Annotated in this window: 53 protein-coding genes and 3 tRNA genes (2 of these 56 running past the window's edge); 32 read left to right on the top strand and 24 right to left on the bottom strand. The window is 69.0% G+C overall.

The annotated features are described in order from the left end of the window. The 4 genes in view from yidC to rpmH are tightly spaced (at most 18 nt apart) and all read right to left on the bottom strand, a layout consistent with a single transcriptional unit that may run on beyond the window. Nucleotides 1-802, bottom strand: the 5' portion of a protein-coding gene (yidC, locus tag OHA58_RS17780) for a membrane protein insertase YidC (RefSeq protein ID WP_405479817.1). It extends 488 nt beyond the left edge of the window; 802 of the gene's 1,290 nt are visible here — the first part of the coding sequence; its start codon is at nt 800-802; its stop codon lies beyond the left edge, outside the window. A gap of 3 nt (nt 803-805) precedes the next feature. Beyond that, complete coding sequence (gene yidD / locus OHA58_RS17775) at nt 806-1,165, bottom strand: membrane protein insertion efficiency factor YidD (protein WP_100597227.1); 360 nt, start codon at nt 1,163-1,165, stop codon at nt 806-808. Continuing rightward, nucleotides 1,162-1,533 (bottom strand): ribonuclease P protein component, encoded by a 372-nt coding sequence (rnpA, locus tag OHA58_RS17770; RefSeq protein WP_329572174.1) that lies wholly within the window; start codon nt 1,531-1,533, stop codon nt 1,162-1,164. The genes yidD and rnpA overlap by 4 nt, the downstream gene beginning before the upstream one ends. Nucleotides 1,534-1,551: 18 nt before the next feature. Next, nucleotides 1,552-1,689, bottom strand: coding sequence for a 50S ribosomal protein L34 (gene rpmH / locus OHA58_RS17765; RefSeq protein WP_100597229.1), 138 nt, complete (start codon nt 1,687-1,689; stop codon nt 1,552-1,554). Between the two features lie 375 nt (nt 1,690-2,064). Here rpmH and dnaA point away from each other — a divergent pair, with 375 nt between their 5' ends. The 9 genes from dnaA (at nt 2,065) to OHA58_RS17720 (ending at nt 14,904) form a co-directional block, all read left to right on the top strand. After that, nucleotides 2,065-4,077: a chromosomal replication initiator protein DnaA gene (gene dnaA, locus OHA58_RS17760; protein WP_405479814.1), complete on the top strand. Its 2,013-nt coding sequence runs from the start codon at nt 2,065-2,067 to the stop codon at nt 4,075-4,077. A gap of 891 nt (nt 4,078-4,968) precedes the next feature. After that, nucleotides 4,969-6,099: a DNA polymerase III subunit beta gene (dnaN, locus tag OHA58_RS17755; RefSeq protein WP_116512073.1), complete on the top strand. Its 1,131-nt coding sequence runs from the start codon at nt 4,969-4,971 to the stop codon at nt 6,097-6,099. A gap of 177 nt (nt 6,100-6,276) precedes the next feature. Next, nucleotides 6,277-7,152 carry a phosphogluconate dehydrogenase (NAD(+)-dependent, decarboxylating) gene (gene gnd, locus OHA58_RS17750; protein WP_405479811.1) on the top strand — a complete coding sequence of 292 codons (876 nt, stop codon included), beginning with the start codon at nt 6,277-6,279 and terminating at the stop codon, nt 7,150-7,152. A gap of 103 nt (nt 7,153-7,255) precedes the next feature. After that, nucleotides 7,256-8,380, top strand: coding sequence for a DNA replication/repair protein RecF (recF, locus tag OHA58_RS17745; protein WP_405479809.1), 1,125 nt, complete (start codon nt 7,256-7,258; stop codon nt 8,378-8,380). Next, on the top strand, nt 8,377-8,919 hold the full coding sequence (locus OHA58_RS17740) for a DciA family protein (RefSeq protein ID WP_326712088.1): 543 nt from the start codon (nt 8,377-8,379) through the stop codon (nt 8,917-8,919). Before recF ends, OHA58_RS17740 begins: the two co-directional genes overlap by 4 nt. Before the next feature lie 275 nt (nt 8,920-9,194). Then, on the top strand, nt 9,195-11,288 hold the full coding sequence (gene gyrB, locus OHA58_RS17735; protein WP_405479806.1) for a DNA topoisomerase (ATP-hydrolyzing) subunit B: 2,094 nt from the start codon (nt 9,195-9,197) through the stop codon (nt 11,286-11,288). A gap of 42 nt (nt 11,289-11,330) precedes the next feature. Beyond that, nucleotides 11,331-13,958 (top strand): DNA gyrase subunit A, encoded by a 2,628-nt coding sequence (gyrA, locus tag OHA58_RS17730; protein WP_405479804.1) that lies wholly within the window; start codon nt 11,331-11,333, stop codon nt 13,956-13,958. A gap of 18 nt (nt 13,959-13,976) precedes the next feature. Further along, nucleotides 13,977-14,639: a DUF3566 domain-containing protein gene (locus OHA58_RS17725; protein WP_405479802.1), complete on the top strand. Its 663-nt coding sequence runs from the start codon at nt 13,977-13,979 to the stop codon at nt 14,637-14,639. 191 nt (nt 14,640-14,830) lie between these two features. Beyond that, nucleotides 14,831-14,904 (top strand) — tRNA-Ile (locus OHA58_RS17720). A 631-nt stretch (nt 14,905-15,535) separates the two neighbouring features. Here OHA58_RS17720 and OHA58_RS17715 read toward each other — a convergent pair. Further along, nucleotides 15,536-15,874 carry a DUF6344 domain-containing protein gene (locus tag OHA58_RS17715; RefSeq protein WP_405479800.1) on the bottom strand — a complete coding sequence of 113 codons (339 nt, stop codon included), beginning with the start codon at nt 15,872-15,874 and terminating at the stop codon, nt 15,536-15,538. Nucleotides 15,875-16,189: 315 nt separating this feature from the next. Between OHA58_RS17715 and OHA58_RS17710 the strand changes: the two genes are divergently transcribed. Beyond that, nucleotides 16,190-16,318 (top strand): DLW-39 family protein, encoded by a 129-nt coding sequence (locus OHA58_RS17710; protein ID WP_003999697.1) that lies wholly within the window; start codon nt 16,190-16,192, stop codon nt 16,316-16,318. 279 nt (nt 16,319-16,597) lie between these two features. Further along, nucleotides 16,598-18,007, top strand: coding sequence for a hypothetical protein (locus OHA58_RS17705; RefSeq protein ID WP_405479798.1), 1,410 nt, complete (start codon nt 16,598-16,600; stop codon nt 18,005-18,007). 18 nt (nt 18,008-18,025) lie between these two features. Here OHA58_RS17705 and OHA58_RS17700 read toward each other — a convergent pair whose 3' ends face one another. Further along, nucleotides 18,026-19,801: a serine/threonine-protein kinase gene (locus OHA58_RS17700; protein ID WP_405479796.1), complete on the bottom strand. Its 1,776-nt coding sequence runs from the start codon at nt 19,799-19,801 to the stop codon at nt 18,026-18,028. Nucleotides 19,802-19,920: 119 nt separating this feature from the next. Further along, a complete protein-coding gene (locus OHA58_RS17695) occupies nt 19,921-20,469 on the bottom strand; it encodes a DNA-binding protein (protein ID WP_100597242.1) in 549 nt (182 codons plus the stop codon). Nucleotides 20,470-20,651: 182 nt separating this feature from the next. On the opposite strand from OHA58_RS17695, the gene OHA58_RS17690 reads away from it, so the two are divergent. Next, a tRNA-Ala gene (locus OHA58_RS17690) sits at nt 20,652-20,724 on the top strand. A gap of 83 nt (nt 20,725-20,807) precedes the next feature. Here the strand turns inward: OHA58_RS17690 and OHA58_RS17685 are convergent. Then, nucleotides 20,808-21,521, bottom strand: a complete 714-nt coding sequence (locus OHA58_RS17685; protein ID WP_405479793.1) for a DUF5324 family protein — start codon at nt 21,519-21,521, stop codon at nt 20,808-20,810. Nucleotides 21,522-21,838: 317 nt separating this feature from the next. On the opposite strand from OHA58_RS17685, the gene OHA58_RS17680 reads away from it, so the two are divergent. Then, the gene (locus OHA58_RS17680) at nt 21,839-22,366 is read left to right on the top strand and encodes a peptidylprolyl isomerase (protein ID WP_266562263.1); all 528 of its coding nucleotides are present in this window, start codon (nt 21,839-21,841) and stop codon (nt 22,364-22,366) included. Nucleotides 22,367-22,478: 112 nt separating this feature from the next. Then, nucleotides 22,479-23,372 (top strand): rhomboid family intramembrane serine protease, encoded by an 894-nt coding sequence (locus tag OHA58_RS17675; RefSeq protein ID WP_405479791.1) that lies wholly within the window; start codon nt 22,479-22,481, stop codon nt 23,370-23,372. Between the two features lie 244 nt (nt 23,373-23,616). Here the strand turns inward: OHA58_RS17675 and crgA are convergent, their stop codons facing one another. Beyond that, nucleotides 23,617-23,874 (bottom strand): cell division protein CrgA, encoded by a 258-nt coding sequence (gene crgA, locus OHA58_RS17670; RefSeq protein ID WP_405479789.1) that lies wholly within the window; start codon nt 23,872-23,874, stop codon nt 23,617-23,619. Nucleotides 23,875-24,015: 141 nt separating this feature from the next. On the opposite strand from crgA, the gene OHA58_RS17665 reads away from it, so the two are divergent. From OHA58_RS17665 to OHA58_RS17640, 6 genes are all read left to right on the top strand, one after another. Beyond that, a complete protein-coding gene (locus OHA58_RS17665) occupies nt 24,016-24,798 on the top strand; it encodes a DUF881 domain-containing protein (protein WP_405479787.1) in 783 nt (260 codons plus the stop codon). A gap of 16 nt (nt 24,799-24,814) precedes the next feature. Continuing rightward, nucleotides 24,815-25,567 carry a class E sortase gene (locus OHA58_RS17660; protein WP_405479785.1) on the top strand — a complete coding sequence of 251 codons (753 nt, stop codon included), beginning with the start codon at nt 24,815-24,817 and terminating at the stop codon, nt 25,565-25,567. Nucleotides 25,568-25,598: 31 nt separating this feature from the next. Next, nucleotides 25,599-25,757, top strand: a complete 159-nt coding sequence (locus OHA58_RS17655) for a hypothetical protein (protein ID WP_127827559.1) — start codon at nt 25,599-25,601, stop codon at nt 25,755-25,757. Beyond that, nucleotides 25,757-26,407, top strand: coding sequence for an aminodeoxychorismate/anthranilate synthase component II (locus tag OHA58_RS17650; RefSeq protein WP_405479782.1), 651 nt, complete (start codon nt 25,757-25,759; stop codon nt 26,405-26,407). The genes OHA58_RS17655 and OHA58_RS17650 overlap by 1 nt, the downstream gene beginning before the upstream one ends. Then, a complete protein-coding gene (locus OHA58_RS17645; RefSeq protein ID WP_405479780.1) occupies nt 26,404-27,774 on the top strand; it encodes a class E sortase in 1,371 nt (456 codons plus the stop codon). The genes OHA58_RS17650 and OHA58_RS17645 overlap by 4 nt, the downstream gene beginning before the upstream one ends. An 80-nt stretch (nt 27,775-27,854) precedes the next feature. Continuing rightward, complete coding sequence (locus OHA58_RS17640; protein ID WP_405479778.1) at nt 27,855-28,583, top strand: class E sortase; 729 nt, start codon at nt 27,855-27,857, stop codon at nt 28,581-28,583. Between the two features lie 127 nt (nt 28,584-28,710). Here OHA58_RS17640 and pknB read toward each other — a convergent pair whose 3' ends face one another. The 6 genes from pknB to OHA58_RS17610 all read right to left on the bottom strand — a co-directional run bounded on the left by pknB (nt 28,711) and on the right by OHA58_RS17610 (nt 36,938). Beyond that, nucleotides 28,711-30,711, bottom strand: coding sequence for a Stk1 family PASTA domain-containing Ser/Thr kinase (pknB, locus tag OHA58_RS17635; RefSeq protein ID WP_405479776.1), 2,001 nt, complete (start codon nt 30,709-30,711; stop codon nt 28,711-28,713). 171 nt (nt 30,712-30,882) lie between these two features. Next, nucleotides 30,883-32,349, bottom strand: coding sequence for a peptidoglycan D,D-transpeptidase FtsI family protein (locus tag OHA58_RS17630; RefSeq protein ID WP_405479774.1), 1,467 nt, complete (start codon nt 32,347-32,349; stop codon nt 30,883-30,885). After that, on the bottom strand, nt 32,346-33,794 hold the full coding sequence (locus OHA58_RS17625) for an FtsW/RodA/SpoVE family cell cycle protein (RefSeq protein ID WP_405479772.1): 1,449 nt from the start codon (nt 33,792-33,794) through the stop codon (nt 32,346-32,348). Before OHA58_RS17625 ends, OHA58_RS17630 begins: the two co-directional genes overlap by 4 nt. Nucleotides 33,795-33,820: 26 nt before the next feature. Continuing rightward, on the bottom strand, nt 33,821-35,383 hold the full coding sequence (locus tag OHA58_RS17620) for a Stp1/IreP family PP2C-type Ser/Thr phosphatase (RefSeq protein ID WP_405479770.1): 1,563 nt from the start codon (nt 35,381-35,383) through the stop codon (nt 33,821-33,823). Nucleotides 35,384-35,500: 117 nt separating this feature from the next. Further along, nucleotides 35,501-36,031 (bottom strand): FHA domain-containing protein, encoded by a 531-nt coding sequence (locus OHA58_RS17615; protein WP_266672394.1) that lies wholly within the window; start codon nt 36,029-36,031, stop codon nt 35,501-35,503. Nucleotides 36,032-36,041: 10 nt separating this feature from the next. Beyond that, entirely contained in the window at nt 36,042-36,938 is an 897-nt protein-coding gene (locus tag OHA58_RS17610; protein ID WP_116512050.1) for a DUF3662 and FHA domain-containing protein, read from the bottom strand. A gap of 533 nt (nt 36,939-37,471) precedes the next feature. On the opposite strand from OHA58_RS17610, the gene OHA58_RS17605 reads away from it, so the two are divergent. Continuing rightward, nucleotides 37,472-37,555: transfer RNA gene (locus OHA58_RS17605), tRNA-Leu, on the top strand. 263 nt (nt 37,556-37,818) lie between these two features. On the opposite strand, the gene OHA58_RS17600 is transcribed toward OHA58_RS17605, so the two are convergent. Then, nucleotides 37,819-38,478 carry an FMN-dependent NADH-azoreductase gene (locus OHA58_RS17600; protein WP_405479768.1) on the bottom strand — a complete coding sequence of 220 codons (660 nt, stop codon included), beginning with the start codon at nt 38,476-38,478 and terminating at the stop codon, nt 37,819-37,821. A gap of 134 nt (nt 38,479-38,612) precedes the next feature. Between OHA58_RS17600 and OHA58_RS17595 the strand changes: the two genes are divergently transcribed. From OHA58_RS17595 to OHA58_RS17580, 4 genes are all read left to right on the top strand, one after another. Then, on the top strand, nt 38,613-38,990 hold the full coding sequence (locus OHA58_RS17595; protein ID WP_405479767.1) for a winged helix-turn-helix transcriptional regulator: 378 nt from the start codon (nt 38,613-38,615) through the stop codon (nt 38,988-38,990). Between the two features lie 283 nt (nt 38,991-39,273). Further along, nucleotides 39,274-40,707, top strand: a complete 1,434-nt coding sequence (locus tag OHA58_RS17590) for a DUF2252 domain-containing protein (RefSeq protein WP_405479766.1) — start codon at nt 39,274-39,276, stop codon at nt 40,705-40,707. A gap of 264 nt (nt 40,708-40,971) precedes the next feature. Then, nucleotides 40,972-41,838, top strand: a complete 867-nt coding sequence (locus OHA58_RS17585) for a hypothetical protein (protein WP_405479765.1) — start codon at nt 40,972-40,974, stop codon at nt 41,836-41,838. Between the two features lie 226 nt (nt 41,839-42,064). Next, nucleotides 42,065-42,394: a rhodanese-like domain-containing protein gene (locus OHA58_RS17580; RefSeq protein WP_116512043.1), complete on the top strand. Its 330-nt coding sequence runs from the start codon at nt 42,065-42,067 to the stop codon at nt 42,392-42,394. Between the two features lie 8 nt (nt 42,395-42,402). Here the strand turns inward: OHA58_RS17580 and OHA58_RS17575 are convergent, their stop codons facing one another. The 6 genes from OHA58_RS17575 to paaA form a co-directional block, all read right to left on the bottom strand. After that, the gene (locus OHA58_RS17575; protein ID WP_405479763.1) at nt 42,403-43,554 is read right to left on the bottom strand and encodes an acyl-CoA dehydrogenase family protein; all 1,152 of its coding nucleotides are present in this window, start codon (nt 43,552-43,554) and stop codon (nt 42,403-42,405) included. Nucleotides 43,555-43,781: 227 nt separating this feature from the next. Then, nucleotides 43,782-44,840 carry a 2Fe-2S iron-sulfur cluster-binding protein gene (locus OHA58_RS17570; protein ID WP_405479762.1) on the bottom strand — a complete coding sequence of 353 codons (1,059 nt, stop codon included), beginning with the start codon at nt 44,838-44,840 and terminating at the stop codon, nt 43,782-43,784. After that, nucleotides 44,840-45,466 (bottom strand): 1,2-phenylacetyl-CoA epoxidase subunit PaaD, encoded by a 627-nt coding sequence (paaD, locus tag OHA58_RS17565; protein WP_405479760.1) that lies wholly within the window; start codon nt 45,464-45,466, stop codon nt 44,840-44,842. The genes OHA58_RS17570 and paaD overlap by 1 nt, the downstream gene beginning before the upstream one ends. Next, nucleotides 45,460-46,206: a 1,2-phenylacetyl-CoA epoxidase subunit PaaC gene (gene paaC, locus OHA58_RS17560; RefSeq protein ID WP_405479758.1), complete on the bottom strand. Its 747-nt coding sequence runs from the start codon at nt 46,204-46,206 to the stop codon at nt 45,460-45,462. The genes paaD and paaC overlap by 7 nt, the downstream gene beginning before the upstream one ends. Beyond that, nucleotides 46,203-46,493 carry a 1,2-phenylacetyl-CoA epoxidase subunit PaaB gene (gene paaB, locus OHA58_RS17555; protein WP_227296143.1) on the bottom strand — a complete coding sequence of 97 codons (291 nt, stop codon included), beginning with the start codon at nt 46,491-46,493 and terminating at the stop codon, nt 46,203-46,205. Before paaB ends, paaC begins: the two co-directional genes overlap by 4 nt. Further along, entirely contained in the window at nt 46,490-47,539 is a 1,050-nt protein-coding gene (gene paaA, locus OHA58_RS17550; RefSeq protein ID WP_405479756.1) for a 1,2-phenylacetyl-CoA epoxidase subunit PaaA, read from the bottom strand. Before paaA ends, paaB begins: the two co-directional genes overlap by 4 nt. Nucleotides 47,540-47,790: 251 nt before the next feature. Between paaA and OHA58_RS17545 the strand changes: the two genes are divergently transcribed. The 3 genes from OHA58_RS17545 to OHA58_RS17535 all read left to right on the top strand — a co-directional run bounded on the left by OHA58_RS17545 (nt 47,791) and on the right by OHA58_RS17535 (nt 50,814). Further along, nucleotides 47,791-48,726, top strand: a complete 936-nt coding sequence (locus tag OHA58_RS17545) for a DUF5819 family protein (RefSeq protein WP_405479755.1) — start codon at nt 47,791-47,793, stop codon at nt 48,724-48,726. Next, nucleotides 48,723-49,913, top strand: a complete 1,191-nt coding sequence (locus tag OHA58_RS17540; protein ID WP_405479754.1) for an HTTM domain-containing protein — start codon at nt 48,723-48,725, stop codon at nt 49,911-49,913. Before OHA58_RS17545 ends, OHA58_RS17540 begins: the two co-directional genes overlap by 4 nt. Before the next feature lie 118 nt (nt 49,914-50,031). Continuing rightward, entirely contained in the window at nt 50,032-50,814 is a 783-nt protein-coding gene (locus OHA58_RS17535; protein WP_405479753.1) for a TrmH family RNA methyltransferase, read from the top strand. 20 nt (nt 50,815-50,834) lie between these two features. On the opposite strand, the gene paaN is transcribed toward OHA58_RS17535, so the two are convergent. Further along, nucleotides 50,835-52,541, bottom strand: a complete 1,707-nt coding sequence (gene paaN, locus OHA58_RS17530; RefSeq protein ID WP_405479751.1) for a phenylacetic acid degradation protein PaaN — start codon at nt 52,539-52,541, stop codon at nt 50,835-50,837. Between the two features lie 208 nt (nt 52,542-52,749). Between paaN and OHA58_RS17525 the strand changes: the two genes are divergently transcribed. Further along, entirely contained in the window at nt 52,750-54,273 is a 1,524-nt protein-coding gene (locus OHA58_RS17525) for a 3-hydroxyacyl-CoA dehydrogenase (protein WP_405479750.1), read from the top strand. Next, nucleotides 54,270-54,860 carry a TetR/AcrR family transcriptional regulator gene (locus tag OHA58_RS17520; RefSeq protein WP_405479748.1) on the top strand — a complete coding sequence of 197 codons (591 nt, stop codon included), beginning with the start codon at nt 54,270-54,272 and terminating at the stop codon, nt 54,858-54,860. The genes OHA58_RS17525 and OHA58_RS17520 overlap by 4 nt, the downstream gene beginning before the upstream one ends. 21 nt (nt 54,861-54,881) lie before the next feature. Here OHA58_RS17520 and OHA58_RS17515 read toward each other — a convergent pair whose 3' ends face one another. Then, nucleotides 54,882-55,460: an Lrp/AsnC family transcriptional regulator gene (locus OHA58_RS17515; protein WP_405479747.1), complete on the bottom strand. Its 579-nt coding sequence runs from the start codon at nt 55,458-55,460 to the stop codon at nt 54,882-54,884. A gap of 174 nt (nt 55,461-55,634) precedes the next feature. On the opposite strand from OHA58_RS17515, the gene pdhA reads away from it, so the two are divergent. Beyond that, entirely contained in the window at nt 55,635-56,771 is a 1,137-nt protein-coding gene (pdhA, locus tag OHA58_RS17510; protein WP_405479746.1) for a pyruvate dehydrogenase (acetyl-transferring) E1 component subunit alpha, read from the top strand. Beyond that, a protein-coding gene (locus tag OHA58_RS17505) for an alpha-ketoacid dehydrogenase subunit beta (RefSeq protein ID WP_383002767.1) crosses the window boundary here: on the top strand, nt 56,768-57,139 show its 5' end (the start). Its footprint extends 633 nt past the window's final position; only the first 372 of its 1,005 coding nucleotides appear in the window; it begins with the start codon at nt 56,768-56,770; its stop codon lies off the right edge, out of view. Before pdhA ends, OHA58_RS17505 begins: the two co-directional genes overlap by 4 nt.

The following is a 57,139-nucleotide window of genomic DNA, read 5'->3' as shown; positions in this document are numbered from 1 at the left end:
CGGCCTGGGCCTTGCTGCCCGGGGTCGGGTTCTGGCGGATGACGTACATCTGCTGGCCCATGGTCCACACGTTGGTGGTCAGCCAGTAGACGAGAACACCGACCGGAAAGTTGATGCCGAAGACGGCGAACATGACCGGGAAGACGTACATCAGCATCTTCTGCTGCTGCATGAACGGCGTCTTGACCGTCATGTCGACGTTCTTCGTCATCAGCTGGCGCTGCGTGTAGAACTGCGACGCCGACATCAGGACGATCATGATCGCGGTGACGACGCGGACGTCGGTCAGCGTGGCGCCGAGCGAGGCGACCTTGTCCGCGGAGTCGGTGAACTTGGCTGCGAGCGGGGCGCCGAAGATGTGCGCCTTACGCGCGCTCGCCAACAGGTTGTCGTCGATGACACCGATCGTGGTGCCCGTCGCGATGCCGTTGAGCACGTGGTACAGGGCAAAGAAGAACGGGGACTGCGCCAGGATGGGAAGGCACGAGGAGAGCGGGTTGGTACCCGTCTCCTTGTACAGCTTCATCATTTCTTCGGACTGGCGCTGCTTGTCGTTCTTGTAGCGCTCCTGGATCTTCTTCATCTCGGGCTGCAGTGTCTGCATTGCCCGAGTGGCCTTGATCTGCTTCACGAAGAGCGGGATCAGGCAGATACGGATCAGGATCACCAGGGACACGATGGACAGGCCCCAGGCCCAGCCCGTGTCCGGGCCGAAGATCGCCCCGTACAACGAGTGGAACTGGACGATGACCCACGAAACTGGTGTCGTGATGAAACTGAAAAAACCGGCAATCGTGTCCACTAATCAAGCTCCTTGAGCATGGGACGGGGTCTCGGCGGCGGGGCTCGAGGGGCTGGTGTGGCCGCACTCTGAAGGCGCGCCGGCGGCGGAAGGCCCGCCCTTGCGTTCGCGCCAGGCGTTACGCAGCATTTCGTGCCACCGCGGACGCTTGCGCGGCGGAACGTGGTCGACACCGCCGAGCGACCACGGGTTGCACCGGAGGATGCGCCAGGCGGTGAGAGCTGTTCCCTTGATCGCACCGTGACGGTCGATCGCTGTGAAGCCGTAGTGGGAACACGACGGGTAGTACTTGCACACAGGCCCCAGCAGAGGGCTGATGGTCCACTGGTAGAGCTTGATCAAAGCAAGCAGCGGGTATTTCATCGCGCGCCCCCTCCCAGCAGCCGCTGAAGGGCGGCATCCAGGTCTCGGGCCAGCTGTGCATGGTCGGCGTCACCCGAGCCGGGCAACGCACGTACGACTACCAGGCTACCGGGGGACAAAAGTGCGAGTCGGTCGCGCATGAGGTGGCGAAGCCTGCGCTTCACCGCGGTACGTACGACAGCTCCACCGACTGCCTTGCTGACGACGAAACCCGCACGCGTCGGGGGAACGCTCTCCCCAGGCGCGTGCGGGTCCGTTGCACCGCTACGTAGATGGACGACAAGGAGCGGGCGGCCAGCCCGACGTCCTCGGCGTACCGCGGTCGCGAAGTCTTCGCGCCGCCTCAGCCGATTCTCGGAAGGCAGCACGTCATGACCTGTACGCGATCAGGCGGACAGCTCGGCGCGACCCTTGCCACGGCGGTTCGCGAGAATCGCGCGGCCGGCACGGGTACGCATCCGCAGGCGGAAGCCGTGGGTCTTGGCGCGACGACGGTTGTTCGGCTGGAAGGTGCGCTTGCTCACTCGGGGGCTCCAGAAATGATCGTGTAGTGGCGGGACATCGCCTGGCTGTCACCGTGCGCCCACGAGAAGCTCGCGTATACGCACCGAGTGCACCGCTTCACAATCACAGATCGTGATCTTTGCCCATCGGAGGCAGGCGGCAGCAGCCATCGACAACTCGACCTGGTCACGGTACGCGCGGCTAGTCCATCCGGTCAAACCGGCATCGAGTGAGGGACACTGTGCACAGCCTGTGGACAACAACTTGAACCGCACCGGTTGCCCTGACTACCGTGGCTGAACTCCGATTCGTTCCCTTCTCACCGCCCCACCCCGATTTTCTTCCGACCCGTCCCAGAACCACACCTTCGTGGGACCTGCGAGAGAGCGTGCCCTGTGGCTGACGTACCTGCCGATCTTGCCGCAGTGTGGCCACGAGTTCTGGAGCAGCTCCTCGGGGAGGGCCGTGGGCAGGGCGTCGAGACGAAGGACGAACACTGGATCCGGCGCTGCCAACCTCTCGCACTGGTCGCCGACACCGCGCTGCTCGCCGTACCGAACGAGTTCGCGAAGGGCGTACTCGAGGGACGGCTCGCGCCGGTCGTGGCCGAGACGCTGAGCCGCGAGTGCGGCCGCCCGATCCGGATCGCGATCACGGTGGACGACTCCGTCGGTGAACAGCCCGTCCCGTCCGCACCCCCCGTACAGCAGCACCGCTACGAAGAGCCCGAGCTGCCGTCGGCCCAGGGCCAGGGCCAGAACCAGCCCCATGAGCCGTACGACCCGTACGGCCGCCGCGCGGACGACCATGCGCAGGGCCCCCGAGGCGACCAGTCCCAGGGCGCCCGCGCCGACCAGCTCCCGACCGCCCGCCCCGCGTACCCGGACTACCAGCGTCCGGAGCCGGGCGCCTGGCCGCGGTCGCAGGACGAGTACAGCTGGCAGCAGCCGCGGCTCGGCTTCCCCGAGCGCGACCCGTACGCGAACCCGCCCCAGCAGCCGCAGCACGACTACCGGCAGCAGGAACGCTCCCCGTACGAGCAGCAGAACGAGCGCTCCCCTTACGAACAGCAGCAGGAACGCTCTCCTTACGAGCAGCAGGAGCGGTCGCCCTACGACCAGCAGTCGGACCGCAACGGTTACGACCAGCAGGTCGAACGCTCCGGATACGAGCAGCAGTCCGAGCGGTCGTCGTACGAGCAGCAGATGTCCGACCGTCAGGGGCGGCACGGCCGGCACGAGCGCCGTGACCTCAACGACGGTCCCATGGGCGGCCGCCCCGGGCAGGACGGCGGGCGCACCGGTCGCGGTGTCCCCAGTGGTGCCCCCGGACCGCTCGCCGCGCAGCCCGCGCCCGCGACGGGTCCCGGCGAGCCGACCGCGCGGCTGAACCCGAAGTACCTCTTCGACACCTTCGTCATCGGTGCCTCGAACCGTTTCGCCCACGCGGCCGCGGTCGCCGTCGCCGAGGCTCCGGCGAAGGCGTACAACCCCCTCTTCATCTATGGGGAGTCGGGGCTCGGCAAGACCCACCTGCTGCACGCGATCGGGCACTACGCGCGCAGCCTGTACCCGGGCACGCGTGTGCGTTACGTGAGCTCGGAGGAGTTCACGAACGAGTTCATCAACTCGATCCGCGACGGCAAGGGCGACAGCTTCCGCAAGCGGTACCGCGAGATGGACATCCTTCTTGTCGACGACATCCAGTTCCTCGCGGACAAGGAGTCGACGCAGGAGGAGTTCTTCCACACCTTCAACACGCTCCACAACGCGAACAAGCAGATCGTGCTCTCCAGTGACCGGCCGCCCAAGCAGCTGGTGACCCTGGAGGACCGGCTGCGCAACCGCTTCGAGTGGGGTCTGATCACCGACGTCCAGCCGCCCGAGCTGGAGACCCGAATCGCCATCCTTCGTAAGAAGGCGGTGCAGGAGCAGCTGAACGCTCCGCCGGAGGTCCTCGAGTTCATCGCGTCCCGCATCTCGCGCAACATCCGCGAGCTGGAGGGGGCGCTGATCCGGGTCACGGCGTTCGCGTCGCTGAACCGGCAGCCGGTGGACCTCGGTCTGACGGAGATCGTCCTCAAGGACCTGATTCCCGGCGGCGAGGACTCGGCCCCCGAGATCACGGCGCCGGCGATCATGGCGGCGACGGCCGACTACTTCGGTCTGACGGTGGAGGACCTGTGCGGATCGTCGCGCAGCCGCGTCCTGGTGACGGCACGCCAGATCGCGATGTACCTGTGCCGTGAGCTCACCGACCTGTCCCTGCCGAAGATCGGGGCGCAGTTCGGCGGCCGCGACCACACGACCGTCATGCACGCGGACCGCAAGATCCGCGCGCTGATGGCCGAGCGGCGGTCCATCTACAACCAGGTCACCGAGCTCACCAACCGCATCAAGAACGGCTGACAGCAGCCTTCAGACCCCTCTGTACGCCATCGAAGGGCGCCCCGGGACAACTCCTGGGGCGCCCTTCTTCGTTGCGGCAGGACGGCGCGGCCGGACGCGGTGTTCGATTCCGGTCCCTGGTTACGGGTGTTCTCCACAGATGTGCGGACTTTCTTGCGTCCACACCCTGGGGACTGCCAAGTTGTCCAGACTGTGTCCACAGGGCCCCGTGCTGAATGACCATCAGACCAGGTCAGGCGGCTGTGGATTCGTGGACAAAAGTTCTCCACAGGGTGTGGACAAGATCTTCCTCCACAGGATGTGGGTTTCGTTGTCCACCGTCGACCCACAGCTCAGCGGCCCTTGTGCACAGCTGCGGGCGGCTTCTCCACACGGCTGTCCACTGTTCGGCAATGCAACGCGCAAAATCACCGTGCCGAGTGAAAGGCGTCACATCAAGGGGTGTGGTTGGGCTGTGGGGAACCGGGGTAAAGCTGGGGACAGCCCTGGGGAGAAGTAGCCCCGTCCTGTGTATCGGGTGTGCAGAACTTTTCCCCGTCCACAGAGAACCCCGGTTGTCCACCGCTCGCGCCCACAGGCCCGGTGGACAAAAAACCGACTCTGACCTGCGAAAAGGCAGTTATCCACGGTTTCCACAGCCCCTACTACTACTCCCAACTAGAGAGAGCTGGGAATCAGGATCGAAGTGGGGGCTGTGCACAACTCGGGGCCCGGTGCCCGACAGCGGGTCGGCACGACTTGACCCCGAGCGGCAACGACTGTCAGCGCCGTACGTCAGACTGTTCCCCGGTGTCCTTCCCATGTGGCGGCTGAGCGACACCGAGTCACACGACGAAGACCGAAGACCAACGCAGGGCGAGAGCAGCCAGCAACAGCAGGAGGCGGCTTACGGTGAAGATCCGGGTGGAACGCGATGTACTCGCGGAGGCAGTGGCCTGGGCGGCGCGCAGCCTCCCGGCCCGACCGCCTGCGCCGGTCCTCGCGGGCCTTCTCCTGAAGGCCGAGGAGGGCGCACTGAGCCTTTCGAGCTTCGACTACGAGGTCTCGGCGCGGGTCTCGGTCGACGCGGAGATCGACGAGGAGGGCACCGTCCTCGTCTCAGGCCGGCTCCTGGCGGACATCTGCCGTGCCCTGCCGAACCGTCCGGTGGAGATTTCCACAGACGGTGTACGAGCGACCGTGGTCTGCGGCTCCTCGCGATTCACACTCCACACCCTGCCTGTGGAGGAGTACCCGGCACTGCCGCAGATGCCGACCGCGACGGGCACCGTCCCCGGTGAGGTCTTCGCCTCCGCCGCGGCCCAGGTGGCCATTGCTGCCGGCCGTGACGACACGCTGCCGGTGCTCACGGGTGTACGCATCGAGATCGAGGGCGACACGGTCACCCTCGCGTCCACCGACCGCTACCGCTTCGCGGTCCGCGAGTTCCTGTGGAAGCCGGAGGACCCCGAGGCGTCCGCGGTCGCCCTGGTGCCCGCCAAGACGCTCCTGGACACCGCCAAGGCGCTCACGAGCGGTGACACGGTCACCCTGGCCCTGTCGGGCTCCGGCGCCGGTGAGGGTCTCATCGGCTTCGAGGGCGCGGGCCGCCGTACGACGACGCGTCTGCTCGAGGGCGACCTGCCGAAGTACCGCACCCTGTTCCCGACGGAGTTCAACTCCGTGGCCGTGATCGAGACCGCCCCCTTCGTGGAGGCCGTCAAGCGCGTGGCCCTCGTCGCCGAGCGGAACACCCCGGTGCGGCTCAGCTTCGAGCAGGGCGTGCTGATCCTGGAGGCCGGCTCCAGCGACGACGCACAGGCTGTGGAAAGGGTCGACGCCCAGCTCGACGGCGACGACATCTCGATCGCCTTCAACCCGACGTTCCTCCTGGACGGCCTGAGCGCGATCGACTCCCCGGTCGCCCAGCTCTCCTTCACGACCTCCACGAAGCCGGCGCTGCTCAGCGGCAGGCCCGCCGTGGACGCCGAGGCGGACGACGCGTACAAGTACCTGATCATGCCGGTGCGGCTGTCCGGCTGACGTTCCACAGGGCATGGCCGCCGGGCGTTCGCCTGAGCGGCTATGCCCACAGGTGTGCGTGAGCTCCCCCTCTGCCCGAAAGGCGTGGGTGGTACCCCCAGGTTTAGGCTCGGAACACAGGTGCGGGAGTGCCTCACGCACCACCTCACGCCCCGTCGCAACTTAAGGAACCACCTGATGGAGCTCGGTCTCGTCGGTCTCGGCAAGATGGGCGGCAACATGCGCGAGCGCATCCGCCGCGCAGGCCACACCGTCATCGGATACGACCGCAATCCGGACCTCGCGGACGTCCACAGCCTCGGAGAGCTTGTGGGCAAGCTCAAGGCCCCGCGCGTGGTGTGGGTGATGGTCCCCGCCGGCGGCGCGACCCAGGCCACCGTCGACGAGCTCGCCGAACTCCTCGAGCCGGGCGACGTCGTCGTGGACGGCGGCAACTCGCGCTGGACCGACGACGAGAAGCACGCCGTCGAGCTGGGCATCAAGGGCATCGGCTTCGTCGACTGCGGCGTCTCCGGCGGCGTCTGGGGCCTGGAGAACGGCTACGCCCTGATGTACGGCGGCAGCAAGGAGCACGTCGCCAAGGTCCAGCCGATCTTCGACGCCCTCAAGCCGGAGGGCGAATTCGGCGCCGTACACGCGGGCAAGGTCGGCGCGGGCCACTTCGCGAAGATGGTTCACAACGGCATCGAGTACGCCATGATGCAGGCCTACGCCGAGGGCTGGGAGCTGCTGGAGAAGGTCGACTCGGTCACCGATGTGCGTGAGGTCTTCCGCTCCTGGCAGGAGGGCACGGTCATCCGTTCCTGGCTGCTCGACCTGGCGGTCAACGCGCTGGACGACGACGAGCACCTGGAGAAGCTGCGCGGCTTCGCCGCCGACTCCGGTGAGGGCCGCTGGACCGTCGAGGCGGCCATCGACAACGCGGTGCCGCTGCCCGCGATCACCGCGTCCCTCTTCGCGCGCTTCGCGTCGCGCCAGGAGGACTCGCCGCAGATGAAGATGATCGCCGCGCTGCGCAATCAGTTCGGCGGCCACGCCGTCGAGAAGAAGTAGCCCGGAAAGCGACCCACAAAGCGAACGCACAACGCATCCACGAAGCTCCACGACGAAGTAGTCCACACCCGCTCCACACCTTGGGGGAGGTCGGCGAACGACCATGCACGTGACGCATCTGTCGCTGGCCGACTTCCGCTCGTACGCCCGGGTCGAGGTCCCTCTCGAACCGGGCGTCACCGCGTTCGTGGGCCCGAACGGGCAGGGCAAGACCAACCTCGTCGAGGCCGTCGGCTATCTCGCCACCCTTGGCAGCCACCGGGTCTCCTCGGACGCGCCGCTGGTCCGCATGGGCGCCGAGCGCGCTGTCATCCGGGCCGCGGTCCGGCAGGGCGAGCGCCAGCAGCTCATCGAGCTCGAACTCAACCCGGGCAAGGCGAACCGCGCCAGGATCAACCGGTCCTCGCAGGTCAGACCCCGTGATGTGCTCGGCATCGTGCGCACGGTCCTGTTCGCGCCGGAGGACCTCGCGCTCGTCAAGGGCGACCCCGGCGAGCGCCGCCGCTTCCTCGACGAGCTGATCACGGCCCGCTCCCCGCGCATGGCTGGTGTCCGGTCCGACTACGACCGTGTACTCAAGCAGCGCAACACGCTCCTCAAGTCGGCCGCGCTCGCCCGCAGGCACGGCGGCCGGTCCATGGACCTGTCGACCCTCGACGTGTGGGACCAGCACCTCGCGCGCGTAGGCGCCGAGCTGCTCGCCCAGCGGTTCGACCTGATCGCCACGCTCCAGCCGCTCGCCGACAAGGCGTACGAACAGCTGGCGCCCGGCGGCGGGCCGCTCGCCCTGGAGTACAAGCCGTCCTCGCCCGAAATCGACGGCCACGCGCGCGAAGAGCTCTACGAGCAGCTGATGGCCGCCCTCGAAGCGGCCCGCAAACAGGAGATCGAGCGGGGCGTGACCCTCGTCGGACCGCACCGCGACGACCTGGTCCTCAGGCTCGGCCAGCTGCCGGCGAAGGGGTACGCCAGCCATGGCGAGTCCTGGTCGTACGCGCTGGCGCTGCGCCTGGCCTCGTACGACCTGCTGCGGGCCGAGGGGAACGAGCCGGTGCTCGTGCTCGACGACGTCTTCGCGGAGCTCGACGCGCGGCGCAGGGAGCGCCTCGCCGAGCTGGTCGCCCCCGGCGAGCAGGTCCTGGTGACGGCCGCGGTGGACGACGACGTGCCGGGCGTCCTGGCGGGCACGCGGTACGCGGTGTCCGAAGGCACGGTGGAGCGGGTATGAGCGAGAACACATCCGGCGACGTCCCGCCGAAGGCCCCCGAGCCGTCCGGCGTCGACCTCGCGCGCGTGGCCCTGCGGGCCGCGAAGGAACAGGCACGCGCGCGTGGAGTGGCCGACCAGCAGAAGAAGCAGGCCCGGCGCGGCGGCGGACTGAGGTCCGGGGCGCGTGCCGACGGCCGCGACCCGGTCGCGTTCGGCGCGGCGATCAACCGGCTGATCACCGAGCGCGGCTGGGAGGCGCCGGCCGCCGTCGGCGGTGTCATGGGCCGCTGGCCGGAGATCGTGGGCGAGGACCTCGCCAGGCACTCCGAGCCCCTGAAGTACGACGAGGACGAGCGTGTCCTGACCGTCCAGTGCGACTCGACGGCCTGGGCGATGCAGCTGCGGTACCTGGCTCCGACGCTGGTGGCGCGGCTCAATGAGGACCTCGGGCACGGCACCGTACGGCTCCTGAAGATCCTTGGGCCCAACGGCCCCGCCCGCCGCTTCGGCCCCCTGCGCGCCCCCGGAAGCAAGGGCCCCGGCGACACCTACGGGTGAGTCCGGAGAGCCGCCGGCCGGGCGTTGACACCCGGTTGACGCCCGGAAGCGCTGAGTGCCGCTGTGAGCCTCTTGGAGCCCCGGGACGCATATGGGGAGTCGGCAGAGGCCGGTTCAGGGCGGCACATGCGGACTCAGGTACCGGCAAACCCCCATCACTGTCAGCGCTACCGGTAGACTGAGAGTTAATCCCGCCCCACTTGTGGGACACACCGAGCAACGCTGACTATCGCTGAACGACGCAGCCGCTCCGGCCACCGCCGGGAGCTTGGCTTGTGCTGTGCCAGAAAGGGCGCTTCGTGGCCGATTCCGGCAACCCCAACGAGAACATCCCGTCCACTGCCGCCGACGCCGTCGGCGAGGCCCCCGCGGAGGCAAAGTCCTCCGGCGAGGTGACCTCGGCGTACGACGCCAGCGCCATCACAGTCCTCGAGGGTCTGGACGCGGTCCGCAAGCGGCCCGGCATGTACATCGGCTCGACCGGTGAGCGCGGACTGCATCACCTCGTGTACGAGGTCGTCGACAACTCCGTCGACGAGGCGCTGGCCGGCCACGCGGACACGATCGACGTCACGATCCTCGCCGACGGCGGTGTGCGCGTCGTCGACAACGGCCGCGGCATCCCGGTGGGCATCGTCCCCTCCGAGAACAAGCCGGCCGTCGAGGTCGTGCTGACGGTCCTGCACGCGGGCGGCAAGTTCGGCGGCGGCGGCTACGCGGTCTCCGGCGGTCTGCACGGCGTCGGCGTCTCTGTCGTGAACGCCCTGTCGAGCAAGGTATCCGTCGAGGTCAAGACCGACGGCCACCGCTGGACGCAGGACTACAAGATGGGCGTCCCGACGGCCCCGCTCGTCAAGCACGAGGCCATTGACGAGACCGGCACCTCGGTCACTTTCTGGGCCGACTCGGACATCTTCGAAACCACCGACTACTCCTTCGAGACGCTCTCGCGGCGCTTCCAGGAGATGGCGTTCCTCAACAAGGGTTTGACGATCAAACTCACTGATGAGCGCGAGTCGGCGAAGGCCACCGCCGGGGCGGACGAGGCGGGTGCGGACGAGAAGGACGAGGTCAAGACCGTCACGTACCACTACGAGGGCGGCATCGTCGACTTCGTGAAGTACCTCAACTCCCGCAAGGGAGACGCGGTGCACCCCACCGTCATCGACCTCGAAGCCGAGGACAAGGACAAGAGCCTGTCCCTCGAGGTCGCGATGCAGTGGAACAGCGGCTACAGCGAGGGCGTGTACTCCTTCGCGAACATCATCCACACCCACGAGGGCGGCACGCACGAGGAAGGCTTCCGCGCTGCGCTGACCTCGCTGATCAACAAGTACGCGCGCGACAAGAAGCTGCTGCGCGAGAAGGACGACAACCTCACGGGCGACGACATCCGCGAGGGTCTGACCGCGATCATCTCGGTCAAGCTGAGTGAGCCCCAGTTCGAGGGCCAGACCAAGACCAAGCTGGGCAACACGGAGGCGAAGACCTTCGTCCAGAAGGCGGTCTACGAGCACCTGAACGACTGGCTGGACCGCAACCCGAACGAGGCCGCGGACATCATCCGCAAGTCCATCCAGGCGGCCACCGCGCGCGTGGCGGCCCGCAAGGCCCGCGACCTGACGCGCCGCAAGGGCCTCCTGGAGACGGCGTCGCTGCCGGGCAAGCTCTCCGACTGCCAGTCGAACGATCCCACCAAGTGCGAGATCTTCATCGTCGAGGGCGACTCCGCCGGCGGCTCGGCCAAGTCCGGCCGCAACCCGCAGTACCAGGCCATCCTGCCCATCCGAGGCAAGATCCTGAACGTCGAGAAGGCGCGGATCGACAAGATCCTGCAGAACCAGGAGATCCAGGCGCTGATCTCCGCCTTCGGCACCGGAGTCCACGAGGACTTCGACATCGAGAAGCTCCGCTATCACAAGATCATTCTGATGGCGGACGCCGACGTCGACGGCCAGCACATCAACACCCTGCTGCTGACCTTCCTGTTCCGCTTCATGCGCCCCCTCGTCGAGGCCGGCTACGTGTACCTGTCGCGCCCGCCGCTCTACAAGATCAAGTGGGGTCGTGAGGACTTCGAGTACGCGTACTCGGACCGCGAGCGCGACGCCCTGACCGAGCTCGGCCGCCAGCAGGGCAAGCGGATCCGTGAGGACTCGATCCAGCGCTTCAAGGGTCTCGGCGAGATGAACGCCGAGGAGCTGCGCATCACCACGATGGACATCGAGCACCGCGTGCTCGGCCAGGTCACCCTCGACGACGCCGCCCAGGCGGACGACCTGTTCTCCGTCCTGATGGGCGAGGACGTCGAGGCACGCCGCTCGTTCATCCAGCGCAACGCCAAGGACGTCCGCTTCCTCGACATCTGAGTCGGTCTCAGCTGACCGCATCAGAAAGGATCTTCACCAGCAATGACCGACGAGAACACTCCCCCCACGCCTGAAGAAGGCGCCGAGATCAGCGTCACGGTCGAAACGGTGCCCGTAGAGGGTGCCCAGCGCATCGAGCCCGTCGGGCTCGAGACCGAGATGCAGCGCTCGTACCTCGACTACGCGATGTCCGTCATCGTGTCGCGCGCCCTGCCCGACGTACGGGACGGCCTCAAGCCCGTCCACCGCCGCGTCCTCTACGCGATGTACGACGGCGGCTACCGGCCCGAGAAGGGCTTCTACAAGTGCGCCCGCGTCGTCGGCGACGTCATGGGCAACTACCACCCGCACGGCGACTCCTCGATCTACGACGCCCTGGTCCGCCTGGCGCAGCCGTGGTCGATGCGTATGCCGCTGGTGGACTCGAACGGAAACTTCGGCTCCCCGGGCAACGACCCCGCGGCCGCCATGCGCTACACCGAGTGCAAGATGGCGCCGCTGTCCATGGAGATGGTCCGTGACATCGACGAGGAGACCGTCGACTTCACGGACAACTACGACGGCCGCTCCCAGGAGCCGACCGTCCTGCCGGCCCGTTTCCCGAACCTGCTGATCAACGGCTCGGCGGGCATCGCGGTCGGCATGGCCACCAACATCCCGCCGCACAACCTGCGCGAGGTCGCCTCCGGCGCCCAGTGGTACCTGGAGAACCCGGAGGCCTCGCACGAGGAGCTCCTGGACGCGCTCATCGAGCGCATCAAGGGCCCGGACTTCCCGACCGGCGCCCTGGTCGTGGGCCGCAAGGGCATCGAGGAGGCGTACCGCACGGGCCGTGGCTCCATCACGATGCGCGCGGTCGTCGAGGTCGAGGAGATCCAGAACCGCCAGTGCCTGGTGGTCACCGAACTCCCGTACCAGGTCAACCCGGACAACCTCGCGCAGAAGATCGCCGACCTGGTGAAGGACGGCCGCGTCGGCGGCATCGCCGACGTCCGCGACGAGACCTCGTCGCGCACCGGCCAGCGCCTCGTCATCGTCCTGAAGCGCGACGCCGTCGCCAAGGTCGTCCTCAACAACCTCTACAAGCACACCGACCTCCAGACGAACTTCGGCGCCAACATGCTGGCGCTCGTCGACGGCGTGCCGCGCACCCTCTCCCTGGACGCCTTCATCCGCCACTGGGTGAGCCACCAGGTCGAGGTCATCGTCCGCCGTACGAAGTTCCGCCTGCGCAAGGCCGAGGAGCGCGCCCACATCCTGCGCGGCCTCCTGAAGGCCCTGGACGCCATCGACGAGGTCATCGCGCTCATCCGGCGCAGTGACACCGTCGAGATCGCCCGCGAGGGCCTCATGGGCCTCCTGGAGATCGACGAGATCCAGGCCAACGCGATCCTCGAGATGCAGCTGCGCCGACTGGCCGCCCTGGAGCGCCAGAAGATCGTCGCCGAGCACGACGAACTGCAGATCAAGATCAACGAGTACAACGCGATCCTGGCCTCGCCGGAGCGCCAGCGCCAGATCATCAGCCAGGAACTCGGGGCGATCGTCGAGAAGTTCGGCGACGACCGGCGCTCCAAGCTGGTGCCCTTCGACGGCGACATGTCCATGGAGGACCTGATCGCCGAAGAGGACATCGTCGTCACCATCTCGCGCGGCGGCTACGTCAAGCGCACCAAGACGGTCGACTACCGCTCGCAGAAGCGCGGCGGCAAGGGCGTACGCGGCACGAAGCTCAAGGAAGACGACATCGTCGACCACTTCTTCGTGTCGACGACGCACCACTGGCTGCTGTTCTTCACGAACAAGGGCCGCGTCTACCGCGCGAAGGCGTACGAGCTCCCGGACGCCGGCCGTGACGCTCGCGGCCAGCACGTGGCCAACCTGCTGGCCTTCCAGCCGGACGAGTCGATCGCCGAGATCCTCGCGATCCGCGACTACGAAGCGGCCCCCTACCTGGTCCTCGCCACAAAGGGCGGCCTCGTAAAGAAGACCCCCCTCAAGGACTACGACTCGCCCCGTTCGGGCGGCGTCATCGCCATCAATCTCCGCGAGACGGAGGACGGCTCCGACGACGAGCTGATCGGCGCCGAGCTGGTCTCCGCCGAGGACGACCTGCTGCTCATCAGCAAGAAGGCGCAGTCCATCCGCTTCACCGCCACGGACGACGCGCTGCGCCCGATGGGCCGTGCCACATCCGGTGTGAAGGGCATGAGTTTCCGCGAGGGCGACCAGCTGCTCTCGATGAATGTCGTCCGGCCGGGTACGTTCGTGTTCACCGCCACCGACGGCGGGTACGCGAAGCGGACCGCCGTCGACGAGTACCGCGTCCAGGGCCGCGGTGGCCTCGGCATCAAGGCCGCCAAGATCGTGGAGGACCGCGGTTCGCTCGTCGGCGCGCTGGTGACCGAGGAGACGGACGAGATCCTCGCCATCACGCTGTCGGGCGGTGTGATTCGTACGCGAGTCAACGAGGTCAGGGAGACGGGCCGTGACACCATGGGCGTCCAACTGATCAACCTGGGCAAGCGCGATGCCGTGGTCGGTATCGCTCGTAACGCCGAGGCCGGTCGCGAGGCGGAGGAGGTCGACGGTGACGTCATCGTCGACGAGTCCGCCGAGGTCGAGACGGCTGTCGAAACGGACGAGGGCACTGAGTCCACGACCGAGTAGCGCGAGGAGTGAGTCATCGTGAGCGGAGCCACGGGCGCCGGATCGACCGGTACGGAATCGGACGGCGGCCGTGGCCCCGCCACTGACTCGAACGACTCGCACGAGTCTCATGGATCCCAGGGGGGAACTGTGACGGACACCCGAGGTCCGCAGACGCAGCAGTACGCGGCCGACACGGACGGGGCGCTGCCCGGGGAGAGGCAGCAGCCTCCGCAGCCCTCGCAGCCGTACCACCCGCCGCAGGCCTACCAGGCGGCTCCGCCGGCCGGAGCGGTCCGCAGGCCGCGCACGGGGGCCCGCACGACGCCTCGTACGCGCAAGGCGCGACTGAGGGTCGCCAAGGCCGATCCGTGGTCGGTGATGAAGGTCAGCTTCCTGCTCTCCATCGCGCTCGGCATCTGCACGATCGTCGCGGCCGCGGTGCTGTGGATGGTCATGGACGCCATGGGCGTCTTCTCGACCGTGGGCGGCACGATCTCCGAGGCCACGGGCTCGAACGAGTCCAACGGCTTCGACCTCCAGTCGTTCCTGTCGCTGCCGCGCGTCCTGATCTTCACGTCGATCATCGCGGTCATCGACGTCGTCCTGGCGACGGCGCTGGCCACGCTCGGCGCGTTCATCTACAACCTCTCCGCGGGCTTCGTGGGCGGCGTCGAGCTGACCCTCGCCGAGGACGAGTAGCAGCCGGGCAGTAGCCGCGCAGCAGCCGCTTCGGTCGCTGCGACACATGTGGAGCGCATTCCCTGACGGGGGTGCGTTCCACAGGCGTTTTGGCCGGTGGAGCGGGGTCCCGGCTATCGATTTTGGGACTGGCCGGGTCGTGCGCTAATCTTCAGAGGTCAGCGCGCGGGACACACACCGCAAAGCGCGGCGGGGCTATAGCTCAGTTGGTTAGAGCGCATCCCTGATAAGGATGAGGCCACAGGTTCAAATCCTGTTAGCCCCACAAGACAGAAACCCTCAACCCATCGTGGTTGGGGGTTTTTGGCGTCTCTGGGGGCGGCGGGGCAGGGCCGTTGTCCGTGGGCGCACGCCGAGAAGACCCTCAGCCTGTGGTGGCCGGGGTCGTGAAGGTCGAGGGCGCGGGGAGCGCGGTCTATCGGTGTCGTGCTGTCGTGCTGTCGCGGTTCAGCAGTGGGGCGCTTTGCCTGCGGTTGGTGCCGTCTGGATCTGGAGTGCGGCCGGCAGGTTCGGGGCGTGGCTGCGCTGATGAAGCGCTGCCTGGTGCCGCCGCCGTGGCTCTGCGGTGCCGCGCTGCAGTGGTGCGGGTGGTGCCGCGCTGCTGTGGTGCGGGTGGTGCGTCGGTCTGTGGTGCTCGTACTCGTGCTTGTACTGGCTGCTGAGCGGCGCTGTCGGCTTGGGCCGATGAACCGTGCTGCCGGACGTTCTCTGCGGTGGTGCCTGCCGGTGGTACCTGTCGGTCTTCCTCACGGGCTGTTCTTGCGGTGGAGCTTTTGCTGCGGAGGGTCTGCCGCGGTTCCACAGGGCCGGCCTTCTTGCCGTTGCCGCTTTCGTCACCGCTGCTGTCACTGCTGGTGTCACTGCTGGTGGAGCTTCGTCTTTACGTACTGCTGTTGCTACGACTGCGAGTGGAGCGCGTTGATTCCTGCCGCGGTCTCTTCGAACTCGTTCCCGGACTCCGTGTCGGCCGGCGGGCGGTGGCGGCAGCTGGGGGAGGAACCGTGGGCCTCGGCGCGGATGCGCTGCTTCATTGTGGGAGGCAGGGACCGTTTGAAGGCCCAGGGGGCCCGGACGGCGGTAGCGGCGGGGGTGCTCACCGCCGCGTTGCGGGTGCCCTCCGTCTGCTGTACGGGCGTGGCCGCGGCGGCCGGGGACGTGAGACCCATCGCGGTCAGCACCGCGAGGAAGGCGGTGATGAGGACGGTCCACAGCTTGATGACCTTGTTGGTGGCCATGATCCCTCACTTTCGGGTTGGGCGATTTGCGTACTTTCCTCATGATGTGTATGCGGGCTCCGGAGTGGGGGACCGACGCCCGTGGCGCGTCGATGTTCAGATGAACACCACTCGGATGGGCGTAATCGCCCCGTAAGGCCGCCAATCACGCCGAATGTCACATTCTGCGAAGTGTGATCGGAGCTCCGTCATCCGCTTCGACTGGTCGTCGGGGTGCGGGAGTTGGGCCCGGGTGCAGGTCACCGATCGGTATCGGTCGGTGTGTATAGTCGGGCGCCAGAGGTCCCCTACGTCAAAGAAAGACGAGGTCGCGCGGTGAAGAAGCTTCTCCTGGTCGCACTGGCCGCCATCGGCGGGCTCCTCGTGTACCGCCAGATCCAGGCGGATCGCGCCGAGCAGGATCTGTGGACGGAGGCGACTGACTCCGTGCCCACGGGTTCGTGAGTATCGACGACAGTCTCTTCAGGGCCCCGATCGCATGAGCGGTCGGGGCTTTGTGCTGTTCGGGGTGGGGCTGGGCGTGAGGCCACCCTGGGCCGTTTATTCGCTTAAGTAAATTATTTGCTTGCTTTGGTGAATGTCGGTGGGGCGCATGGGGACCTGACGGCAGGATGGTCGTCCGGCGATGAGGCGATGGCGGGGGCGACGAAGGGGCGCGTGATGAGTCGGCGCGTAGGGCGGCGTCTTGTGGGGCGCGTGGTGGGGCGCGGGCGTGGACGGCCGGTGTCTGCGCTGTCGGCGCTCGGGGCGGCGATGTGTGCGGTGGCCGTGCCGGTCGCGGTGGTGGCGCTGCCCGGGATCGCGGCAGCGCAGGACTCGGCTCCATACGTCTTCGCACAGGGGGCAAAGACCGTCCAGGGTGCGGTGACCAGTACGGATGCGGCGGAACTCAAGGCCGGGGAGACGTATCGGAGCTCCATCGAGGCGGGGGTGAAGGGCACCGGGCTCGGCAGTGGGTCGGGCGCGAAGGGAGCGGCCGGCACGCGTTATTACCGCGTCGACCTGGACGGCTCCTCCGATACGTATGTCTCGGCGGTGGCGGTGCCGAAGGTCGGGGCGGACGTGAAGGTGGCGTTCAACGACAGCATTTCCGTGACCCTGCAGGATCGGCAGGGCAATCGCTGTGACTCCGAGGTGGCGGCGTTCCGCTCCGCCGAGTACCCGAGGCCGATAGCTGCCACCGTGGAACGGGTCGTACGGGAGGGCGGCGGGCGCTGCCAGGATGCGGGCACGTATTACGTGATTATCGCGCGCAAGACTGCGCCGGATTCCACGCGGGAGCGCTGGGACCTGGAGTTGAGCGTCTCCTCGGAGCCCGCGCTCAAGTCGCCGCCCGCCACCACCGAGCCCGGGGCGTGGTCGTCGGCTTCGCCGCGGCCGCCTGCCGGAATCCCTTCCGAACGCCGGGGCGGCACGGGCTTCAACGACGCGCAGAGCCTGCGACAAGGCGTGTGGAAGGACCGGATCCGCCCGGGGCAGACGCTTTTCTACCGTGTGCCGCTGGACTGGGGACAGCAGCTCTTCACCGAGGCCGAGCTGGGCACTTCGGCGGGGGACGCACAGCGTAAGGGCTTTGTGCCGAGCGCACTGAGTGTGGCGCTGTACAACCCGGCGCGGACGCCGGTCACTTCGAAGGACGCCTCGTACGGAGGGGAGCCCTCCGTGGCGGCCCTGGACTCCCTGCCTCCGGTCGCCTACGAGAACCGCTATCTGTCCCGCGCGGACGAAGCGGGCGTGCGGTTCGCCGGCTGGTACTACCTGAAGGTCTCCCTCACGCCGGAGATGAAGGGGACCTTCGGGAACAAGGAGTCCGGGCTGACGCTCCGTCTGACGGTCCATGGGGACGCGGCGTCCGCGCCCGCGTATGTGCGGGATCCGGGCGCATTCCAGGTCACGGACGCGGACCGGGCCGCCGCTGAGAGCGGGTCCGCGCAGGGCGGAGGCTCATCGTTGCCCTCGGCGGGAGGCCAGAGCGGCGGTCAGGGCGGCGATCAGGCGGGGCAGGGCGGGTCCGGTCGGACGAACCGCATGACGGTCGTCGGGATCGCCGGGATCGGCACGGGGTCCGTGCTGGTGCTGGGTCTCGGCGTATGGACGTACGTCGCCCGTCGGCGGGCACCCGCTGGTTGGTAGGCGGGGCGTCAGGCTTTCTCAGGCCTGGGCCAGCGCCCAGATGCCCACCGCGAAACTGACCAAGGCAAAGAACAGCACCGGGATCGCCACCTTCGCGGGCGGTCCCGGCCGCCGTTTCCGCACCCGCCGATGAGGGGTCGGGTTCGGGGCCGTGCCGCCGGGATTCGGGTGGCCGACGAGTGGAACCTGAACGATCTGGGCGGTGTACGTAGAGATAGAGGCGGGCTGAGCGGGCGCCGGAGCAGGGCCTGGAGCTGGAGCTGGAGCGGCGTGGGAGCGCTGCGTGGCGGGGGTCGTGGCCGGGGTGTGAGGGGAGGGCTCGTGGGGGTGCGGGCGAGTCGGTGGGGCTGGTGGTGGTGCTTGTGGTGCCGTGGGACGGGGGTGTGGATGGGCGGTGTACTCGGGAGCGTCGGGAGCGGTGGTGGGGGTGATCGGCCGCGGCTCGAGTGGGGTTTGCGTGAGTGGCTGTGCGGGGGGCTGCGCGGGAGGGGGCGGCGGCAGGTGGAAGCTGCCGGTCTCGGACATGCTGGTGCCGGACAGTCCGGCACCCGACAGGGTGGTTCCGGGTGTGACGGTTCCGGACGGGGTGGTCCCGGGCGTGACGGTCCCCGACGGGGCGGTCCCGGGCGTGATGCTGGTCCCGTGCATGCCGGTCTGCGACGTGGTGGAGGCCGGCCCCGGGGGCGCGGGGGTGGTGGGCCTTGGGATGGAGGGGTCTGCCGGTGGGGGGTCCGGCACCGCGGGTGCATACAGCGGGGGCGGTGGTGGCGGCGCCGGTGTCGGGGGCTCCGTGGGGAGTGCCGGCAGGGCCTCTCCTGCCGTGGGCGCGGGCCTCAGGGTCGTGGACCGGCCGGTCGTGCCATGGTTCCGGTTCCGGTCGTGTACGAGGCCGGGGGCGACCGCCCGGGAGGTCGTGGTCGGGCCATTTGGGGCGAACCCCGGTGGGAGCGAGCCGAGTTGGTCGAAGACCTCGACCAGTTCGTCGTCGGGTCCGGGCTCGGGAAGCAGTTCGGAGGCCGCCAGGAGGGCCTTGCGCGCGCCTGTCGCGGTACGGAAGCGCGCTTCGGGATCAGGCTGCAGGAGACCGGCCACGACGGTCCACAGAGGGCCGGGAATGCCCTGGGGCGCGCCAGGGGTGCCGTGGTCGGTGAAGTGCTCGATCAGTGCCCTGGAGTCGGGCCGGGCGCCCTGGAGCAGATACAGGGCGACGAGACCGACGGCGAACAGGTCTGCCGGGAAGTCCGGCTCACTGCCCATCGCCTGTTCGGGGGCGAAGTAGCCGGGCGTTCCCACCACATAGTCGGTCTCGGTGAGCCGGGGCTCGCCCTTGCGCATCGCGATGCCGAAGTCCGAGAGGCGCAGGTGAGGCCGGGCGGTGCCGGTCGCCTCCAGAAGGATGTTGGCGGGCTTGATGTCGCGGTGCACGACCCCCTCCGCGTGCACCGCGGTGAGCCCGGCCAGGAGCTGATCCAGGAGGAGGCACACGAAGGACGGTGGCAGGGGCCCGTAGTCACCGATCAGATGCGCCAGCGAGCCGCCGGCGACGAGGTCCATGGTGAACAGGACCTTGTCGTCGTCCGCCGCCCAGCTGGCCGGGGCGAGGACGTGGGGGTGGTCGATCCGCAGTGCCTGTTCGCGCACGAATCGGAGCAGGGTGTGGGCATCGCTCTGCAGCAGGACCTTGGCGGCCACATATCTGCGGCGCCGGTGGTCCCAGGCGCGCCATACGGCGCCTGTTCCCCCGCGACCGATCGGGTCGGCCAGTTCGTAGCGTCCGGCGAAGACCTCACCCATCGTGGTGCGTCGCTCCCCCCTCGGCCGTCACGACGCGTCCGGCCTCTCGGATGGTCCCGCGGCCCAGGACCGGCCGCGGGACTCGCGGCCGGCCCGATGTCGCTACCGTTCAGCCGGGATCAGCTCTGGTGCGCCTGATAGTGGGTTACGGCGTCGGAGGTGCGCCCGGCGCCGTAGACCCGGAGGAACTCTGCCAGTTCCGGGTGGCTCGGGGCGAGGGTGTCCGCCGCATCGATGATGTCCCCGGCCGCGGAGACGGAGCGCAGCAGCGACTGGATCTCGCGGACCACACGCTTGACCGTGGGTGCGCCCGAACTGGTTGTTGTCTGCGCGGTGTTGGTGAGCACCGAGCCCCCCTGTGACTTCTTGATCTCGTCCATACGCTCGGTGGCCTCGGCGGCGCTGACGCTTCCGTCGGCGACCTGACCCGCCAGATCCTGGAGCAGCTGGACACGCTGGACGACGGCCGGATTGCCTATCTTCGCGCGCTGACCGCTCATCAGCTGGGACAGCATGGGCGCGGACAGACCGAGAACCCCCGCGAGCCTGGCCTGATTGAGGCCCAGATCATCGATGAGGCGACGGAAGAGCGCCCCCAGCGGCTCTCCGTACCAGTTTCGTTGGAGCTCCCGGGCTCTTGCGGTAGCTTCCTGCTGTGCGGCGTCCATTGCGTCTCCCCATCGCTTCCCCAAATACGGCGGTTCGCTGCCGCGAACCACGTGGGGCATCTTACGGAGAGTGGTCGTGGACCGGGACCCCCAATCCTTTTGCGAGATCCGGGGGGTGACCCGGTACTCTGGTCTGCGATGCGCACCGGATCGCACTTCTTCCGGTTCGACGCATCATTTCCGGGGCCTTAGCTCAGTTGGTAGAGCGCTGTCTTTGCATGGCAGATGTCAGGGGTTCGACTCCCCTAGGCTCCACAGGTTCCACGTGAAACACGTGAACGCAGTAGGGCGGGAGACCAGTGGTCTCCCGCCCTACCGCGTTACTGCTCGTTCGAGGCTTAGCCGCGGTCGTTGCGGTCCGTGGCGTCCGCCTCCGCCTCCGCTTCGGCCTGCTTGGCCTGGACCTCGGGGTCGAGGGCGCTCTGGCCGCTGCCGTCCGCCGATGACAGGGGTGTGGTGTCCGGGACCTCGGTCGCGGCCGGCGGTTCCACCAGCCAGTCCGGGTTGGCCTGCTTGTCCCACCACTTCCAGGCGGCGTAGGCGCCCCCGGCGAGGACGCCGACGATGAGCAAGCCCTTGGCGACACGTCCGGCCCGGGCCCGCCGTTCGTGTTTGCGGGCGAGCTTCTTGATCTCCTTCGGCGACACCTGTCCGCGCAGGGCGGCGAGCGCCGCGATACTGCGGGCGGTCGCCTCCTCGCGGACGGGCTGGGCGGCGGCGACGGCCTGCTCGATCCGCGGCCTGGCGTAGACGGCGGCCTGGCGGGCGGCCTTCCGGGTGCGGACGGCTGCCTCCTGCGCGGCCTGGTCGACCTTCGGCGGCACATGGGAGCGGGCCTGTTCAAGATGCGGCGCGAGGTACGTGTCGTACTGGTCGCGGGTTTGTTGCGCAGCCTGCGACATCACAGGCGCGAGCCGTACGCGCGCTTCTTGCGCATACAGTGCGGCCCGGTCCTTGGCCGTCTCGGCGTAGGGCGCCACCACTTCCGCGGCGTGCAGCACGCTGTCCTTCGCCGAGCCGGTCGCGGCGCGCACGCTGTCGATGCGGGTCACGGGATCCTCCTCCTCGGTGGCGTACAGGTTTTCACCTTTCCACCCTTTTTCGGATCATGCCTGCCGGACGGCAGGCAGGCATGCATGCGAGGGCGAGCATTCGGGGCATAAGCCGCCTTTGGGCGTACCGAGGTGCTCCAGGCAATAGCTGATCAATACGGTGCAATGGGGGCTTGCGGACGACAATGCCACGGATCGCCGTACGACGCGCCTCCGCGGCGGCGACTCGGCCGGAAATTCTGCAGCTGCCGCCGGGCGACGGGTCTGCGGGGGCGTGCGAGGATCGGATCGTCACAGAAGGCAACGGAAGGCAGATCGTGGCTGAGCAGCTCTACGCCACCCTGAAGACCAACCAAGGCGACATCGAAGTCCGGCTGCTGCCGAACCACGCGCCCAAGACGGTCAAGAACTTCGTCGAGCTCGCTCGGGGCGAGCGGGAGTGGACCAACCCGGAGACGGGCGAGAAGTCCACTGACAAGCTCTACGACGGCACGGTCTTCCACCGGGTGATCAGCGGTTTCATGATCCAGGGCGGTGACCCGCTGGGGAACGGCACGGGCGGCCCCGGCTACCAGTTCGGGGACGAGTTCCACCCCGACCTGGCCTTCGACAAGCCGTACCTGCTGGCCATGGCGAACGCCGGCCCGGGCACCAACGGCTCCCAGTTCTTCATCACGGTGTCGCCGACGGCCTGGCTGACCCGTAAGCACACGATTTTCGGCGAGGTCGTCGACGAGGCCAGCCAGAAGGTCGTGGACACCATCGCGACCGCACAGACCAACCCCCGCACGGACCGTCCGGTCAACGACGTGGTCATCGAGTCGGTCGTCGTCGAGACCCGCTGACGCGAACCGGGCCGACGCGACCGGGCCGACGGGAACCAATCCGCCCCGCTCATCCGTAAGGATGGGCGGGGCCATGTGTTGATCGCGCGCGTTTCGTACGAGGGGATTTCCGATGGATCAGGTGCCGGGCAGTCCGCAGGGCCCTCAGGACGCGCAGGGTCCGCCCCGCTGCTACCGGCACCCCGACCGCGAGACCGGGATCCGCTGCGCCCGCTGTGACAAGCCCATCTGCCCGGACTGCATGGTCAGCGCCTCGGTGGGCTTCCAGTGCCCGGACTGTGTGCGGGGAGGTTCCGGTACGGGGCAGGGTCCGGCGGCCAGCCGGCCGAGGACGATCACGGGCGGCACGATCGCGGCCGATCCGCGCCTGGTCACGAAGATCCTGATCGGGATCAACGTGGCGGTCTTCATCGCGGTCCATGTGTGGGACCGGCTGCTCTCCGACTTCGTTCTGATCGGGGCGTGGCCTCCCGCGCCCTACGTCCCGGACCAGGGCGTGGCCGGCGGCGAGTGGTATCGCCTGGTGACGTCGATGTTCACGCACCAGGAGGTGTGGCACATCGCGTTCAACATGCTGGGCCTGTGGTGGCTCGGCGGCCCGCTGGAGGCGGCGCTCGGCAGGGCCCGTTACATCGCGCTGTACATGGTCTCGGGGCTGGCCGGCAGTGCGCTGACCTACGCGATCGCGGGGCCGAGCGAACAGTCCCTCGGTGCGTCCGGGGCCGTCTTCGGACTCATGGGCGCGACCGCGGTGCTGGTGCGGCGCCTCAACTACGACATGCGCCCCGTCATCGGCCTGCTCGCGCTGAACCTGCTCTTCACGTTCACGTGGGGAAACATCGCCTGGCAGGCCCACGTCGGCGGTCTCGTCGCCGGTGTGGTCGTCGGGTACGCGATGGTCCACGCCCCCAGGGAGCGCCGCTCGCTGGTGCAGTACGGGACCTGTGCGCTCGTCCTCGCCGTGGTGGCCGTCACTGTGCTTGTGAGGACGTCCCAGCTCACTTGAGCTCGGTCTGTCGCCCACGTTGTCCACAGACGGTGCCGGATCCTGTGCACTCGGTGGGGAACAGGTGTGCCCCTCGTCGCTGACCTGGGTTTCCCCAGCCAGGACAAGGGGCGAACATGTGGGCGAGCCGCGATGCGTCAGTCACACCGGCGTCAACACCCGGTGGGTTATCCACAGATCTTCCGACCTTTTCCCCACTGTGGAAAACAGCTGTGGATAACTCAGGGGATAGCTAGGGGCAGAGCTACTTCCACTGCGTGGAAACGCCGAACCCGGCGGCGATGAAGCCGAAGCCCACGACGATGTTCCAGTTGCCGAGCGCGTCCAGCGGCAGGGTGCCGTTGGTCACGTAGAAGACGACGATCCAGGCAAGCCCGATCAGGAACATCGCGAGCATCACCGGGGCTACCCAGCCTCGGTTGGTCAGCTTGATATTCGCCGTCTGCTTCGACGCCGGCGGCGGCGTGTAGTCGGCCTTCTTGCGGATACGTGACTTCGGCACGAGGGTCTCTCCTGTCGATGCGCTGCGTGGCCGCGCAGGGAACGTGGGCTGGCTCCGGGCAGCGTACAAGGGGAATCTGGGCGCTCCCCCGGGCGTCCGTTAGCGTAGTGCTTCCGCGGCGCTGAAGGAGATAAGGGTACGTTGAGCAATTCTGCCGACTCCCAGGGTGAGCCCCCCGGCGGGGGCCGCCCCCGTGCGCGCCTGCGACCTGTGCGGATTCTGACGGTGGCCGTGTTCGCCCTGGCCGGGCTGATCTTCTTCACCAGCTTCAACACCGCCAAGGGCACCAACATCCGCACGGACGCCTCGCTGCTGAAGCTCTCCGATCTCATCCAGGAGCGCAGCCACAAGAACGGCCAGCTCGAGGAGTCCAACGGCGCGATCCGTGACGACGTCGACGCCCTCACCGAGCGCGGCGGCGCCGGCACCAAGGCCGAGGACGCCAAGCTGTCCGCCCTGGAGAAGGCGTCCGGCACCAAGAAACTGCGCGGGCAGGCCGTCTCGGTCACGCTCGCGGACGCCCCGCCGAACGCCACCGCCAAGCTCCCCGGCTACCCCGAACCCCAGCCGAACGACCTGGTCATCCACCAGCAGGACCTCCAGGCCGTCGTGAACGCCCTGTGGAACGGCGGCGCGCAGGGCATCAAGGTCATGGACCAGCGGCTCATCGCCACCAGCGCCGTGCGCTGCGTCGGCAACACCCTGATCCTCCAGGGCCGCGTCTACTCGCCCCCGTACAAGATCACCGCGGTCGGGGACCCGGAGAAGCTGAAGCAGGCTCTCGCCGTCTCGCCCCAGATCCAGAACTACATGCTCTACGTCAACGCCTACGGGCTCGGCTGGAAAGTCGAGGACGACGGGGCGGTGACTCTTCCCGGTTACTCGGGCACAGTGGATCTCCACTACGCGAAGCCCGTGGAGTAGCCGCCTGGGGGAGCCTGTGCCGGTCCGAGTGGTCGTCAGGACGTTCAGCGAACTGTGCATCACGGTCGGCGCCCTGATTGTCCTGTTTGTCGCCTACGTGCTGTTCTGGACCGGCGTGAAGGCCGACAGCGCCATGGACCACCAGATCGACACCCTCCAGAACCAGTGGTCCAAGGGATCGGTGGCGGTCGAACAGCCCCGCCCGGGCCCGTCGCCGAGCCAGAGCCAGAGCGACAAGCAGAGCCCTGCCCAGGAACAGGACCAGGAACAAGGCCAGCCCCAGACCCCGGCCCCCTACAAGGACGGCAAGCCCTTCGCCGTCATGTACATCCCGCGGCTCGGTTTCACGTGGAACAAACCGGTGCTCCAGGGCACGGGCGTGGACATCCTCAAGAAGGGCCTCGGCCACTACGCGGGGACGGCGCAGCTCGGGCAGAAGGGGAACTTCTCCGTCGCCGGCCACCGCCGCACCTACGGTGACCCGTTCAAGGACTTCCCCAAGCTGCGCCCCGGTGACGCGGTCGTCCTCACCGACGGTACGACCTGGTTCACGTACCGCATCGACACCAAGCCCTACAAGACGCTGCCCAGCGATGTCGCCGTCATCGACCCGGTGCCGCGCAAGTCCGGATACAAGGAGCCGGGGCGCTATCTGACACTGACGACGTGCGAGCCGGAGTGGGGTCACAGCCACCGGCTGATCGTCTGGGCGCACCTTGATGCCACCCAGCCCGCGGAGGCCGGGAAACCGGAGGCTCTGCGCCGTTAGTCTGTTGCCGTACGGCGACGGAAGGGACGGCATGTACGGCTGGATCTGGCGGCATCTGCCGGGAAACACGTGGATCAGAGCACTGATCTCGCTACTGCTCGTCCTCGTGGTGGTCTACGTACTGTTCCAGTACGTCTTCCCGTGGGCCGAGCCCCTGCTGCCCTTCAACGATGTGACGGTGAACAACTAGTGGGCGAGCGCAGCCGCAGCCGCATTCTCGTGGTCGACAACTACGACAGCTTCGTCTTCAACCTCGTCCAGTACCTGTACCAGCTGGGCGCAGAGTGCGAAGTGCTGCGCAACGACGAGGTCGAGACGCGGCACGCGCAGGACGGCTTCGACGGCGTACTGCTGTCTCCGGGCCCGGGGACCCCCGAACAGGCCGGTGTCTGCGTCGAGATGGTGCGCCACTGCGCGGCGACCGAGGTGCCCGTCTTCGGCGTCTGCCTCGGCATGCAGTCCATGCAGGTCGCGTACGGCGGCGTCGTGGACCGTGCCCCCGAGCTGCTGCACGGCAAGACGTCCCTGGTGCGGCACGAGGGCAAGGGCGTCTTCGCGGGGCTGCCGAACCCGTTCACGGCGACCCGCTACCACTCGCTCGCCGCCGAACCGGACACGGTCCCCGACGAGCTCGAGGTCACGGCGCGCACCGAGGACGGCATCATCATGGGCCTGCGCCACCGCGAACTGCCCGTCGAGGGCGTGCAGTTCCACCCCGAGTCCGTCCTCACGGAACACGGTCACCTGATGTTGGCCAACTGGCTGACCGTCTGCGGCGACAAGACCGCGGTGGCACGATCGGCCGGGCTCGCCCCGGTCGTGGGCAGGGCCTCGGCGTGACCGCCCTGCGCCCCGAGCGCGAGGGAGCCTCGTACGAGCAGGAACCGTACGAGGCTGCCGGTGCGTTCGAGGCGGCCGTTCAGAGTCTCGACGACCCACTGAACGATCCACTGCCCGGGCAGCATCCCTCGCCCTGGTTCCGCGCCACGGACGCGTCCGAGGAGCCTCAGCCGTACCCTCAGCCCCAGCCGCACGCTCAACAGCCGTTCCAGGCCCAGCCGTCGCCCCAGCCGGAGCAGGAGTGGTACGACCCGCAGGGCTACGCGCAGGACTGGTACGGCGGCGAACAGCAGGCCCCACAGGCCCCGCAGGCACCACAGGCACCACAGCCGCAGGTACAGCAGGCGCCGCAGCCCGCGTATGTGCCGCCCGTCCGCGAGTACGAGGCGAGACCGTCGCGGCCCGTCCCGGACGATGAGACGGTAGCCCTGCACACCGCGGACACCCGGCGAATAGCCGAACCCGGCACAGACGCAGACGCAGACGCAGACGCAGACGCAGACGCGTACACAGACACCGCCTCCGACTCCGGCGGGCGCTCCGCCGCCGCGCCCGTGGTGACCGGTGGCCGGGCCGCGCGCAGGAAGGCCGCCAAGCACGGCGGCAGGCACTCGGTGGCGGCCGCGCAGACCCCGGAGCCCGCCTCCCCGCCGCGCAGCCGCCTGGAGGCGCGCAGGGCCGCGAGGGCGAGCAAGCCCAGCACCGGCGAGGTCGCCAGCCGGGCGATCGGCGAAACGTTCATCACCATCGGCGTGCTGATGCTGCTCTTCGTCACGTACCAGCTGTGGTGGTCGAACATCCGGGCCCACCAGCAGGCGGGCAGCGCGGCGCACCACCTCCAGGACGACTGGGCGAACGGCAAGCGCGAGCCGGACAAGTTCGCGCCCGGCCAGGGCTTCGCGCTCCTGCACATCCCGAAGCTGGACGTCGTCGTGCCGATCGCCGAGGGCATCAGCAAGACGAAGGTCCTGGACCGCGGCATGGTCGGCCACTACGGCAAGGACAGCATCGAGACGGCGATGCCGGACGCCAAGACCGGCAACTTCGCCGTCGCCGGGCACCGCAACACGCACGGCGAGCCGTTCCGCTACATCAACCGGCTCCAGCCGGGCGATCCGATCGTCGTCGAGACGCAGGACACGTACTACGTGTACAAGATGACGAGCATCCTTCCGCAGACCCCGCCGAGCAACACGACCGTCCTCAATCCGGTCCCCCAGGGCTCCGGGTTCACGGCTCCCGGCCGGTACATCACGCTGACCACGTGCACGCCGGAATTCACCAGTACGTATCGAATGATCGTCTGGGGCAAGATGGTCGAGGAACGGCCGCGCAGCAAGGGGAAGCCGGACGCGCTCGTGCAGTAGCGGGGCGAGCAGCAAGTAACAGGCACAGGCACAGGCACGGCCACAGGCACAGGTTCAGGGACAGGGACGGGGCACAAGCAGTGGCAGCGACGACCGACCACGACGAGCGGGCCGGCGCGGCGCCGCCCGCGCCACGACGCGGCCGTGGCCGCATCGCCGGCGCCGTCAGTCTTTTCGGTGAACTCCTCATCACGGCGGGCCTGGTCCTCGGCCTGTTCGTCGCCTACTCGTTGTGGTGGACGAACGTGGTCGCGGACCGCGCCGCGCACAAGCAGGGCGACAAGGTGCGTGACCAGTGGGGCGACCATGGCCCCGGCGCGCTCGACACCAAGAACGGCATCGGCTTCCTGCACGTGCCGTCGATGAAGAACGGTGAGGTGCTCGTCGAGAAGGGCACCTCGTCGAAGATCCTCAACGACGGTGTCGCCGGCTATTACACCGACCCGGTCAAGTCCGCGCTGCCGACCGCCGCGAAGGGCAACTTCACGCTCGCCGCGCACCGGGACGGGCACGGGGCGAAGTTCCACAACATCGACAAGATCAAGAAGGGCGACCCGATCGTCTTCGAGTCGAAGGACAAGTGGTACGTCTACAAGGTGTACGACATCCTCCCCGAGACGTCGAAGTACAACGTGAAGGTCCTCGCCCCGGTCCCCAAGGAATCGGGTGTGAAGAAGCCCGGCCGCTACATCACGCTGACTACGTGCACGCCCGTCTACACGTCCATGTACCGCTATGTGGTGTGGGGCGAGCTGGAGCGGATCGACAAGGTCGACAGCGATCGGACGCTTCCGGCGGAGCTGCGCTGACGGCACGACCGCCACAGGCAAGTCCCCCGAACCACCGCACGAAAGAACCACCGCACGAAACCCCCGAACGAAAGAACCCCGGCACCGCGTCTGCGGTGCCGGGGTTCTCTCATGACATGGAGGGCGCCTACTGGCGGCCGGTGACGCCTCCGAAGATCCCGCCGCCGTTGTCCCCGCCGCCGTTCTGGTTGTTCGGCGGGGTGGTGAGCAGGGTGACCGTGTCGCCCTTGTTCACCGGCGAGTTGGGGCCGGGCTGGCTCGTCACGACCGTGGCGTTCGGGTCGTTGGAAGAGCCGGTCGCCAGAGCGGGGACGAGACCGAGGTCCGTCAGCTGCTTCTGTACGTCCTTCAGCTTCTTGCCGGCGATGTCACCGGGCACCGTGATCTGCTCGGCGGCCTTGGCGACCTTCAGGTAGACCGTGGAGCCCGGCTCTGCCTGGCTGCTCGCCACGGGGCTCTGCGAGAAGACCTTGCCGGGATCGACCGACGTGTTCTCCTCCTCGGTGCAGCTGGCCTTGAGGTCGTTGTCCGCGAGCTGCTTCGTAGCCTCTTCGCACGTCTTGTTGGAGACGTCCGGCACGGCGGAGAGCTTCTTCTCCTTGGCGACAGTCAGGGTGACGGTGCTCCCCTTCTGTACTTCCTTGCCCGGCCGCGGGTCCTGGTCGAGGACCGTGCCCGGTTCGGCGCTGGACTCCTTCGTCTCGGTCTCGACGACGAACTGGTAGCCGTCACCCTCGAGCTTCGCCGTTGCCTCGTCGACCTGGCGGTCGATGACGTTCGGCACCGCGACCTTCGGCGCACCGGTCGACACCGTCACCGTGATGGTGTCGCCCTTGTTGACGTCGGCTCCCGCGGCCGGGCTCTGCGAGCAGATCTGGCCCTTGGGGAACTTCTCGCAGGGCTCCTTCTTCGAGTCGTCGAGCTTGAGGTTCCTGTTCTTGGCGGCGAGCCTGGCCTCGGGGACCGTCTTGCCGACGAACTTGGGCGCCGCGAACGGAGCGTTGCTCCCGCCGCTCCCGTCCATGAAGAACTTCCCGATCAGGATCGCGCCGACCAGGACGAGGACGCCCGCGAGGACGAGCAGGATCGTCGACGTACGGTTCTTGCCCTGGCTCTGGCGGCGCCGGTCGGGGCGGTCGTCGTAGCCGTAGCCGCCGTCGTCCGGATTGACCGGCGGCAGCATCGACGTCTGGCCGCCGCCGTTCTGCGGGTGCAGCATCGCGGTCTGCTGGTCGTCGGGGTGGCCGCCGTAGCCGACGGCGCCCATCCCCGCGGTCGCCGCGACCGGCTGCCCGTCGAGGCACGCCTCTATGTCGGCGCGCATCTCGTCCGCCGACTGGTAGCGGTAGTCCGGGTCCTTGGTGAGGGCCTTGAGGACGATCGCGTCCATCTCGGGGGTGATCTCGGAGTCGAAGACGCTCGGCGGCTGCGGCTCCTCGCGCACGTGCTGGTACGCGACCGCGACCGGGGAGTCGCCCACGAAGGGCGGCCGCACGGTCAGCAGCTCGTAGAGGAGACAGCCCGTCGAGTAGAGGTCGGACCGCGCGTCGACCTGCTCGCCCTTGGCCTGCTCCGGGGAGAGGTACTGGGCGGTGCCGATCACGGCCGACGTCTGCGTCATCGTCATGCCGGAGTCGCCCATGGCGCGGGCGATGCCGAAGTCCATCACCTTGACCTGGCCGGTCCGCGTCAGCATGACGTTGGCCGGCTTGATGTCACGGTGGACGATGCCCGCGCGGTGCGAGTACTCGAGCGCCTGGAGGATGCCGATCGTCATCTCCATGGCACGCTCGGGCAGCAGCTTGCGCCCGGAGTGCAGCAGCTCACGCAGCGTGGATCCGTCGACGTACTCCATCACGATGTACGGGATGGAGGTCCCGTCGATGTAGTCCTCACCGGTGTCGTACACGGCGACGATCGCGGGATGGTTGAGCGAGGCGGCCGACTGGGCCTCCCGGCGGAACCGGGCCTGGAACGACGGGTCGCGCGCGAGATCCGCGCGTAGCGTCTTCACCGCCACGGTGCGACCGAGCCGGGTGTCATGGGCGAGATAGACCTCCGCCATGCCACCACGACCGAGCACCTGGCCCAGCTCGTACCGGCCGCCGAGGCGACGCGGCTCTTCCATGGTTACCTACCAGCCCTCTCCGTCGGTCCCGACCGTCACCCGTGCGGGGTCGGGCGGTGTGCTGTCCGGGCATACCGTACCCGGCCTGTCGTGCCTGACCTGCCCGAGACCGTCACCCGATACAGGACCGGTATCGCAACGTGCACCGATGTGAAGAACACGTGACCGGGCTCACTTCTTGCTGTTGAGTACCGCTTCCATCACGCTCTTGGCGATCGGCGCGGCCAGACCGCCACCGGAGATGTCGTCACGGTTCGCGCTGCCGTCCTCGACGACCACGGCCACGGCGACCGGCGAGCTGCCGTCCTTGGCCTTCGCGTACGACAGGAACCACGCATACGGCTTCTCGCTGTTGTTGAGGCCGTGCTGGGCGGTACCCGTCTTGCCGCCGACCGTGTAGCCGGGGATCTGCGCGTTCGTGCCGGTGCCCTCGCTGACGACCGTCTCCATCATCGACTGAAGGATCTGGGCGTTCTTCTCCGACAGCGGCCGGCTCATCTCCTTCGGCGTGTGCTGCTCGATGGTGTCGAGGTTCGGCGCCTGGAGCTCGCTGACCATGTACGGCTCCATGAGAGAGCCGCCATTGGCGACCGCGGAGGCCACCATGGCCATCTGCAGCGGCGTGGCCGCGGTGTTGTACTGACCGATCGACGAGAGCGCCGTCTGCGACTTGTTCATGTTCTTGGAGAACACGGACGCGTTCGAACGGACCGGGGTGAACTGCTCCTTGGTGAAGCCGAACTTCTCCGCGGTCTCCAGCATCTTGTCGTTGCCGAGGTCGGCGCCGATCTTGCCGAAGACGGTGTTGCACGAGTAGCGCAGCGCCACTCGCAGCGTCGCGTCCTCGCAGGGGATGTTGCCCTCGTTCTTCAGCGGCGTCGTGGTGCCGGGCATGATCCACGGCAGCGGCGTCTTCGTCTTCTGGTCGGGGTCCGTGTAGAGCCCGTGCTCCAGCGCGGCCGCCGCGGTCACGATCTTGAAGGTCGAGCCGGGCGGGTACGTCTCGCGCAGCGCGCGGTTCGTGAGCGGCTTGTCCTTGTTCTTGTCGAGCTTGCCGAACGTGTCGCCGTCCTTCTGCATGATCCCGGCGAACGACGACGGGTCGTACGACGGCGTCGACGCCATCGCGAGGATCGCACCGGTCTTCGGGTCGATCGCGACGGCGGCACCCTTGCCGCGGTTCTTCAGGCCGTCGTACGCGGCCTTCTGCGCGGCGGCGTTGAGGGTGGTGACGACGTTGCCACCCTCCTTCTTCTTGCCGGTGATCATGTCGAGGGTGCGGCGGAAGAACAGCCGGTCGTCGTTGCCGGTGAGGATGCCGTCCTCGATGGACTCGATCTGGCTCGCGCCGACCAGCTGCGAGGCGTACCCGGTGACGGGCGACCACATGGGCCCGTCCTTCCAGGTCCGCTTGTACTTGAGGTCGGTGCCGTCCGTCGCCACGGAACCCGTGATCGACTTGCCGTCGACGATGATGTCGCCGCGCGGCTGCGCGTACCGCTCGATGGCGACGCGCGGGTTCTGCTTGTCGGACTGCAGCTTGTCGGCCTGGGCGTACTGGAGCCAGTTGTCGCGGATCAGCAGGGCGAGGACGAGGAGCCCGCAGAAGATCGCGATCCGGCGCAGGGGCTTGTTCACGGTCGGACCACCTGGGTCATCTCGGCGTCGGGGCTGGGGGCGGGGGCCGGCGCCGGGCGGCGCGCGGTATCGCTGATACGGATCAGGATCCCGATCAGCGCCCAGTTCGCGATCACGGAGGAACCGCCGTACGCGAGGAACGGCATGGTCATACCGGTCAGCGGGATGAGACCCATGACACCGCCGGCGACGACGAACACCTGGATCGCGAACGCGCCGGACAGACCGGCCGCGAGCAGCTTGCCGAACGGGTCACGGGCCGCGAGCGCCGTACGCAGACCGCGCTCCGCGATCAGCCCGTACAGCAGCAGGATCGCCATGATGCCCGCGAGGCCGAGCTCCTCGCCGAACGTGGCGAGGACGAAGTCGGAGTTCGCGGCGAACTTGATCAGGTCGGAGTGGCCCTGGCCGAGGCCCGTGCCCAGCACGCCACCGGAGCCGAACGCCCACAGGGCCTGCATGGCCTGCTCGGAGTGGATGATGCCGTCGTTGGTCCCGGCGCGGCTGAGCATGAATTCACGCATCGGGTCGAGCCAGGCCTGGACGCGTGTCTGGATGTGCGGCTCGAAGCTGGCGACACCGACCGCGCCGACCGCCGACATCAGCAGACCGAACACGATCCAGCTGGTGCGCTCCGTGGCGATGTACAGCATCACGACGAACATGCCGAAGAACAGCAGTGACGTACCGAGGTCCGTCTCGAAGACCAGGATCAGGATCGACATCACCCAGACGACGATGATCGGTCCGAGGTCACGGCCACGCGGCAGGTACAGGCCCATGAAGCGGCGGCTGGCCAGCGCGAGCGCGTCCCGCTTCACCATCAGATAGCCCGCGAAGAACACCGCGATGACGATCTTCGCGAACTCACCGGGCTGGATGGAGAACCCGCCGACGCTGATCCAGATCTTCGCGCCGAACACGTTCATACCGAGACCCGGCACGAGCGGCAGCAGCAACAGGATCAGCGCGCCCACCATCGAGATGTACGTGTAGCGCTGCAGGATGCGGTGGTCCTTGAGCAGCATGAGCACGCCCACGAACAGGGCGATGCCGATCGCGGAGTACATCAGCTGGTTCGGCGCGTCCGGGCTGAACGACCCGTACTGCGACTTGGCCAGCTGCTGCAGGCGCTCCGACTGGTCCAGGCGCCAGATGATGACCAGACCCAACCCGTTGAGCAGGGTCGCGATCGGCAGGAGCAGCGGATCGGCGTACGGCGCGAACCGGCGTACGACGATGTGCGCGACGCCCGCGAGCAGGCCGAGGCCCAGGCCGTAGCCCAGGAGCCCGGCGGGCAGCGAACCGTCGATCGCCAGGCCCACGTTCGCGTACGCGAAAACGGGGATGACGACGGCGAACGCGAGGAGCGCGAGCTCGGTGTTGCGCCGGCTCGGCGCACCGATCGCGCCGATGGTCGACGTGTGTGTAGTGCTACTGCTCATGGCGTGCAAAGGCCCCCAACGGCTGCTTACTGCTTACCGCACAGCGGGACCAGCTTCTGCTCATCCTCCGAGAGGCTGGGGCCAGGTGTGGGCGTCGGTGCGGTCTTGGACTTGGCCGTTCCGGACGGCGTGGGTGTCGGACTCGGCGCTGTCTTCGCCGAGGCGCGCGACGTGGTGAAAGACGTCTTGGTGGCGCCTGTGGTGCCACCCGCCTCGCCCTCGCCGGTCTTCGCGTTCTGCTCGTTCTCCGCCTGGCGGCGCTCGGCGTCCTTCCTGCAGGCCGAGGCCTGCAGCGACAGCTCGCCGATCTTGTCCTTGGCGTCACCGAAGCTGCCCTCGGTGATCGTCGCCTCGACCTGCTTGCGCTGGTACGGCGGCAGGTACTTGAGTTCGATCTCGGGGTGGTCCGTCTCGACCTTCGACAGACTCACCCAGGCCAGGTCCTGGCTGATGCCGCGGTACAGCGCGACATGCGACTCGTTCGAACCGACGTAGTACTGCGTCTGCGTCCAGCGGTAGCCGCCGTACAGGCCACCGCCCACGACGGCCAGCGCCAGGACGATGAAGAAGGATCTCTTGAGCCACTTACGGCCGCGCCGCGGCTTGACGAAGTCGTCGTCCCCGTACGAGCCGAAGCTTCCCTCGGGAGCGTAACCGGCCGGGTCGCCGCTGCCGGGCGGGCCGAACTCGCCACCGCCGCCGCCCTGCCCGGGCACCTGCCTGCCCGACCCGCGGCCGAGCTCCGACGCACGGCCCGCGGGGGTCTGCATCGCACCGCCGTCGTGCAGCTGGTGCTGCTGGTTCTCGGCGACCGCGCCCACGATGACCGGAGCGTCGGACAGCTGACCGGCGAGCGTGTCACCGCTGTCGATGTCCAGGACGTCCGCCACGATCACCGTGATGTTGTCCGGGCCACCGCCGCGCAGCGCCAGCTGGATCAGGTCCTGCACGGTCTCCTGCGGGCCCTGGTAGCTGGCGAGGGTCTCCTCCATCGTCTGGTGGGAGACCACGCCGGACAGGCCGTCGGAACAGATCAAGTACCGGTCGCCGGCCCGCACTTCACGGATGGAGAGGTCGGGCTCGACGTGATCACCACTGCCCAGCGCGCGCATGAGGAGGGACCTCTGCGGGTGAGTGGTGGCTTCCTCTTCCGTGATGCGGCCCTCGTCGACGAGGCGCTGCACCCAGGTGTGGTCCTGCGTGATCTGCGTCAGCACACCGTCGCGCAGCAGATACGCGCGCGAGTCGCCGACGTGCACGAGACCGAGGCGCTGCCCCGTCCACAGCAGAGCGGTCAGGGTCGTCCCCATGCCTTCCAGCTGGGGGTCCTCCTCGACCATCATCCGCAGCTGGTCGTTGGCCCGCTGCACGGCCGTGCCGAGCGACGTGAGGATGTCGGAGCCGGGAACGTCGTCGTCGAGCGCGACGATCGTCGAGATCACCTCCGACGAGGCGACCTCACCGGCGGCCTGACCCCCCATGCCGTCGGCGATCGCGAGGAGACGCGGACCGGCGTAGCCCGAGTCCTCGTTCCCCTCGCGGATCATGCCTTTGTGCGATCCGGCGGCGAAGCGCAGTGACAGACTCATGCGCACCTCGCCCGTCGGCTCCGGGTACATCCGCACGGTGCCCACCCTCCGGTCGGGAGCGCGCTCAGGTCTTGGGTGACCGCGTCGGCTCGCTCGCTCCGCTCGCTCATTGTCGTACTACTTCCGCAGCTCGATGACGGTCTTGCCGATGCGGATCGGCGCGCCCAGCGGAATCGGTTGCGGGGTGGTCAGCCGGGCCCGGTCGAGATAGGTGCCGTTGGTGGACCCGAGGTCCTCCACGATCCACTGTCCGTCCCGGTCCGGGTAGATCCTGGCATGCTTGCTCGACGCGTAGTCGTCGTCGAGGACGATCGTCGAATCGTGCGCACGGCCCAGCGTGATGGTCTGGCCCTGCAGCGCCACCGTGGTGCCCGTGAGGGTGCCCTCGGAGACGACGAGTTTCGTGGGGGCGCCGCGGCGCTGCCGCCCGCCGCCTCCACCGCTGTTCTGCTGCTGGGCGCGCTGCTGCGGCGGCGCGGACTGGCGGGCCGCCGCCTGCTGCTGGCGCCCGCTGTCACGACGCGACCCGCGCTGGGTGACGCGCGTACCGAACAGGTCGCTGCGGATGACCTGGACGGCCACGATCACGAACAGCCACAGAACGGCCAGGAAACCCAACCGCATGACCGTCAGGGTCAGCTCTGACATTGCCCCCGCTTCACCCTTCGGCTTGCCGGTAAATGATGGTGGTACTGCCCACGACGATCCGCGAGCCGTCGCGGAGCGTAGCGCGGGTGGTGTGCTGCCCGTCCACCACGATGCCGTTGGTGGACCCGAGATCCTGGATCGTCGAGGGCGTTCCGGTCCGAATCTCACAGTGCCGGCGAGAGACGCCGGGGTCGTCGATCCGCACATCGGCTTCGGTGCTGCGGCCGAGGACCAGCGTGGGGCGCGAGATCTGATGGCGTGTGCCATTGATCTCGATCCAGTGACGCACTTGAGCGCCGGGCAGCGGTCCTGCCTGGTTACGCGGCCGAGCTCCCGCCGGTGCCTGCCCGGGGCGGCCCGGAGGCGGCCCCGCGGGCATCGGCGGCGCGCTCGCCGGCGGTTGGCCGTACCCCGCGGCAGCGTTCGCCGCCGGCGGGTAGCCGTAGCCTCCGCCCGCCGCCGGGGGCGCCGAAGCGGGACCCCGGCCGGGCTGCGGCGGCTGCTGGGAGGGCTGGGACTGCTGCTGGCTGGAGCTCGACGCGAGCGTGCGGCTGCGTACCCGGTACAGACCCGTGTCCAGGTCGTCCGCCTTCTCCAGGTGGACCTTGATCGGTCCCATGAAGGTGTAGCGCTGCTGCTTCGCGTAGTCGCGCACCATGCCGGACAGCTCGTCGCCGAGCTGCCCCGAGTAGGGGCTGAGGCGCTCGAAGTCGGGCGCGCTCAGCTCCACGATGAAGTCGTTGGGGACGACGGTCCGCTCGCGGTTCCAGATCGTCGCGTTGTTGTCGCACTCGCGCTGGAGGGCGCCGGCGATCTCGACGGGCTGGACCTCGGACTTGAACACCTTGGCGAAGGTGCCGTTGACCAGACCCTCGAGACGCTGCTCGAACTTCTTCAGGACTCCCATGGGGCACCTCCTCCTTCGTTTTCGTCCTGGTACTGCTTACTGATCGTATCCACGCGCAGGGAAATCGGCTGGTTCCCCCTGTCAGCCCTGTCGATGAGTGTCGACCCTCACAGCTGGATCGTAGAGGGGGTCCCTGGACTTCCCTGGACAGTGTCCCGCACGCGGAGGGGGAGCCGGGAGGGGACGGGGAAGGTGGGGGTGCGGGGCTTGGGGGCGGAGGTCGGATCGGAGGTGCGGGCGGGGTCGGCGGTGGGGTTGCGGAGCAGCGGCGCTGTGGGGCGGCGTGGATCCCCTTCCGAGGCTTCGGACGGCCGGCGGAGTACCGGCGGACTGCTGGCGGAGTGCTGGCGGAGTGCTGGCGGAGTGCTCAGGACTGCCGGCGGGCTGCATCGGATGCGAGGTCAGCGGGGGTGGGCCTGCCCAGCAGGTGCCCGCGAAAACGGATGTGAATCCACCCTGTGCAGCGTGCTAATCTTCTGGATGTCGGAAGGCGCTCACCCCAAAAGGGCGAGGGACCGGAAGGCACACCCAATGCGCGGGTGGCGGAATAGGCAGACGCGCTGGATTCAGGTTCCAGTGCCCGAAAGGGCGTGGGGGTTCAACTCCCCCCTCGCGCACATAAGTCAGAAGCCCCGCAGATCTCAGATCTGCGGGGCTTCTGCGTTTCCCGGACGTTGAGCGGTCCTGCGCGGGTGCGGGTGCGGGTGCGGGTGCGGTCCCGGCTCAGGCGGGTGTGGGTCCTGAGTGCGGGTCCCGGCTCCGGCGGGTTCGGCCGTGAGGACAATCACAGTAATTGGTGAAGGGTCCCCCGGCGTCGTACGGGACGGGGGGACCCTCGGGACCGCGGTGCTTCCGTGCGCGTCGGTGACGGCGCGGAGCGTCAGGCGGCGTCGGCGGAGAAGCGTGCGGCGAGCTCCTTGGCCCGGGCGTCCGCGTCCTCCAGGGCCTTGGTGCGGGACGCCTCGGCGAGCGGGATGAGCTCGCTCATCGCCGGAGTCGTGTGTGCCAGGGTCAGCTCGGGAACGATGAAGTCCACGTCCAGGCCCAGCATCGTGCCGAGAAGGTCACGCAGGTAGTTCTGTACGTACTCGAAGGGCTCGCGTGGGGTGCCCGGCGCGTACGAGCCGCCACGGCTGGCGACGACCGTGACCGGCGTCCCCTTCGCGGACGGCGTCTCGCCGGCGGTACGCCCCATGAGGATCACCTGGTCCAGCCAGGCCTTCAGGGTCGACGGGATCGAGAAGTTGTACATAGGGGCGCCGATCAGCACCGCGTCCGCCTGCTCCAGTTCCTCGATGAGCTTCAGACGCTCGGCGAAGGCCGCGGCCTGCTCGGGGCTGTGGGTGGCGGGGTCGGCGAAACCGGCGGAGGCGCCGACCGTGTCCAGGTGCGGGACCGGGTTCACGGCCAGATCGCGGTAGATCACGGTGCCGTCTGGGTGCTGCTCCTCCCAGGTCTTGCGGAAGGCGTCGGCGACGGTGCGGGAAGCGGAGGCCGAGCCGGGCCAGACGGACGAGTCGACGTGCAGAAGGGTGGGCATTGGGGGTCTCCAAAGGTGCGGGTGTTCGGCCGCGTCGGCAGGTGGGTAGGTAGGTGCAGTTCTGTTCGGAGCTACCGTATGAACAGTAACTTACTTTTATTTAGTCCCCTACGGGAGGGCAGTACCCTGAAGGCATGGCGGGCAACGGGGAACACGAGAGCGGCGCCGCACGCGAGGCGGGGGCCCACAACCCCGAAGCGTGCAAGCGGGTCGACAGCGGCATCACCCGAGTCTTCGGCCTGCTCGGCAAGCGCTGGACGGGACTCGTCGTCTCCGTCCTCCTCCAGCACCCCGTCCACTTCGCCGACCTGCGCCGAGCCATCCCCGGCATCAGCGAGCGCATGCTCTCGGACCGCCTCACCGAACTCGGCGCCGCCGGCCTCGTCGTACGCGAGGTCGACGAAGGACCCCCGCTCCGCGTCGCGTACCGCCTGACAGAGGCAGGCGCCGCCCTCGAACCGGCGCTGAAGGAACTCGGGCTCTGGGCCGAGGCGCATCTGCCTGAGGGGTAGCGGGGTCTGCGCGAGGGGGACCCCGACGCCGCCTGTACGTCCCGACGCCGCCCGTACGTCCCGACGCCGTGGCGGCGGTCGAGGGCTCGGGTTCGGTCCTCTGGGTCCGTCCTGCGGTTCCGCGCTCGGGTTCGGTCCTCGGGTTCGGTGCTCCGGTTTCCGCACTCCGGTTCCGCGCCCGGGTTTCCACAATCGCGGGGTTATCCACAGGCTCTGACGGGCTTCGGCCGACGGCGGTACGGTCGTTGCCAGTTGATGTTCAGAGACGGGGGAGGCGGTCCGCGTGACCGAGCTCGACACAGCGGTGCCGGTACAGCGTGAGGAACCGGCGGCTCGACGACTGCGGACCGTCGAGGGGTTCGCGACGCGACCCTCCTCCGGATCACCCAAGCAGGAGGGCAAGGCCCTGCGCGACCGCGTACCGCGCTCCGCCCACCAGGCTCTCACCCTGCACCCCGCACGCCCCGACGCCGTCGCCGCGGTCGAGGAGTCCAACCTCGGCCGGATCGAAGAGCTCACACCCATACGCGTCGGCAGGATGGCGGCGACCCCGTTCGCGTTCCTGCGCGGATCCGCCGGCCTCATGGCCCACGACCTCGCACAGACCCCCGTCACCGGCATCGGCGCCCAGATCTGCGGAGACGCCCACGCGGCGAACTTCGGCCTCTACGCCGACGCCCGCGGCGGCCTCGTCATCGACCTCAACGACTTCGACGAAACGGTGCACGGCCCCTGGGAATGGGACGTGAAGCGACTCGCCACCTCACTCGTCCTCGCGGGCCGCGAAGCCGGAGCCGACGAGGACACCTGCCGGGAAGCCGCGCACTACGCGGTGGGCGCGTACCGCCGCACCATGCGCCTGCTGGCCAGACTGCCCGCCCTCGACGCGTGGAACGCCATCGCCGACGAGGAACTCGTCTCCCACACCGACGCCCACGACCTTGTCGGCACGCTGGAACGCGTATCAGAGAAGGCCCGCAACAACACCAGCGGAAGATTCGCCGCCAGGTCCACCGAACTGGCCGAGGACGGCACCCGACGCTTCGTCGACGCACCACCCGTGCTGCGCCGCGTACCCGACGGGGAGGCGTCCGAGGTCGCGGCATCCCTCGGCGACTATCTGCAGACACTCTCCGAAGACCGCCTGCCCCTGCTCGGCCGCTACGCGATCCAGGACGTCGCCTTCCGCGTCGTCGGCACCGGAAGCGTGGGCACGAGGTCGTACGTGGTGCTGCTCCTCGACCACCGGGGAGAGGCACTCGTGCTCCAGGTGAAGGAAGCACGCCCCTCCGCGCTGCTGCCCCACCTGCCCGCAGTCGGCTTCGAGACACCGGCGGCCGTCCATGAGGGGCGGCGCGTGGTCCTCGGACAGAAGCGGATGCAGGTCGTCAGCGACATCCTGCTCGGCTGGACGACCGTGGCCGGACGCCCCTTTCAGGTACGGCAGTTCAGAAACCGCAAGGGAAGTGTCGACCCCGCGGCTCTCGCCGCCGATCAGATGGACGACTACGGCCGCATGACGGGCGCGCTCCTCGCCCGCGCCCACGCACACAGCGCCGACCCCCGACTGATCGCCGGCTACTGCGGCAAGAACGAGGAACTGGACGAGGCCATCGCCCAGTTCGCGGTCACCTACGCGGACCGCACGGAACAGGACCACGCATCCCTGGTCAGGGCCGTGCGGGAGGGGCGCGTGGGGGCTGAGGTGGGGGTTTGAGGGGGTTGGTTTGAGGGGGTGAGGGGGTGGGGGCTCGGGTTTGAGTTTGGGGGCGTGGGGCGCGGGGTGCCGGGCGCGGTGTCGGGCTGGGCTGGAGGGTGCAGGTTGAGGCTGGGCTGGAGGGCCCGAAGTGCGGGGTGGGGCTGGGCTGAATTGAGCCGATCTGGGGTGGGGTGGGAGGGGGAGGGGGGAGGGGAGCCCCCCCAGAACCCTTGAAATCAGGCGTCGAGCAGGGCATCCCGGCCCGTGCCCTAGGCTGGACGGGTGACGACCCCGGAAGCCGAGTCGACCCCGTCCGAGGCCCCTGCCGCTGAGCCGCAGGGGCAGCCTGTTGCTGAGGGGCGGCCCGAGGCGCGGCTTGAGCGGGCTGTGCTCGCCGCCGAGCAGGCTCTGATCGAGTACGAGATCGCGGTGGAGACGTTCCGGGTCGAGGTGGAGAACTTCTCTCGGCTGCACCACCAGAAACTCGGTCCCATGTATACGCGCCTGGACGAGCTCGAGGCGCAGATCGCCGAGGTGGTCGCCGCGCGGAGCGGGGATCCCGAGGACCGGCGTAAGGCGGACGAGGCCAGAGCGCGCGTGATGCCGATGCCCGCAGTCGAGGAGCTGTTCGACCAGTGGATGGACGGCGACGGCCTCTCGCCGGAGGCGTCCGCCATGCTCACCGACCAGCCCGTTCGGCCGCCCCAGCGTGTGCGGCCGAGCGACGAGGCCCGCAAGCTCTACCGGGAACTCGTCCGCAAGGCGCACCCGGATCTGGCGCAGGACGAGAAGGACCGGGCGCGGCGCGACGAGTTCATCGTGCGGGTCAACGCGGCCTACGGCCGGGGCGACGAGGCTTTGCTGAAGGAGCTGTCCGACGAGTGGGCCGCGGGGCCTGTGCCCGAGGCGCGCAAGCCCAGCCCGAGCGAGGAGCTGTACGAGCGGCTCGAGTGGCTGGCGCAGCGCAAGGAGCTGCTGACGGCCGTTGCTCAGGAGCTGGAGGAGAGCGCGATCGGCGCGATGCTGCGGATGGCGCCGGACGACCCCGACCGGTTGCTCGAGGAGATCGCGGAGCAGCTGCTCGCGCAGGTCGCCGAGCGAGAGGCTGAGCTGGATCGGCTGATGCGCGAGCAGGCTGCCGATAGCTGAGCCGGTGGTCGAGCAGGCTGTTGGTAGTTGAGCTGCTTGGCGAGCATGCTGGCTGAGCTGGGCAGCTGGGCTGGCCGGCCGGTGGCTGAGTCGAGACCCGAGCGCGGGCGTCGCTCCCACCCCGCCTTGCTGACTGGTGTCCGAGCGGCTGACCGCCCTAGTGACCGGCGGGTCAGGGCCCCGGATGGGGTCGGGTAGCGTCGGGGGTATGCATTTCGGATCTGGTGTGCCCACGGTTGAGGTCGGCGAGCTCGTGGACGGGGACTTTCTCCTCGATGTCCGTGAGGACGATGAGTGGCAGGCGGGTCACGCCGAGGGTGCGTTGCACATTCCGATCAGTGAGTTCGTGGCGCGTTACGGCGAGCTGACCGAGGCCGCTCCCCAGGACGGTCGGGTCAACGTGATCTGCCGGTCCGGCGGCCGTTCCGCGCAGGTGACGATGTATCTCGTGCAGCAGGGCATCGACGCGGTGAACGTGGACGGTGGCATGCAGGTGTGGGCCGCCGCCGGACGGCCCGTCGTGGACGACAAGGGGCAGTCGGGCTTCGTGCTCTGACCCCTGGCTCAGCCGAGGGGATGGGCCGCCAGCAGGTCGCCGAGTGTTTCCTCGTGGGCGGCTGCCGGGCCGAGTGACAGTTCCAGCTGCTTGGCCCAGGCGTGGTAGCGGTGCAGCGGGTAGTCGGTGTCGGCGCCGAATCCTCCGTGCAGATGCTGTGCGGTCTGGACGACGCGTCGTACGCCTTCCGATGCCCAGATCTTGGCGACCGCGATGTCGCCTGCCGTGGGGAGCGCTCCGCCTGCCTGGGTGCTGATGCGCCAGGCGGCCTGCCAGAGGGTGGCCTCCATGGCGCGCAGGTCGATGTAACGGTCCGCGGCCTGGACCGCGACCGCTTGGAATGTCGCCACCGGGTAGCCGAACTGTTCGCGCTTGCTCGTGTAGTCGCCGGTCATCTGGAGGACGCGTTCGCCGAGGCCCAGTGCTAGGGCACAAGTTCCAGTGGTGAGGAGCTGGTGCAGCCGGCCCCAGGCCTCGTCGGTCTCGATGATCTGGTGGGGGTCGAGGCGCACGGAGTCGAGGTGGAGTTCGCCGAGGCGTTCGCCGGTCGTGGAGATCTGTTCGGCGAGGGTGAGTCCTTCGTGCGGGTGGGGCACTACGGCGATGACGGTGCGGCCTTGTGGGGTGTGGGCGGGTACGGCGACGTGGTCGGCGTTGTGCGCCCAGGGCACGCCGGTCTGGGTGCCGTCGAGGATCCAGGTGCCGGTGCCGGTGCCGGTGTCAGTGTCGCGGCGTGCGCTGACGGCGAGTTGGGCCGGGTCGTGGCCGGTGCGGCCTGCGGAGGCGGCGGTGAGGACGTGTTCGCCGCGGGCTGCCCGGGGGAGGATCTGCTCCTTCAACTCGTCGCTGCCGTAGGTCTGTACGGCGACGGCGGTCGCGGTGTGCTCCAGGAGCGGCACGCGGGCGAGTGCCTTGGCGGATTCCCGTAGGACCAGGCAGAGCGCGATGGCGTCCAGGCCCGCGCCGCCGTGTTCGGGGGCTAGCAGGAGGCTGAGCAGGTCGGTGTCGGCGAGTTTCGACCACAGAGCCCGGTCGAAGTCGTCGGCGACCGCGCCGGGGGTGAGGGCCGGGCTCGGCACGCTGTCGGGCGCGACCGGGCCGAACACGGCCTTGGCCGCCTCGACGGCCGCCTGCTGTTCTTCGGTGAAGGTGAAGTCCACTGCCCTGTCCCTCCGTGCACCGGTTCGTCGTGGCGACCGCCAGGATCTGACGGTGCGTCAAGGTAGAATAAGTTCTACGAGAAGGGAATACGCAGAGGGAATGCACGGAGGGAATGCGAGGGCAGTGGGGCGTGCTCGGCCCGTCAGCCGTCAGCCGTCAGCCGTCAGCCGTCAGCCGTCAGCCGTCAGCCGTCAGCCGTCAGCCGTCAGCCGTCAGCCGTCAGCCGTCAGCGGTCGAAGTCCAGCTCCACCGTCTCCGTGGCCGGGTGGGACTGGCAGGCGAGTACGTAGCCGGCGTCGGTCTCCTCGGGTTCGAGTGCGAAGTTCCGGTCCATGCGCACCTCGCCCGAGACGAGGAACGCGCGGCAGGTTCCGCAGACGCCGCCCTTGCAGGCGTACGGCGCGTCGGGGCGGTTGCGCAGCACGGTCTCCAGGAGTGATTCGCCGTCGTCGACGGGCCAGGTGCCGGAGCGGCCGTCGAGCTGGGCGGTGACCGTGGAGTGCGCGAGGGCCGGCGCGGGGCGGGCGGGTGCCGCTCCGTCGTCGACGTGGAAGATCTCCTCGTGGATGCGGGCTCTTCGTACGTCGAGGGCGCGCAGCGTGCGCTCCGCTTCTTGTACGAGTCCGAAGGGCCCGCACAGGTACCAGCCGGCTACCTCGTCTACGGGGAGCAGCGCGGGCAGGAGGGTCGTCAGGCGCTCCTGGTCGAGGCGGCCGGAGTCGAGGCCGGCCTGCTGTTCTTCCCGGGACAGGACCGTGACCAGCTGGAACCGGTCTGGGTAGCGGTCCTTCAGGTCGGCCACCTCGTCCAGGAACATCGTCGACGCGGCGGTGCGGTCGCTGCGGATGAGGCAGAAGCGGGCGTGCGGTTCGCGGGCGAGCAGGGTGGCCGCGATCGACAGGACCGGGGTGATGCCGCTGCCGCCGACCACGGCGGCGTAGAGCCCGGGGGTGGGCTCGAGGATGAAGCGGCCGGCGGGGGTCATGACCTCAAGGGCGTCGCCGACGGCGATCTCCTTGAGGGCGTACGTCGAGAAGGAGCCGCCTTCGACGAGGCGGACGCCGACGCGGAGGGTCCGGGGGCCTTCGGGGCCCGGGGCGGGTGAGCAGATCGAGTACGTGCGCCGGATCTCGCCGTCGTCGGCCGGGCGGCGCAGGGCGAGGTGCTGGCCCGGCGCGTGGCGGAATTCCTCGCGAAGGGATTCGGGGACCTCGAAGGTGAGGGCCACGGAGTCGTCGGTGAGCCGGTCGACCGCGGCTACGCGGAGCTGGTGGAAGCGGGCCATCACAACTCCTTGAAGTGGTCGAAGGGTTCGCGGCAGTCGAGGCAGCGCCGCAGGGCCTTGCAGGCGGTGGAGGAGAAGCGGCTCAGGAGTTCGGTGTCCGTGGATCCGCAGTGCGGGCAGCGCAGAGGGGCGTCGCCTGCCTCGGGGGCGCCGAGGAGCGTGGCGGCGGCCGCGTCGGCAGCTGTGCGCGTGGGTGGTGTGGTGCGCGTGGGGCCCAGGGCGACGGTCACCGGCCCCTGGTCCTCCCGGACGGCGCGCGGTGGAGCTATGCCGAACTCCCGGAGCTTGCGGCGGCCCTCGTCCGTGATGTCGTCCGTGGTCCAGGCCGGTGCGAGCACCCGCCGGACGGTGACGTCCGGTATTCCGCGCTCGTGCAGGACGCGCTCGATGTCCGTGGACATGGCCTCGACGGCCGGGCAGCCCGTGTAGGTGGGGGTCAGCTCCACCTCGACGCTGCCGGGGTTGAGGCAGTGGACGGCGCGGAGCACGCCCAGCTCTTCCAGGGTGAGTACGGGCAGTTCGGGGTCGGGCACGGAGCCGGCGAGGCGGCGCAGCTCAGCTTCGAGCGGCGTCTCCGGTCGGTCGGCGGTGTCCTGGGGGGAGGCCTCGGGGGCTTTGGTCACCATGACGCCCCCGGGTGGCTGCGGTGGAGGTGCTGCATCTCGGCGAGCATCCGTCCGAACGGTTCCGTGTGCAGGCCCTGGCGTCCGGCGCCGGCGCTCCAGGCCCCGGTCCGCGGTCCTTCCGGGACGGTCAGGGTCGCCCGCTCCAGGACGGCGGTGACCGACGTGGTCCAACTGGCCTCCATCTCCGGCCAGTCGATGTCGATGCCGTCGACGGGCTGGAACATCTCTCCGGTGTGACGCCAGAGTGCGTCGCAGGCCCGCTGCATCCGGTCGTGGCTTTCGGCGGTGCCGTCCCCGAGGCGTACGGTCCACTGCTCGGCGTGGTCCTGGTGGTACGTGACTTCCTTGACCGCCTTGGCGGCGAGGCCGGCGAGCGGTCCGTCGGTCGCGGCGAGGCGGCCGTACAGGAGGTGCTGGTACGTGGAGAAGTACAGCTGGCGGGCGATGGTGTGGGCGAAGTCGCCGTTGGGCTGTTCGACCAACTGGACGTTGCGGAAGGCGCGTTCCTCGCGCAGGTAGGCCAGCTCGTCCTCGTCGCCGACGAGGGAGAGCAGGACCCGGGCCTGGCCGAGGAGGTCGAGCGCGATGTTGGCCAGGGCGACTTCTTCTTCGAGGACCGGGGCGTGTCCGGCCCACTCCCCCAGTCGGTGCGACAGCACGAGCGCGTCGTCGCCCAGGGCGAGCGCCGCGGCAGCGGTGACGGCGCCGGCGGAAGAGGCGGGGTTCAGGGACGTGGTCACAGGTGCTTCACCCCTTCCGGGATCTCGTAGAACGTCGGGTGCCGGTACGGCTTGTCGGCAGAGGGCTCGAAGAAGGGATCCTTCTCGTCGGGCGAGGAGGCGGTGATCGAGGTGGACGGGACGACCCAGATCGAGACGCCTTCGCCGCGGCGGGTGTACAGATCGCGTGCGTTACGCAGGGCGAGCTCGGCGTCCGGCGCGTGCAGGCTTCCCGCGTGGGTGTGCGACAGTCCGCGCCGGGAGCGTACGAAGACCTCCCACAGCGGCCAGTCCTTCGCGTCGCTCATGCCGTCGCCTTCCCGTTCGCCCCGGAGTCTTGTGCCCCGGAGTGCTTCGCCGCGTGGGCCGCGGCCGCTTCCCTGACCCAGGCGCCCTCGTCGTGCGCCTGTCTGCGCTGGGTGATCCGCTGTTCGTTGCACGGTCCGTTGCCCTTGAGGACCTCCCAGAACTCCGTCCAGTCGATGGCTCCGAAGTCGTGGTGCCCGCGCTCCTCGTTCCACACGAGGTCCGGGTCGGGGAGGGTGAGCCCGAGGGACTCGGCCTGCGGGACGCAGATGTCGACGAAGCGCTGGCGCAGCTCGTCGTTCGAATGGCGCTTGATCTTCCATTCCATCGACTGCGCGGAGTGCGACGACTCGTCGTCCGGAGGGCCGAACATCATCAGGGACGGCCACCACCAGCGGTCGACGGCGTCCTGCGCCATCGCGTGCTGGGCCTCGGTGCCGCGGCTCAGGGCGAGGAGCAGCTCGTAGCCCTGGCGCTGATGGAAGGACTCCTCCTTGCAGATCCGCACCATGGCGCGCGCGTACGGCCCGTACGAGCAGCGGCACAGGGGGACCTGGTTCGTGATCGCCGCGCCGTCCACGAGCCAGCCGATGGCGCCGACGTCCGCCCAGGTCAGCGTCGGGTAGTTGAAGATCGACGAGTACTTCTGACGGCCGCTGTGCAGCTTGTCGAGGAGCTCGTCGCGGCCCGTGCCGAGCGTTTCGGCGGCGCTGTACAGGTACAGGCCGTGGCCGGCCTCGTCCTGGACCTTGGCCATCAGGATCGCCTTGCGTCGCAGCGAGGGGGCGCGCGTGATCCAGTTGGCCTCCGGCTGCATGCCGATGATCTCGGAGTGGGCGTGCTGCGCGATCTGGCGCACGAGCGTCGCGCGATAGGCGTCCGGCATCCAGTCGCGGGGCTCGATGCGCTCCTCCGCCGCGACGGCGGTGTCGAATGCTGTCTGGTACGCGGCGGTGCCCGGCTCTTGGCCCGAGGCGGTGCCGGTGGCGTCGGACGTGGCGTGGGCCGCCTGTGTCCGCGCCGCTTGGTGCGCAGCTGCTGTCGCCATCCCGGTCTCCCTCGACCTTGAGCGAATCTCCCGACCGATCGTTCGGTTCGTTGGATTCAATGGTGGGACGTGGCGCCGTAGGGTGTCAACCCTGCGAGGTCCGGCCTGTGGATAAGTCCCATGCCTCTGTGCCTCGCGTGCGCGGCTGAGTACCGTGCCGGTGCGGCGGCGGGAGCGGGCCGCGGGGCGAGGAATCGGTTCGGCAAAAGCGCGGACCGGAGGCATCGGGAGACTCGGGGAAACGGGGCGGCATGGACGCGTACGACAAGGGCTCGACCGCCCGGCGTTCCGACCCGGAGCCGCGGCCGGATCCTTTGCGGAGCCCTGCCCCGGACGAGGTGCCTGAGGCCGGCCATGTACCTGAGCCGGATCTCCCGTCCCCATCCCTCACATCCCCACCCCTCACACCCTCACCCTCGCCCCTATCCGCCACACCCCGCATAGGCCTGTCGGCCCTCTCCCTCCGCTACCAGATCGCCGCCGCCTGCGCGCTCGTCGTGGTCGCTCTCGTGGCGTGTGTGCACGTAGCGATGGTGTTTCTGCACGTCGCTCCGTCCAACACCGTCTCCAAGCAGTACGGCCGGGCCGTCGACAGCTGGATCTATCCGGAGTTCGAGCAGAACTGGAAACTGTTCGCGCCGAACCCGCTCCAGCAGAACATCGCCGTGCAGGCCCGCGCGGAGGTCCGTACGGCCGACGGCGGTACGCGCACGACCGGCTGGTACGACCTGTCCGCACGGGACGGCGCCGACATCGACGGGAATCTGCTGCCCAGCCACACGCAGCAGAACGAGTTGCGCCGGGCCTGGGACTTCTATGTGTCCGCGCACGACAGTGAGAACCGCCCGAACGGTCTGCGCGGCCAGCTCTCCGAGCGCTACATCCGCCGCATCGTCGTCCTGCGGCTGTCCCACGAGGACGGGCTGACGGCCGACGGCAAGACGGCCGTCGGCAAGCAGCCCACCATCGCCCGTGTCCAGGTCCGCTCGCGGACCACCAACGTGGCGCCGCCCCCGTGGAGCGACGAGAAAGTGGATCCCAAGCCCCTCTACCGGGAGGTTCCCTGGTGGACGGTGACGGTCGCGGACAGGGCACTCGACAGCAACAACAGCCAGAGCCATAGCCAGGGCCAAAACGGCAACAGCACGCGCGCGCGTGCCGCCACTGACGGGACGGATGCCCGGTGAACCGCATCGACCGCGTCACCGGGTTTGCCCTCGGGCCCTACCAGAGCGCAGTGATCCGAATCGGCTTCTCCGCTACCTGGCTGCTGTTCCTGCTGCGCGAGTTCCCCAACCGTCACGAGCTGTACGGGCCCGACGGGCCGTGGAGCTGGGACATGGCGCAGCAGCTCATCGCCGGTAACGGCGCCTTCACCGCTCTGATGTGGTCGGACGGCCGCGTCTGGTTCGAGATCGTTTATGCCGCCGCGGTCGTGACCAGCGCACTGCTGATGCTGGGCTGGCGCACCCGGACCATGTCCGTACTGTTCATGATCGGCGTGCTCTCGCTGCAGAACCGCAGCATCTTCATGGGCGACGGCGGCGACAACGTCATCCATCTGATGTCGATCTATCTGGTGTTCACGCGGTGCGGGCAGGTCTGGTCGCTGGACGCGCGGCGAGCGGCACGCGCGCGTGAGCACTTTGCGCGTGAGGGCGACATCGGACCGCCCGACGTGGTGGGGCCGGTGCTGTGGTGGCTCGTGGGGCTCGGGCTGTCCGTGATCACGTTCATGGGGGTCGTGAGCGGGGGCTGGCTGGTCGTGTTCTGGGGGCTGTGGGCCGTGCAGGGCCTGTGGTGGGCGGTGAACCGGAGGGACCCGTACAGCGAGCCCCGGCAGCTGCTCGACGTGATCGCGAACCTCGCGCACAACGCCGCGCTTCTCGTGATCATGGCGGAGGCGTGTCTGATCTACGCGACCGCCGGCTGGTACAAGATCCAGGGCAGTCGCTGGCAGGACGGGACGGCGGTCTACTACCCGCTCCACCTGGACTACTTCTCGCCCTGGCCGGCCCTCGGTGATCTGCTCGCCTCGCACGGGCTGATGGTGATGCTCGTGTCGTACGGGACGGTCGCCGTGCAGGTGGCCTTCCCGTTCACGCTGTTCAACCGGCGCGTCAAGAACGTCCTGCTGGTCGCCATGATGTGCGAGCACGCGGCGATCGCCGTGCTGCTCGGGCTGCCGTTCTTCTCCCTCGCGATGATCGCCGCCGACGCGGTGTTCCTGCCGACGCCGTTCCTGAAGCGGCTGGGTGGATGGGTGGAACGCGCGCGTGGAGGCGTGTTTTCCCGTACGGCCGGTGCCTCTACGGTTCCGGGGCCTCGCGCCGCGGAGAGCCCCGACCAGGCCCACGTAGGCTTCACGCCATGAGTCGGGCGAACGGCGTGCACAGGCACACAGCGTGAACAGGCGAGCAGCATGAGCAGGGCGCACGGCATGAACGGGCGGGCAGTATGAGCAGGGCGCACGGCATGAACGGGCGAGCAGCATGAGCAGGGCGGATATCGCCGGCGTCGACGAATGGCGCGCCCGTGCCGAGACGTCCGTCCTCCTCGACGGGTTCCACGCGCTCAAGCACGCCCTGCGTTTCGGTGCGCGCGTGCCCGTGGCCCTGGCGGCCAGCCGTGCCGCCGCGCTCGCTCTGGCCGAGGAGCTCGCCCCGGACGTGCGGGACGCCCTTGACGGGCTTTTGGTGGAGGTGACGGAGGAGACGCTGCGTGCCCTCGTGCCGCGTCTGCATCCCACGGGGGTGGCCGCGCTGGCGGTGCGGCCCGACCGGGCGGCGAACCTGGCCGCCGTGGCGCACCTGCCGAGGACCGCGCCCGTCGTCGTCCTCGACAACCCCCGCAACCTCGGCAACGCGGGCGCCGTCATCCGGCTCGCCGCGGGCTTCGGGGCGACGGGCGTCGTCATGACCGGCAGCCTCGACCCCTGGCATCCGACTGTCGTACGCGGTGGTGCGGGCCTGCACTTCGCGACGGCGGTCGAGCGCCTGGCGGTGGAGGAGCTGCCGCCGGGGCCCGTGTACGCGCTCGATCCGGAGGGCGAGGACATCCGGGGGACTGCGCTGCCGGACGACGCGCTGCTCGCCTTCGGCTCGGAGCGCAGCGGCCTGTCGCCCGAACTGCGCGCCCGCGCCGACCACTTGGTGTCGCTGCCGATGCGGGCGCAGGTCTCCAGCTACAACCTGGCGACGAGCGTCGGCATGACGCTCTTCCACTGGAGCACCTGTGGCACGCCGGGCGGTCCCGTGGGCCGCCCGGCTGCCTGAGCTGACGCCGGTCGGAGGCCTCAGGCCTCCTTGCGCACCTCCACCACCCGGAAGCGGTTCGACACGAACGCTCCGTCGCACAGCGCCGCGTTGGCCGCGGGGTTGCCGCCGGAGCCGTGGAAGTCCGAGAACGCCGCCGTCTGGTTCACGTACACCCCGCCCGTGAGGTTGATGGACAGCTGGGCGCACTCTTCGAGGCAGACCTCTTCGACGGCTTCGGCGACCTCGTCGGAGGTCGTGTACGCGCCGACCGTCATCGCGCCCTTGTCGCGCACCGTGCGCCGCAGCAGGTCCAGCGCGTCCGTCGTGGAGTCGACGGCGACGGCGAAGGAGACCGGGCCGAAGCACTCGCTGAGGTAGGCGGACTCGGAGTCGGCGCCGTCCCAGAACTTCCGCGCACCGTCCTGCTTGACGATCATCGGCGTACGGACGACGGCACCCGGGAACTCCGGGTTGCTGATCTCCCGTGAGGCGAGGGCGACTTCGCCGAGGCCGGAGGCGGCCTCCAGGCGGGACTTCACGTCCGGGTTCACCAGGGCACCGAGCAGCGCGTTCGCCCGGGCGTCGTCGCCGAGGAGGCCGCCGACCGCGGCCGCGATGTCGGTGACCACCTCGTCGTACGTCTTGGGGCCCTCGTCCGTGCTGATGCCGTCGCGCGGGATGAGCAGGTTCTGCGGGGTGGTGCACATCTGGCCGCTGTACAGGGACAGGGAGAACGCGAGGTTCGCCAGCATTCCCTTGTAGCGGTCGGTCGAGTCGATGACGACCGTGTTGACGCCGGCCTTCTCCGTGTAGACCTGTGCCTGCCGGGCGTGCGTCTCCAGCCAGTCGCCGAACGCCGTCGAGCCCGTGTAGTCGATGATCTTGATCTCGGGGCGCAGGGCGATCGTCTTGGCGATGCCTTCGCCGGGCTTCTCGGCGGCCAGTGCCACCAGATTCGGGTCGAAGCCGGCCTCGGCGAGGACCTCGCGGGCGACCTGGACGGTCAGGGCGAGGGGCAGCACCGCGCGCGGGTGGGGCTTCACCAGGACGGGGTTACCGGTGGCGAGGGAGGCGAAGAGGCCCGGATATCCGTTCCACGTGGGGAACGTGTTGCAGCCGATGAGGAGCGCGATGCCGCGCCCGACCGGCGTGAACTGCTTGCCGAGGACGAGGGGGTCGCGCTTGCCCTGCGGCTTGGTCCACTCCGCCGCGTCCGGTGTGCGTACCTGCTCGACGTACGCGTACGCCACCGCTTCGAGCCCGCGGTCCTGCGCGTGCGGGCCGCCCGCCTGGAACGCCATCATGAAGGCCTGGCCGCTGGTGTGCATCACGGCGTGCGCGAACTCGTGCGTACGCGCGCTGATCCGGGCCAGGATCTCCAGACATACGGCGGCGCGTGCCTCGGCGCCCGCCTCGCGCCACGCGCGCATGCCCGCGCGCATCGCGGGGAGCAGGACATCGAGGTCGGGATGCGGGTAGGTCACGCCCAACTCGACTCCGTACGGCGACATTTCGCCGCCCACCCAGTCGTCCGTGCCGGGCTGGCCGAGGTCGATCCGGGTGCCGGAGAGCGCGTCGAAGGCGGCCTTGCCCTCGGGCATGCTCAGGCTTCCGTGCTCTCCGTATGCCTTGGGGTGCTCGGGGTGCGGCGACCAGTACGCGCGCGTGCGGATCGCTTCCAGCGCTTGGTCAAGGGTGGGCCGGTGCTTGGCGATCAGGTCGTGCGCGGTGACTTCGGCGGCCATGGCGGACCAACTCCTCGTCGAGCCGGCTCTTCGTCGAGCCGGCGAGCTGGGCAGGAACAGCTGGGCAGGAACAGGCAGACACGGCTAGAGTAACCGAACGATCGGTCGGGACAAGGGGGTCCGTCGAACCTGTGGAAAACTTCGCGCCCGCCGCTGCGCCCCGACCCCCGGGCCCCCGGCCGTCGTCCCGTGCGGGAGGATCGCGACCATGACAGCACTCGAGCTCGGCAGCCCCGAACGCCTTGTGGGCGTGGTGGGCACCGGCACCATGGGCCAGGGCATCGCCCAGGTCGCCCTGACCGCCGGCCACCCCGTCCGGCTCTACGACGCCGTGCCGGGACGCGCCCGGGAGGCTGCGGACGCCATCGCCGCGCGCCTGGACCGCCTGGTCGACAAGGGCAGGCTCGACGCGGCCGAGCGCGACGCCGCCCGCGCGCGTCTGAGCCCCGCCGAGTCCCTCGATGAGTTCGCGGGGGCGGCGCTCGTCGTCGAGGCCGTACTCGAGCGGCTCGACGTGAAACAGCAGCTGTTCACGGATCTGGAGGAGATCGTCGGGGACGACTGTCTGCTCGCGACCAACACCTCGTCCCTGTCCGTCACGGCCGTCGGCGGCGCGCTGCGCCTGCCGGGCCGCCTCGTCGGCCTGCACTTCTTCAACCCCGCGCCCCTGATGCCGCTGGTCGAGGTGGTCTCCGGCGCGGCGACCGACGTCACGGCGGCCACGCGCGCGTACGAGACGGCCCGCGCATGGGGCAAGACGCCCGTCGTCTGCGCCGACACCCCCGGATTCATCGTCAACCGCATCGCGCGCCCCTTCTACGCCGAGGCGTTCGCGGTCTACGAGGAGCAGGGCGCCCAGCCCGCCACCATCGACGCCGTCCTGCGCGAGTGCGGCGGCTTCAAGATGGGCGCCTTCGAACTGACGGACCTCATCGGCCAGGACGTCAACGAAGCGGTCACCCGCTCCGTGTGGGAGGCCTTCTTCCAGGACGTGAAGTTCCGGCCGTCCCTGGCCCAGCGGCGCCTGGTCGAGGCCGGCATGCACGGCCGCAAGACAGGCCGCGGCTGGTACGCGTACGCGGACGGCGAGGAGCGCCCGGAGCCGCACACCGCGCAGCCCGCCCAGGCGCCCGCCTACGTCGTCGCCGAGGGCGACCTGGGGCCTGCCGCCGAGCTCCTCACGCTGATCCGTGAGGCGGGCATCCCGGTGCGCGAGGAGGAGGAGGACAACGGCACGCGCCTGGTCCTTCCCAGTGGTGGCCAGCTCGCCCTCGCGGACGGCCAGACGTCCGTCGAGTACCGGGATGTCATCTACTTCGATCTCGCGTTCGACTACCGAGCCGCCACCCGCCTCGCTCTCGCGACCTCTCAGGAAGCGTCCCCGCAGACCCTGCGCGAGGCCACCGGGCTCTTCCAGGCCATCGGTAAGGACGTCAGCGTCATCGGGGACGTGCCCGGCATGATCGTCGCCCGGACGGTCGCGCGGCTCATCGACCTGGCGCACGACGCCGTCGCCAAGGGAGTGGCCACTCGGGAGGACATCGACACGGCGATGCGCCTGGGCGTCAACTACCCGCTGGGGCCTGTCGAGTGGAGCAGGAAGCTCGGCAAGAACTGGGCGTACTCCCTCCTCGACGATCTGCACCTGCGCGACCCGTCCGGCCGCTACGCGCCCTCGCTCGCGCTCTACCGCCACTCGTACGCCTCCGACAAGCGGGAGGGCTCCGCATGACCACCGCAAGGCGCGACACCTACACGCCCGAGACCCTCCTGTCGGTCGCCGTGCAGGTCTTCAACGAGCGTGGCTATGACGGCACTTCGATGGAGCATCTCTCCAAGGCGGCCGGTATCTCCAAGTCGTCGATCTACCACCACGTCGCCGGCAAGGAGGAGCTGCTGCGCCGCGCCGTCAGCCGCGCGCTCGACGGCCTCTTCGGGATCCTGGGCGAGGAGCACGCGCGCGTGGGGCGCGCCGTCGAGCGCCTGGAGTACGTCACCCGGCGCATGGTCCAGGTCCTGATATCCGAGCTGCCGTACGTGACCCTGCTGCTGCGTGTGCGCGGGAACACCGACACGGAGCGCTGGGCGATGGAGCGGCGCAGAGAGTTCGACCACCAGGTGGCCGAGCTCCTGAAGGCGGCCGCGGCCGACGGTGACGTGCGGGGCGACATCGAGGTGCGGCTCGCGACCCGCCTCGTGTTCGGCATGATCAACTCGATCGTGGAGTGGTACCGGCCGGGCGGCCGGGGTATGGACGACCGCGAAGTCGCCGACGCCGTCGCACAGTTGATCTTCGAAGGGCTGCGCAAGGAGGACTGACGGCCCCCGGGCGCGGGCGCGTCAGGCGTCCGGCTCCAGGTCTTCCTCCTCGAACACCAGCAGCGTCCGCGTGCTCAGCACCTCCGGCATGGCCTGGAGCTTGGTGAGCACCAGTTCCCGCAGCGACCTGTTGTCCTGCGTGTGCACCATCAGGAGCACATCGAAGTCGCCGCTGACCAGCGCGATGTGCGAGGCCTCCGGGAGCCGGCGCAGTTGCTCGCGCACGGTGCGCCAGGAGTTCTGGACGATCTTGAGCGTGATGTATGCGGAGGCGCCCTGCCCGGCCCGCTCGTGGTTGACGCGCGCGCCGAAGCCGCGGATGACGCCGTCGTCGATGAGCCGGTTGATGCGCGCGTAGGCGTTGGCCCGTGACACATGGACGCGCTCGGCGACGGAGCGTATCGAGGCGCGGCCGTCCATTTGGAGCATCTGCAGGATGTCGCGGTCGATCGCGTCCAGCGCGCGCGGCTGGTACTCGGGGCGGCCGTCGGGCGGCCGGGGCGGGGAGTCCGGACGGCCGCCGGGGCCGCTGTCGGGCGCTCGGGGCGAGGACTCGGGGCGGTCGCCTCCCGGGCCGTCGGCCATTCGTTCAGATGCCATGTCCCCCCGCCTCCCTACCATGGACGTACTGCGTCCATCCCAGGCTGTGGAGAACCGTTTGTCCACAGCCTGGAGGTGCCTGTAGCCAAAATGTGCCGACGACCGAACAATCGGTAGGTGAGGCGCATCACACCCGTCGCGCCTCTCAGCCGCTTCCAACGAGGAGGTGCCGTCATGACGGTCATGGAGCAGCGGGACGCCTACCGGCCCACCCCGCCGCCCGCCTGGCAGCCGCGCACGGATCCCGCGCCCCTGCTGCCCGACGCCGAGCCGTTCCGGGTTCTCGGCACCGACGCCGCGGCCAAGGCCGACGCCCGGCTTCTGCACCAGCTATACGCGGAGGTGGTGCGCGGGCGCAGGTACAACGCACAGGCGACCGCCCTGACGAAGCAGGGCCGGCTCGCGGTCTACCCCTCCAGCACCGGACAGGAGGCCTGCGAGGTCGCGGCCGCCCTCGTCCTGGAGGAGCGCGACTGGCTCTTCCCCAGCTACCGGGACACCCTCGCCGCCGTCGCCCGCGGCCTCGACCCCGTACAGGCCCTGACCCTGCTGAGGGGCGACTGGCACTCCGGGTACGACCCGCGCGAGCACCGCGTCGCCCCCCTGTGCACGCCGCTCGCGACTCAGCTCCCGCACGCCGTGGGACTCGCGCACGCCGCCCGCCTCAAGGGTGACGACGTGGTCGCGCTCGCCATGGTCGGCGACGGAGGCACCAGCGAGGGCGACTTCCACGAGGCGCTGAACTTCGCCGCGGTGTGGCAGGCCCCGGTCGTCTTCCTCGTCCAGAACAACGGCTTCGCGATCTCCGTACCGCTCGCCAAGCAGACCGCCGCCCCGTCCCTGGCCCACAAGGCCGTCGGTTACGGGATGCCCGGTCGCCTGGTGGACGGCAACGACGCCGCGGCCGTGCACGAGGTCCTCGCCGAAGCCGTGCGCCACGCGCGCGAAGGGGGTGGCCCGACCCTCGTCGAGGCGATCACCTACCGCATGGAGGCGCACACGAACGCGGACGACGCCACGCGCTACCGCGTCGACGCTGAGGTCGACGCCTGGCGCGACCACGACCCGATCCTGCTCCTGGAGCGGGAGTTGACGGAGCGCGGACTCCTCGACGAGGAAGGCATACGCGCCGTGCGCGACGACGCCGAGAAGATGGCCGCGGACCTGCGCGAGCGCATGAACCAGGATCCGGTGCTCGACCCCATGGACCTCTTCCGCGATGTCTACGCCGAGCAGACGACGCAACTGCGCGAGCAGGCCGCCCAGTTGCGCGCCGAGCTCGACGCCGAGGCGGACGGGGCGGACCGATGACGACTGTCGCCGCCAAGCCGGCCACCATGGCGCAGGCCTTCGGCCGCGCCCTGCGCGACGCCATGGCCGCCGACCCCTCCGTGCACGTCCTCGGTGAGGACGTCGGCACACTGGGCGGCGTCTTCAGGGTCACCGACGGACTCGCCAAGGAGTTCGGTGACGCCCGCTGCACAGACACGCCGCTCGCCGAGGCGGGCATCCTCGGCACCGCGGTCGGCATGGCCATGTACGGCCTGCGGCCCGTCGTCGAGATGCAGTTCGACGCGTTCGCCTACCCGGGCTTCGAGCAGCTGATCTCGCACGTGGCGAAGATGCGCAACCGCACCAGGGGCGCGATGCCGATGCCCCTCACCGTGCGCGTGCCCTAC

Source organism: Streptomyces sp. NBC_00009, assembly GCF_045040855.1.
Taxonomy (GTDB): Bacteria; Actinomycetota; Actinomycetes; order Streptomycetales; family Streptomycetaceae; genus Streptomyces; species Streptomyces aureus.
Note: the sequence above shows the minus strand (reverse complement) of the source record. Positions and strands in the feature narration are given on the sequence as shown.

Bases quoted from the DNA above. Each gene is read 5' to 3' on its own strand.
- OHA58_RS17695 (WP_100597242.1), bottom strand. From the start codon at position 20,469: ATGGACGCCGCACAGCAGGAAGCTACCGCAAGAGCCCGGGAGCTCCAA.
- OHA58_RS17570 (WP_405479762.1), bottom strand. From the start codon at position 44,840: ATGGCCCGCTTCCACCAGCTCCGCGTAGCCGCGGTCGACCGGCTCACC.
- OHA58_RS17535 (WP_405479753.1), top strand. From the start codon at position 50,032: ATGAGCAGGGCGGATATCGCCGGCGTCGACGAATGGCGCGCCCGTGCC.
- OHA58_RS17620 (WP_405479770.1), bottom strand. From the start codon at position 35,383: ATGAGTCTGTCACTGCGCTTCGCCGCCGGATCGCACAAAGGCATGATC.
- OHA58_RS17520 (WP_405479748.1), top strand. From the start codon at position 54,270: ATGACCACCGCAAGGCGCGACACCTACACGCCCGAGACCCTCCTGTCG.
- OHA58_RS17515 (WP_405479747.1), bottom strand. From the start codon at position 55,460: ATGGCATCTGAACGAATGGCCGACGGCCCGGGAGGCGACCGCCCCGAG.
- OHA58_RS17545 (WP_405479755.1), top strand. From the start codon at position 47,791: ATGGACGCGTACGACAAGGGCTCGACCGCCCGGCGTTCCGACCCGGAG.
- gnd (WP_405479811.1), top strand. From the start codon at position 6,277: ATGGAGCTCGGTCTCGTCGGTCTCGGCAAGATGGGCGGCAACATGCGC.
- OHA58_RS17600 (WP_405479768.1), bottom strand. From the start codon at position 38,478: ATGCCCACCCTTCTGCACGTCGACTCGTCCGTCTGGCCCGGCTCGGCC.
- paaD (WP_405479760.1), bottom strand. From the start codon at position 45,466: ATGGTGACCAAAGCCCCCGAGGCCTCCCCCCAGGACACCGCCGACCGA.
- OHA58_RS17715 (WP_405479800.1), bottom strand. From the start codon at position 15,874: ATGGCCACCAACAAGGTCATCAAGCTGTGGACCGTCCTCATCACCGCC.
- OHA58_RS17615 (WP_266672394.1), bottom strand. From the start codon at position 36,031: ATGTCAGAGCTGACCCTGACGGTCATGCGGTTGGGTTTCCTGGCCGTT.
- pknB (WP_405479776.1), bottom strand. From the start codon at position 30,711: ATGGAAGAGCCGCGTCGCCTCGGCGGCCGGTACGAGCTGGGCCAGGTG.
- yidD (WP_100597227.1), bottom strand. From the start codon at position 1,165: ATGAAATACCCGCTGCTTGCTTTGATCAAGCTCTACCAGTGGACCATC.
- paaA (WP_405479756.1), bottom strand. From the start codon at position 47,539: ATGGCGACAGCAGCTGCGCACCAAGCGGCGCGGACACAGGCGGCCCAC.
- paaN (WP_405479751.1), bottom strand. From the start codon at position 52,541: ATGGCCGCCGAAGTCACCGCGCACGACCTGATCGCCAAGCACCGGCCC.
- OHA58_RS17740 (WP_326712088.1), top strand. From the start codon at position 8,377: ATGAGCGAGAACACATCCGGCGACGTCCCGCCGAAGGCCCCCGAGCCG.
- OHA58_RS17525 (WP_405479750.1), top strand. From the start codon at position 52,750: ATGACAGCACTCGAGCTCGGCAGCCCCGAACGCCTTGTGGGCGTGGTG.
- gyrA (WP_405479804.1), top strand. From the start codon at position 11,331: ATGACCGACGAGAACACTCCCCCCACGCCTGAAGAAGGCGCCGAGATC.
- paaB (WP_227296143.1), bottom strand. From the start codon at position 46,493: ATGAGCGACGCGAAGGACTGGCCGCTGTGGGAGGTCTTCGTACGCTCC.
- OHA58_RS17675 (WP_405479791.1), top strand. From the start codon at position 22,479: ATGGATCAGGTGCCGGGCAGTCCGCAGGGCCCTCAGGACGCGCAGGGT.
- OHA58_RS17625 (WP_405479772.1), bottom strand. From the start codon at position 33,794: ATGAGCAGTAGCACTACACACACGTCGACCATCGGCGCGATCGGTGCG.
- pdhA (WP_405479746.1), top strand. From the start codon at position 55,635: ATGACGGTCATGGAGCAGCGGGACGCCTACCGGCCCACCCCGCCGCCC.
- recF (WP_405479809.1), top strand. From the start codon at position 7,256: ATGCACGTGACGCATCTGTCGCTGGCCGACTTCCGCTCGTACGCCCGG.
- OHA58_RS17610 (WP_116512050.1), bottom strand. From the start codon at position 36,938: ATGGGAGTCCTGAAGAAGTTCGAGCAGCGTCTCGAGGGTCTGGTCAAC.
- OHA58_RS17595 (WP_405479767.1), top strand. From the start codon at position 38,613: ATGGCGGGCAACGGGGAACACGAGAGCGGCGCCGCACGCGAGGCGGGG.
- OHA58_RS17655 (WP_127827559.1), top strand. From the start codon at position 25,599: ATGTACGGCTGGATCTGGCGGCATCTGCCGGGAAACACGTGGATCAGA.
- OHA58_RS17700 (WP_405479796.1), bottom strand. From the start codon at position 19,801: ATGGGTGAGGTCTTCGCCGGACGCTACGAACTGGCCGACCCGATCGGT.